Raw genomic sequence first — 54,665 nt, forward strand, 5'->3', positions numbered from 1 at the left:
TCCGCGATCTGCAACGCCTGCTCGACCGCGTACTCGTCCAGCTCCGACAGCAGGCCGTCCACGTCATCACGGTCGACGGTCAGGTCATCGGCGAAGTGCCGGTCGCCGGTGGCGTCAGGCACGTACTTCACGGTGACAACGATCCTCAAGCTCACGCCGGCTCTCCTACTGCATCGTCTTTACTGGGCTGCTGCCTTGCTCTGGCCACTGCCTTCTTGCAGGCAGCATAGGCGCCTGAAGAGGCGGATCCCGGTCGGGGCGGCCCGCGCTCCCACCAGAATATTACTCGCCAGTACACCCATTTCATTCCCACTAAGCAAGCGCTTTGAACTGTGACCTTCCCAACGCTCTGTAATCGGCGTCGGGAAGGCCGGACGGGAACTCTCAGTCGCGCAGAGCGTTGAAGCGACCCTGGTGGTAAAGCAGCGGCCGACCGGCCCCCGCGGGGTCGCCGACCACCGCCTCCGCGAGGACGATCCGGTGGTCGCCGGCCGGCACCCGCGCCGCCACCCTGCAGACCAGCCAGGCCAGCGTGCCGTCGAGCACGGGAACCCCCTCGGGCCCCTCGTACCACCGCGTGTCCCCGCCGAAGCGGTCGGCGCCGCTGCGCGCGAAGGTCGTGGCGAGGTCGAGCTGATGCTCGCCGAGTATGTGGACGCCGACGTGTTCGGCTTCGGAGACCGCGGGCCAGCTGGAGGCACCCGTACCGATGCCGAACGAGAGCATCGGGGGCTCAGCGGAGACCGAGACGAGCGAGGTGGCGGTGAAGCCGACAGGCCCGGCGGGGCCCTGAGCGGTGATGACCGCGACCCCCGCCGCGTGCTGCCGGAAGACGGAGCGCAGGAGGTCGGGTGAGGCGAGCTGGGGGGTACGGAGATCGGGCGTGGCCGTCATGGAATTGTCCTTCTGCAGGAGGTACGAGCGGTTCCGTGGCTGCTCAGCAGCCCGGACAGCGCGCACTTGCATGACGGGCGAGGTCCACGTGGACGCGCTCGTAGAGAAGGAGCTCCGGAGGCATGGGAGCAGGCTGGCGATAGGTGCGGGGTGCAGTCAAGTCCGTTCCGCGATGTGAAAGACGTCCGTGGGTCATGGCCCTCCTCCCCCGTGTCCCGTGACCTCACACGGCCTTGCCGAGGGCGGCGATCACATCGGCCCTGCGCGGCTGACCGGTCGCGCGCAGCACGATCCGTCCGTCCGCGTCGAGCACCAGCACGGTCGGCGTCCTGCTGATGCGCAGTTCCCGTACGAGATCGAGTTCGGCCTCGGCGTCGATCTCCACGTGGGAGACGCCGGGGACCATCGCCGCCACCTCGGAGAGGACACGGCGGGTCGCCCGACAGGGCTGGCAGAAGGCGCTGGAGAACTGCACGAGCGTGGCGCGTTCCCCCAGATCGTGCCCCGCCCACGTGCCCGGTCCCGACGGGACGATGCGGTCTCCCGCGTCGCGTATCCGCACGTCAGCCTCCCGCCCTCGCGTCATGATCCAATCGTCCCCGACTTCAGCGTCCCGGAGCCCGGGAACATTCCCCGACGTGACGAGAATCTCGCGCCTGCCGGGCACGATGGGTGGTCAGCCGTCCGTTCTTGGGGCACGATCTGCGCAACGCCGAAAAAACCTACGGCCGCGTAACTTCCCGCCGGGCACCCTCCCAGGCAGAAACGAAGGGTCACCCCCACCCATGGCAGAGCTTGTCTACCGTCCGGTCATCGGTGCCGCCAAAACGCTGTTCAAGGCATGGGACCTGAAGATCGACTGCAAGGGGTCGGAGAACATCCCTCGCACCGGCGGTGCGGTGCTGGTCAGCAATCACATCAGCTATCTCGACTTCATCTTCGACGGTCTGGCGGCTCTGCCGCAGAAGCGTCTCGTGCGTTTCATGGCCAAGGAGTCGGTGTTCCGTCACAAGATCTCCGGTCCGCTGATGCGCGGGATGAAGCACATTCCCGTCGACCGCAAGCAGGGTGAGACGGCCTATCAGCACGCGCTCGACTCGCTGCGCGCCGGGGAGATCATCGGCGTCTTCCCCGAGGCGACGATCTCTCCGTCGTTCACGCTGAAGACCTTCAAGTCCGGCGCCGCGCGCCTGGCCCAGGAGGCCGGCGTTCCGCTGATCCCGATGGCGCTGTGGGGCACGCAGCGGCTGTGGACCAAGGGGCAGCCGCGCAACTTCAAGCGCAGCCACATCCCGATCACGATCCGCGTCGGTGAGCCGGTCGGGGCACCGAAGGACCAGTTCGCGGGCGCGATCACCCGACGCCTTCGCGAGCGCTGCCAGGAGCTCCTCGAAGCCGCGCAGCGCGCCTATCCCGTACGCCCCAAGGGCCCGGACGACACGTGGTGGATGCCGGCGCACCTCGGCGGCACCGCGCCGACTCCGGCCGAGGTGAAGGCCGCCGAGGCGAGCTGAATCGATTACTCCGGGCGCTCGGACGCCCGCTCCGGCGCGTGGACGGTGAGCTGCGCGCCGGGGCTGAACTTCGCGAGCAGCTCGGCCAGTTCGGCGCCCGCTTCCTCGACGCCGGAGTCCGGACCCATCCCCTCCAGCAGGAAGATGGCGTTGACCGACTCCTCCGTGAGGCGGGTGCGCGGCCCCTGGCGCCAGTTCCAGCGGCGGCAGGTGACGCCCTCGTCGTCGCACCAGACGACCTCGCCCGCGTCCGGGTGCTCGACTGCCTGCTCCCCCGCGGCCATCGTGACGAAGTCCTCGGTGCCGTCGGCCCGCAGCAGGCGCATGCCGCCCTTGATGTGGTCCAGGTCCTCGCCGCCGACCGGGATCAGGTGGGCGACGCTGATCGCGTTGTAGACGTCGACGAGGGCGTTGATCCGCGGCAGGCCGCCGTCGGCGAGTGCGCGCTTGGCGAGCGCCTCGGCGGAGTTGCGGGTACGGGACGGCTTCGCGCCGAAGGCGGTGTAGGCCGCGCGCCAGGCCACCATGTGCGGGTCCTCGTGCGGGGGGCGCTCGCCGAGCCGCTCGGCGAGACGCCGCGCGGCCTCGTCGAGGAGGGCCGAGGTCTCGTCCGTGCTGGGCCCGTTGACGAGCCCGTGGGCCTCGATGGCGACGTGGGTGAAGCCGGGCGCGAGTGCGCGCACTTCGTCGGTCACGGTGATCTGGAAGGTCATCGTCTGCCTTGCGTTCGGGGTGTGGCGGTTCGGGTACGCGGTTGAGGCACGGGTTCCGGTGCCGCGGTTCAGAGTGCGTCGGGAAGGTGCTCCCACAGGTACGGCCGGTCCGGGGCGTTCTTCAGGGCGCACAGAACCGCCGCATGCGGTGCAGCATAGAGTACCGGATAGTCCACCTCACTGGACTCGATGTCCGCCACGAAGGCCAGCCGCTCGCCGTCGAGGGAGAACTGGGCATCGACCCCGGCCTTGTTCCCCCTGCAGTCAAGCCGGTGCCAGGCGCCCTTGAAACGGACAGCGACGAGACCGTGCACGCAGTACCCCGTGCCCGCGTCGTGCGTCAGACGCTGGTAGCAGAGCGCGGTGGGGATGTCCTCGGCCCGCAGCAGCGCGGCCAGGGCGTGGGACTTGGCGTGACAGATGCCCGTGCCCTGTTCCAGGACATCGGAGGCGCGCCAGGTCACGCGCGGGTCACCGCTGTCGGCGGAGTGCGGGATGGTGTCGCGCACGAACTCGTAGGCCGCGCGGGCGTATGTGTATGAATCCGTGGCCTGCGCGGCAAGGCGCGCGGCCGTCTCGCGTACGAGCGGATGGTGGTGATCGATGGCCTCGTCGGCGGCCAAGTAGGCGGAGAGGTCAGGGGTTTCCTGGATCAGCTGCATGCCACGGGAGCATAGAAATGCGACCGGCCGCCAGTCAATGCCTTTACGGTCGGTCGCATATCTATGCAGTCTTGCGGAGTGGCTAGCGCGCCATCTCCTCCTTGAGGGCCGCGACGAATCCGTCCACGTCCTCCTCGCGCGTGTCGAACGCGCACATCCAGCGGACGTCGCCCGCGGCCTCGTCCCAGAAGTAGAAGCGGTACTGCTTCTGCAGCCGCTCGCTCACGTCGTGCGGCAGCCGCGCGAAGACCGCGTTGGCCTGCACCGGGTAGAGGATCTCCACGCCGTGGACGGCACGGACCCCTTCGGCCAGGCGCTGCGCCATCTCGTTGGCGTGCCGGGCGTTGCGCAGCCAGAGGTCCTTGGCGAGCAGCGCCTCCAACTGCACCGAGACGAAGCGCATCTTGGACGCGAGCTGCATGGACATCTTGCGCAGATGCTTCATGTGGCTGACGGCGTCCTGGTTGAGGACGACGACGGCTTCCCCGAAGAGCGCGCCGTTCTTCGTGCCGCCCAGGGACAGGATGTCCACGCCGACCGCGTTCGTGAACGTCCGCATGGGGACGTCCAGGGACGCGGCGGCGTTGGCTATGCGCGAGCCGTCCAGGTGCACCTTCATGCCGAGCCCGTGCGCGTGGTCGCAGATGGCGCGGATCTCGTCGGGCGTGTAGAGCGTGCCCAGTTCGGTGTTCTGCGCGATCGAGACGACCTGCGGCATCGCCCGGTGCTCGTCGTCCCAGCCGAACGCCTGCTTGTCGATCAGCTCGGGCGTGAGCTTGCCGTCGGGCGTCGGCACCGTGAGCAGCTTCAGGCCGCCCATGCGCTCGGGGGCGCCACCCTCGTCCACGTGGATGTGCGCGGACTCGGCGCAGATCACCGCGCCCCACCGGTCGGTGATCGCCTGGAGCGCGACGACGTTGGCCCCGGTGCCGTTGAACACCGGGAATGCCTCGGCCGTCGGGCCGAAGTGACCGCGGATGACCTGCTGGAGGTTGGCCGTGTAGTCGTCCTCGCCGTACGCGATCTGGTGACCGCCGTTGGCGAGGGCGATGGCCGCGAGCACCTCCGGGTGGGCGCCCGCGTAGTTGTCGCTGGCGAATCCCCGCACGTCGGGGTCGTGGTGGCGGCGTGCGTCGGTCTTAGGAGGGTTCACGGCTTCTCTGTCACGCGTGTCGCGAGCGGTCACGGCTTCTCGGTCAGCCACAGGCGGGTTCCGTTCACTTCTCCGGCGGGCCGCTCCCAGACTCCGGCGATGGCCTCGGCCAGCTCCGTGACGTCCGTGAACCCCGCGAACTTCGCGTTGGGCCGCTCCGCGCGCATCGCGTCGTGCACCAGCGCCTTGACCACCAGGATGGCAGCCGCCGACGTCGGGCCCTGCTCGCCCCCCGCCTTGCGGAAGGCGTCGCCGAGGGCGAGTGTCCACGCCTCCGCCGCGGCCTTCGACGCGGAGTACGCCGCGTTGCCCGCCGTCGGCTTGGAGGCGCCGGCCGCGCTGATCAGGAGGTATCGGCCGCGGTCACTGCGCTGCAGGCCGTCCTGGAAGGCGAGCGTGGTGTGCTGCACCGTACGGATCAGGAGCTTCTCGAGCAGGTCCCAGTCGGCGAGGTCGGTCTCGGCGAAGTTCTTGCTGCCGCGCCAGCCGCCGACGAGATGGACCAGGCCGTCGATCCGCCCGAACTCCTTCTCGGTGCGGACGGCCCACTCCCGGGTCGCGCCGAGATCCAGCAGGTCGACGGTGTCGCCTATGACGGTGGCTCCGCCGTGCGCGTACCGCGCGGCGTCCACGGCCTCCGCGAGGCGCTCCACGTCGGCGTCGGACGCCACGACCGTGGCGCCGGCCTCGGCGAGCCTCAGCAGCGTGGCACGGCCCGCGGGACCGCCTGCCCCCGCGACCGCGACCACGGCTCCATCGAGTGCGGACATCGTCCTCGCCTCCTTGGTGCGGTTGCTCACGCGGCGACCTGCTCGACGCTCGCGGCGGTGATCCCCTTGGTTTCGGCGATCACGTGCTTGAGCTTCTTGGAGAGCGCCTCATAGAACATGCTGAGCGGAAACTCGTCAGGAAGCACGTCGTCGACGAGTTTCCTCGGCGGAAGCTGCACATCCAGGGCGTCGGGGCCCTTGGCCCAGCGAGATCCGGGGTGCGGCGCGAGGTACTGGGACACCAGGTCGTACGCGGCGAACCAGTGGACCAGCTTGGGGCGGTCGATGCCCGCGCGGTAGAGCTCCTCGATCTCTGCGCACAGCTGGTTGGTGACCTGCGGCGCGCGCTCCCAGTCGATCTTGAGCTTGTTGTCGGTCCAGCGGACGACCTCGTGCTTGTGGAGGTACGCGAAGAGCAGCTGGCCGCCGAGACCGTCGTAGTTCTTGACGCGGTCGCCGGTGACCGGGAAGCGGAACATCCGGTCGAACAGGACGGCGTACTGCACGTCACGCGCCTGCGGGACGCCCTCGGCCTCCAGCTTCACGGCCTCCTTGAAGGCGGTGAGGTCGCAGCGCAGCTCCTCGAGGCCGTACATCCAGAACGGCTGCCGCTGCTTGATCATGAAGGGGTCGAAGGGCAGGTCGCCGTGGCTGTGGGTGCGGTCGTGGACCATGTCCCACAGGACGAACGCCTGCTGGCAGCGGTCCTGGTCGCCGATCATCTCGCGGATGTCGTCGGGCAGTTCGAGCCCGAGGATGTCGACGGACGCCTCGGTGACGCGGCGGAAGCGGGCCGCCTCACGGTCGCAGAAGATGCCGCCCCAGCTGAAGCGCTCGGGGGCCTCGCGCACGGCGATGGTCTCCGGGAAGAGCACGGCCGAGTTCGTGTCGTACCCGGCGGTGAAGTCCTCGAAGGTGATGCCGCAGAACAGCGGGTTGTCGTAGCGCGTGCGCTCCAGCTCGGCCAGCCACTCCGGCCAGACCATGCGCAGCACGACCGCTTCGAGGTTGCGGTCGGGGTTGCCGTTCTGCGTGTACATGGGGAAGACCACGAGGTGCTGCAGGCCGTCCTCGCGGTGCGCGGCGGGCTGGAAGGCGAGCAGCGAGTCGAGGAAGTCCGGCACCTGGAAGCCGCCGTCCGCCCAGCGCCTCAGGTCCACGCCGAGCGCCTGGTGGTACGCGGCGTCGTGCGGCAGGAGCGGGGCGAGCTGCTCGATCCCGGATATCACGCGGTCGACGGCGAGTTCGGCCACGGACCGCGCCGGGGCACCCTCCGCGTCGAAGTCGATCGAGCCGTCCGCGGACTGCCACGGGCGGATCTCTTCCACGGCTTCCTTGAGCATCGGCCAAGCCGGGTGCTCCACGACCCTTCCCATGGGGGCACCCCCACTCACGGGAGGAACCGCACCTTCCGTAACCCTCTGCACAAGAATTTCCGTCACTTGTCAACCTCCACGGGAGAACCTCGCGTCAGAACACCGTATGTGTGCGAGGTTCCCCACCACAAGAGGAGGCTCGGGAAATTATCCTGTGACACCCCCAACATCACCGCTGATTTTCCTGCCGGACACCGTAGAGGCGACTGCTTCTGCCACTTCCGCCACCGCGGTCCGCGCATCGTCCAGAAGCCGCGGGAATCCCAGGAACCCATGGAACATCGACGGGTGGTGCCCCCGTGTCACCGGGACCCCCGCCAGACGCAGCCTGACCGCGTACGCGGCGCCCTCGTCGCACAGCGGATCGCAGCCCGCGGTGACGATGTGCGCGGGCGGCAGCCCGGCGACGTCCGCGCCCAGGGGTGAGGCGTAGGGGTGGCTGCCATCGCCGTGCGGGCCGAGGTACTGCTCCCAGAACCAGCGCAGGTGCGCGGCGGTGAGGAAGTAGCCGGTCGCGTTCGTCGTATACGAACCGCTGCCCTGCCCCGCGTCGAGCACCGGGTAGATCAACACCTGGAGCGCCACGGCGGGCCCTCCCCGGTCCCGCGCCATCAGGGCCGCGACGGTGGCGAGGCCGCCCCCACTGCTGTCCCCTGCCGTCACCACGGCGGCCGGATCGCCGCCGAGCCCGCCCGCCGCGGTCTGCGCCGCGGCCCAGCGCAGGGCCGCGTACGCGTCCTCGGTGGCCGCGGGGAAGCGATGCTCGGGGGCCAGGCGGTAGGCGACGGAGACCACGACGGCTCCGGAGCGCGCACAGAGGGTGCGGGCCGTGGCGTCGTGGGTGTCCAGGCCGCAGAGGGTGTAGCCACCGCCGTGGAAGAAGACGACGGTGGGGCGCGGATGGGCCTGCCCCGGCGGGTGATAGACGCGTACGGGCAGGTCAGGAGCTCCGGCGGGGCCGGGAATGCTCCGGTCCCCGACGGCACCCACAGCCGGCGCGGCCTTCCCGGTGGACGGCGTCGCGGCGAGGATGCGGCGGGCCTCGGCCGCGTCGGTCACGGTGCCGCCGAGGTCGGGAAAGGCGGCGCTCAGCGCGTCGACCAGGGGCCGTGCGGCCGGGGCGAGGCGGTCGCCGTCCGTACGCGCGACCTGCGGACGCGAGGCACGTGCGGGGTCCCCGTCCCAGCTCGCCGCCCTCATCCGGCCTCCTGGGCGCGGAAGTACGGGATGACCTTCTCGCCCCACTGCCGCAGGGTCTCCATGCAGGCCTCCTGCGGGACGGTGCCCATCTGGATGAGGCACATGATCTCGTCGGCGCCCGCGTCGCGGAGCCGTTCCACGTACGCGATGGCGTCGTCGGCGGTGCCATAGGCGTGATCGGCGTTGAAGGTGGCCGTGGAGGTGGGCCGTACCGGGATGTCGTGCTCGTGCAGCCGCGCGACGACCTGCTCGGCGGCCTCCCGCATCGCGGCCGCTTCGTCGGCCCCCTCGACCACGGCCTCGTCGGGGACGCCGGCGCCGCCGTACCAGTGCCCGATGGACTGCGCGAAGAACCGCTGGCCGCGGATGCCGACGCGCCGGGCGGCCTCACGGTCGTCGAGCACGATGGTCGGGCAGAGCACGGAGAAGTGGTCGTTGACGACGCCGGACACGAGGCGCGCGTCGCCGCGGCCCGCGATCGCCGTGTCGTACGCGGCCCGCATCTCGGCGATCGACTCGGGCCCGGCGAAGCCCATCACCAGTGCGCCGATGCCGAGTTCGGCGGCCTGCGTCAGGGTCTCGGTCCTGCTGCAGGCGAGAAAGAGCGGGGGGTGCGGGGTCTGCCGCGGCCGGGGCAGGATGGGGTGCGGATCGATGTCGAGCAGCGCGCCGTGGTGCTCCAGTTCCTCACTCGCCCAAGCCTTCCCGATGATCTGCAGCGCCTCCTCGACCTCCTGGGTCGTACGTTCCTTGTCGACGCCGCAGAGCGAGGTCTCCTGGAGCGTCCCACCGCGCCCAGCCCCGAGGTCGAGCCGCCCGCCGGACAGCAGGTCCAGCATGGCGGCGCGCTCGGCCACCCGCGCCGGGTGGTTGAAGGCGAACGGCATGCAGACCACGCCGTGGCCGATGCGGATGGTGCTGGTGCGCGCGGCGACCCAGGTCAGGAAGATCTCAGGGGCGCTCATGTGTGCGTACCACTTGAGGGAGTGATGCTCGACGGCCCAGACGCGGTCGAACCCCATCTCCTCGGCCAGGACGGCCTGTTCGACACTGTCATGGATGAGTTGATGCTCGCGCTCGACGGTGGGATCGGCGAGCTGCGCCTCGAATATGACGGAGAACTTCACGTGCCCTCCAGGGAGTTGAGCGGCTATGGGTGGGCACCCATGTTCCGAACAGTCATATGACTAGTCGTCAGGTGTCGAACTTGCAAGAGCGACAGCACCACGCGGCTCCCCGGTCGGCGGCAGAACACGGAAAACCCCGGGAGGGCCGTAACGGCCCTCCCGGGGAGGAGTGATCCTCAGGCGCGGGGTATCAGTTCGTGTTGAGCGTCAGGCCGTAGTACCGCAGCGTGTCGTCCAGCGGCTGGAAGTACGAGGAGCCCTGGTCGTTCACCCCGCCGCACGACTGGTTCGTCGGGCCGCCCGAGGTCATGCCCTGGGCCTGGTTGCCCGCGATGTACGCACCGCCGCTGTCGCCGCCCTCCACACACACCGTGGACCGGCCGAGGCCGCTGACCACGGTGTCCGGGCCGCCGTTGCGATCGGTGTAGGTGACGGACACGTTGTACGCACCGACCCGCCCGCACGTCCAGCCCGTCGTCGAGCCCGACTTGCACAGGGTCGCGCCGACCGCCGCGCGCTGACTGCCGCGCACCGGCACCGAGGCGCCGTTGCCCCAGGTACCGACCGCCGTGGTGATCGAGGAGCCCGACTCGATCGTCGCCAGGCCCATGTCCACGCTGTTCCGGCCGAGCGCGAAGCGAGTCGTGGAGCCGGTCGCGAACTTCGAGCCGTTGAAGTAGAGCCCCGGGTTGCCGACCACGCAGTGGCCCGCCGTGACGAGGTACTGCCGGCCTGCGGAGTTGCGTGCGCCGAAGCCGACCGAACACCACGAGCCGGCCTGGTTGTTGATGTTCATCCGGCTGCCCGGAGCGACGGCCGCCTTCGGCTCCAGCTCCTGCCCGCCCTTGACCACCCGGACGGCGTTCCCGAACTCGCGGGCCTCCTTGAGGAAGGCGCGCGCCGCCGGGGCGGTGGAGTCGGTCACGGTGACCTTGACCGTGTCGGAGGCCAGGTCCGCCTCCCAGGAGGCTATGCCGCTCGGGACCCGCTCGGCCGCCGCCGCGTCGAGGGCAGAGGTGACGCGCGTCAACTCCGCCTGCCCCCGGCTCGGTATGCGGGCGGTCAGGCCGGTGGCCTTCACCTGCGCCGCCGCACGGGACGCGGCGACGTTCACGGTCAGTTCGCCCTTCGCGTCGAAGAACGCACCGTCCGTCCGGACACCGTCGCGGTGCAGCCGGTCCAGTCTCCGCTGCTGGTCCGCCTGTTCGTCGAGACGCCGTACGGCGGCGGCCTCGCTGACACCGAGTGTGTCCGCCAGAGCCTCGATCATCTGCGGCTCGTAGCGCGGCGTCGGGGTGACGTCGGCGTGCGCGCCGGTGGCACCCGTCGTGACCACCAGGGCCCCGGCTGCCGCGGCAGCGAGGAGGTAATGCCGAACATGCGCCATGGGAATGCCTTCCAAGGGTAAGTGGGGGGTGGCATATGGATGTTCGGTACACCGGGGTGGGGTCAAATTGGTGCACCGAACATCCATCGGCGCCGTACGCGGGATTTCCCGGACCGCGCCGTTGGGCGAAACCTTCCCGTCACTTCGGGTGGCCGCACAAGGCATGGCGAGGCACCGGCCCTTAAGGCGAAAGAGGTAAACACTTAATGCGCGCCCGCAGACGTGGAGCGTGGGAGGAGCACCCCCTTCACGCGCACAGAGGAGCGCCCGCAAGCGGGAGTTGACCGCGCCTGAGCTGCCCGGCGACAACGCCCGTACGACACCATTCGGATGGCGGCCGGTGCCGACCCTCCGCTCACTCCGAAGCCAATACGTGACGCGGAATCGGCGTGACGGATATTGACGTACGCGGTCCGGCGGGGTTTGGTAGGCGAGGCGTCAGGCCGGGAATTCTTTTGTCCGTCGCCCGTGCCCGGCCATGTCCAGCGGTGACGCACACGGCATTCATCGGGCAGTTGCACCTGCTCCGGGAGTGCGGCGCGTCATCTGTCATGCCGGGAGGCGAAATTCGTGACGGTCTCATCCGGGCTGACGTCGGACAACTCGGAATCCGGTACGGGGGCGGCCTTTTCGACGGATCCCCCCGCCCCGTTCGCCGTCGCCCTGCGCGAGGCGGTACGCCGCCGCGGGCTCCCCCTGGACCGGATCTGCGAACGGCTCACCGCCCGGGGCATCCGGCTCACACCCGCGACCCTCAGCTACTGGCAGCGCGACCGCACCCGCCCCGAGCGCTCGGACTCACTGCGCGCCGTCGTCGCGCTGGAGAGCATCCTCAACCTGGCGCCCGGGGAACTCTCCGGGCTGTTGCAGTCCCAACGTCCGCGCGGGCGCCGTCCGGCCGTACGCGTCGACGAACACGCGACCCGCCGTCTCTACGGCCCGGAGTCCCGGCAGGAACAGGCACTCGGCGACGCCTTCCCACGCTTCAACCAGGGTGTCGCCATACTCCTCACCCGGGAAGTCCTGCACCTGGACCTGCGGGGCTGCGTCAGCCGACTGACCATCAACCACCTGGTCCGCGCCGTCTGCGACGGTCCCGACCGGCTGATCAACCTGCACTTCCTGGACGATCCCGACGCCGGACCGCCCGAAGCGACCGTCCACTGCGGACAGCTGGAATCGATGCGGCAGGACCCGGTCTCGGGCGGTCTGATGCTCCAGATCGGGTTCGGTCGACCGCTGTCGTTCGGCGAGACCACGACCATCGACTACGAGATCCGCACCGCGCCGCAGGGCCACCCGACGACGCTTCACGAGCGGGGCATACGCGGCAGCCAGGATGCCTACCTTCTCCAGGTGCACTTCCCCCACGAGCGGCCCCCGGCGATCTGCCACTCCTACTACCGGGAGAATGCCTCCGCCCAGCAGCGCAAGGTACGCCCCCTGACCGTGGACTCCTCCGGCGCGGCCCACCTGTACGCGGCGCAGTGCCGGCAAGGCATCTACGGCATGAGCTGGCAATGGCCGGACGAGGACTCCTAGGCCTTGCCCGGGCCTCTTCTGGGCCTCCCCCGGCCCTCACGCGGGCCGGGGCCCACACCACGTGGGTGCGGGCCCCGGATCACGCACCGGCGTGAGTCCCGTGGATCAGAGACCGAACTCCTGCGGGGAGAGGCCGAGCGCCACGCACGCCTCGCGCAGGACCTGCTCCTCGGCCGGGGCGATGTACCCGTCCGCACCGGCGACGACGAAGCCGGTCTGCACGACCGCCTTGGCCTCCATCGGCTTCTTCGCCGCCTTGGCGATCTCCTGCATGACCTCCGTCTTGCCCTGCAGGAAGTTGAACGACAGCTGGTCGACGTGCTTGTTGAACCGCTGCTGCAGCTGCTCCGGCGGGAAGTTCTTCAGGACGTCGTTCTGCAGGATCAGCGACTCCACGTGGCGCCGCTCGGCCGGGTCGACCGAGCCGTCAGCGGCGGCGACCAGGGCGCACATGGCCATGCTCGCGTCGCGGTAGGAACCGCTCTTGAGCTCCGTCTTGAGGGAGGCGAGCTGGGACTTGAGCACGCCCACGAGCTGCGCCTTGGACCCGCCCGACCCCGACCCCGAACCCGGCCGCCCGTGACCACCGGAGCTGCTGCGTCCTCCCTGCGACTGCTGCTGCAGACCCTTGGCCTGGTCCTTGATCCGGTCCCACATCGCCATGCGTGCCACCTCGGCTACCTGTTAGCTCGTCCGCGCGCGTTCCACGCGTCACCCTGCCAACGCCTCCCCACCCCGCGAAGTTCCGTCACGGATGTCCGAGGGGCCCTGTAACCGGTCAGGAATGAAGAAGCATGGGGCGCCCTGCCCTCTCTAGCGTGATGGACATGGCAAACATCGCATCCGTCACCCTCGACGTGGCCGACCCCACCGCCGCGCACCGCTTCTACACCACGGCCTTCGGTCTGGACGCGCAGCTGCGGCTGCGGGCCTCCGAGGAGCCCAGCACCGGATTCCGGGGATTCACCCTCGCGCTCACGGTGTCCCAGCCGGGCGACGTCAAGAGCCTCGTCGACGCCGCCGTCGCCGCGGGCGCCACCTCGCTGAAGCCCGTCACGAAGTCCCTCTGGGGCCACGGGGGCGTCGTACAGGCCCCGGACGGCACGATCTGGAAGGTCGCGACCTCGGCCAAGAAGGACACCGGCCCCGTCACCCGGCAGATAGACGAGATGGTGATCCTCCTCGGCGTCGCGGACATGGCCGCGAGCAAGCGGTTCTACGTCGAGCAGGGCCTCGCCGTGGCAAAGAGCTTCGGCCGCGTGTACTGCGAGTTCGAGGCGGCGTCCGGCGCCTTCAAGCTGGCCCTGTACCGGCGCCGCGCCCTGGCCAAGGACCTCGGCGTCTCCCCCGACGGCACCGGGTCGCACCGCCTCATGATCAACGGCGGTGACGCTCCGTTCGTCGACCTGGACGGGTTCTCCTGGGACGCCGCGGCGCCGGTACAGCGCACCCCGTCCGCGTGACGCGCTCGATTGCCCGAGGAGAATGGGGCACACGTTCCACGCCCTCCGCAGACAGGAGTCGCCCCATGTCCATCCGCCGCGCCATGCCCGACATCCGTTCCGACGCCATGGAGGAGAGCCGGGACTTCTACGGACTGCTCGGGTTCGAGGAAGTCATGAATCTTGGTTGGGTCATGACGCTCGGTTCTCCTTCCAACCCCACCGCCCAGGTCACCTTCATCAGCCACGACAAGACCGCTCCCGTCGTGCCCGACATGAGCGTGGAGGTGGACGACGTCGACGCGGTCCACGCGGCGGTGCGCGAGAGCGGCGCGGAGATCGTGCATTCCCTGCGGGACGAGGAGTGGGGGGTTCGGCGGTTCTTCGTACGGGACCCCAATGGCAAGATCATCAATGTGGTGAGCCATCACTGACGCGGTGATCCGGCCGCGCTCAGGCGTCGATTCCGCCCCGCTTGACCAACTGACTCGCGATCACGTTGCGCTGGATCTCGTTCGTGCCCTCGCCGACGATCATCAGCGGGGCGTCGCGGAAGTAGCGCTCCACGTCGAACTCGGTGGAGTAGCCGTAACCGCCGTGGATGCGTACGGCGTTGAGCGTGATCTGCATGGCCGTCTCGGAGGCGAAGAGTTTGGCCATGCCCGCCTCCATGTCCACGCGGCGGCCCGCCTCCGCCTCCCGGGCGGCGTACAGGGTGAGCTGGCGGGCGGCGGTGAGTGAAGTGGCCATGTCCGCCAGGTAGTTGCCGATCGACTGGTGTTTCCAGATCGGCTCGCCGAAGGTTTCGCGCTCCTGGGCGTAGGCGAGGGAGTCCTCGAACGCGGCCCGGCCGACGCCCAGGGCGCGCGCCGCGACCTGGAGCCGCCCGGTCTCCAGGCCCTTCATCATCTGCGCGAAGCCCTTGCCCTCGACCCCGCCGAGTACGGCGTCGGCCGGCGCCCGGTAGTCGTCGAACGACAACTCGCAGCTCTCCACGCCCTTGTAGCCGAGCTTGGGCAGGTCACGCGCGACGGTCAGGCCGGGACCGTGCTCGACGAGCAGGATCGAGATCCCCTGGTGGGCGGGTTCGGCGGCCGGATCGGTCTTGCACAGCAGGGCGATGAGCCCGGACCGGCGGGAGTTGGTGATCCAGGTCTTCGACCCGTTGATGACGTATCCCCCCGCGTCCGGTCCGGTGCCCACGTCCCTGCGGGCGGAGGTACGCATGGCCTGGAGGTCCGAGCCGCCGCCCGGCTCGGTGAGCGCCATGGTCGCCCGGAGCTCCCCGGTGGCCATCTTCGGCAGGTGGCGACGCCGCTGTTCCTCCGTGCCGAAGTGCGACAGCAGCTTCGCGACCACGGTGTGCCCGCCCATCGCACCGGCCAGGCTCATCCAGCCGCGGGCGAGCTCCTCGGTGACGAGGACGTAGCAGGGCATGGAGACCGGTGTGCCGCCGAATTCCTCGGGGACGGCGAGGCCGAAGATGCCGAGGCGCTTCATCTGCTCGATCAGGGCTTCGGGGTAGGTGTCGGAGTGCTCCAACTCCCTGACGACCGGCCGCACTTCCCGGTCGACGAAGTCCCGCACCGTTCTGACGACGAACCGCTCGTCCTCGGAAAGGATGTCGAGAGTGCTCATGCCGGGACGCTCCTCGTATACAAGCCCGTACCGGAGCGCGCGCGACGCATGACAAAGGCAAGGAGTGTTCGAACTCCTTGCCATGCTCAACATATAGCGCATGGGGGGCCTTGCGGCAAGGCCCCGGTCGTGACGCAGAATCACCGATCTCAGCCAGGAACCCAGCGAAATGAGAACAATGATTGACGTGATCGTGGTCGGCGGCGGACCCACCGGTTTGATGCTGGCGAGCGAGCTTCGGCTGCACGGTGTGCACACGGTGGTCCTGGAGAAGACGGCGCAGGCCACCCAGCAGTCCCGCGGGCAGGGCCTGCACGCGCGCAGCGTCGAGGTCATGGATCAGCGCGGCCTGCTTGACCGGTTCCTCGCGGTCAACGAGAAGTTCCAGGTCGGTGGATTGTTCGGCGGCATCATGAAGCCGTGGCCGGAGAAGCTGGACACGGCGCACCCGTACGGGGTGGCCACTCCGCAGCCCGTCACCGAGCGGTTGCTCCACGAGCGCGCGGTCGAACTCGGCACCGACATCCGTCGGGGCCGCGAGGTGGTCGGGCTCACCCAGGACGAGGACGGGGTGAGTGTCGGGCTCGCGGACGGCACCCACCTGCGCTCACGCTATGTCGTCGGGTGCGACGGCGGCCGAAGTGCCGTACGCAAGCTGCTCGGCGTCGATTTCCCCGGCGTGCCCGCCACGGTCGAGACCCTCCTCGGCGAAATGGAGGCGACCGCGGATCAGGCGGCCATCGACGCCGCCGTCGCCGAAGTCCGCAAGACCCAGCTGCGGTTCGGCCTCAGCCGCGGCGAGAACGGGGTGTACCGCATCGTCGTCCCCGCCGACGGGGTGGCCGAGGACCGCACGGCCGAGCCGACCCTCGACGACTTCAAGCGGCAGCTGCGGGCCCACGCGGGGACAGACTTCGGCGTGCACTCGCCGCGTTGGCTCTCCCGGTTCGGCGACGCCACCCGGCAGGCCGAGCGTTACCGGGTCGGCCGGGTGCTGCTGGCGGGCGACGCGGCGCACATCCACCCGCCGACCGGCGGGCAAGGGCTCAACCTCGGCGTGCAGGACGCGTTCAACCTCGGCTGGAAGCTGGCCGCGGCGGTCGACGGCTGGGCCCCGGAGGGGCTCCTCGACACCTACCACACGGAGCGGCACCCGGTGGGCGCCCGCGTCCTCGACAACACCCGTGCGCAGATCGCGATGCTCGGGTCCGACCCGGGTGCGACGGCGCTGCGGGAGCTGTTCGCCAAGCTGATGGACTTCGAGGAGGTCAACCGGTACGTGACCGGGATGATCACCGCGGTCGACGTCAGCTACGACTTCGGCGAGGGCCACGAACTCCTCGGGCGGCGCCTGCGGGACGTGGAGTTGAAGCAGGGGCATCTCTACGGGCTGATGCACGAAGGGCGCGGTCTGCTGCTCGACCAGACCGGCCGGCTCTCGGTCGCCGGGTGGGCCGACCGGGTCGATCACGTCGTCGACGTCAGCGAGGAACTGGACGTGCCCGCCCTGCTGTTGCGGCCCGACGGGCATGTGGCGTGGGTGGGTGAGGACCAGCAGGAACTGCTCGACCTGCTGCCCACGTGGTTCGGCGCGCCACGCCCCGCATAGGGAGACCGTGGCGCGCGTGCGGGACCGGCTCGTCCGCCGGCGCGGTGAACGAGCCCGGCCCTCAGCCGACCTGCGTGTGGAACTGCACGAGGCGTTGCTGGACGAGGTTCACCGTGCCGCGCTGACGGCCCGGCACACGGCGCCGCAACGCGACCAGGTCCGGGCCGAGTGCACGGACGGTGTCCGGGTCGCGGATCTGCTCCCACTGGTGGTGGGCCAGGTCCGCGGCGGCCTCGACATCAGGGGCGTCGGGGGCCTGGCCCGCCGTGAGCCGGGTGGAGACGACGGCGAGCCAGATCTCGCAGCTGCGTCCGGGGTCCTTGGCGAAGATCGCCAGATGCCCGCGGACCTCCATCCAGTGCACCACCTCGGGCGAGGAGGGCCCGTACGTACGCAGCGCCTCCTGCTCCCAGGCCGCGGCCATGGCCGCGGCCTCGCCGTGCCGTCCCGCCTCCACGGCCCGGGTGATGGCCGCGTGCGGGTCCCCACCGGGCACCCGCGGCGCCGAGGCGGGCGGCGCGTCGGAGGTCACGGCGGCGGGCGCCTGCTGCTGGGCAGGCACCGCCGCATGATGGGCGGACAGCGGCCCACGGTCGAGGGGGCCGCCGGCGGGGAAGGCCACGCGGGCGGGATCGGCGGAGAGCAGCATGACGTCGGCCGCTCCCTCCTCCGCCGTCTGGGCCGCGACGTGCTGATGCAGGTCCGGCAGCGGCGGCCGGTGCCCACTGCGCAGGACCGTCGCCAGGGCCTTCATGTACGAGGGCACCGCGACGGCACGCCTGCCCGGCGGCGGGGCGACGCGCCCGTACAGGGCCACGCCCACTCCCACGTCCAGGGGGCCCTGCGCCAGTTGCTGCCAACTGTCGGCGTCGGCGTGCAGATCGGCGATGACGGTCGTGCTGCCGGGTGGGCGCAGCCGCAGCTCCTGGGCGATCCAGTGCCAGGGGAAACCGGTGTAGCGCACCGTCGCCGCCGTCGTCCGCGCCAGGGCGACGTGCTGCTGTCGCTGACGGCGATCGAGATGCAGTTGCCCGACCAGGTACACGGTCAAGGGCCCCGGCGCCATCGCGGCCGCGCGCAGCCGAGTCAGCACGGTCTGCGGATCAAGCGGGTCCGCGAGCTCCACGACACTCGCGGTCGCGGTACCGGCGAGCACCGCCGGAGACACCGCCGCGAGCACGGGCAGCACGGAAGCCGCGTCCACCATACGGGCCTTGCCGACCGGCGCCGCCGCAATCAGCAGCGCGGTCCCGGGCACCGTCCCCTCCCCATCAGTCACCAGAGCACCGTATCCGCTGCTCATCCCGGAGGCGGCAGCGGTGTTCACCATTTCACCTCGACCGGGCAGCGGGCGGTGTCGCCGGAGCCTGCGGCCGCCGCCGGTTTCGGCGGGCGGCCGCGGCGCTCCCGGGGGCAGGCTCCCCCTGGTACCCCAGGAGCGGGCGTCCGCACCGACCGGCGCGCGGGGGCCGCGGGAGTGGCCCCTGACGCGTCGGCCGGCGGGACGAGCCGGTGTCCATGCGTCCGCTGCAAGGAAGTACGGACCCGGCAGCCTGAGTTGCCGGCGTTCCCGGCGCTCGGCGTCGAGCGTGGGCCGAGCGGTCGGACCGGCCCGGGGCTGGGGGCCGTCCTCGGCGTCAGCGTAGAACGAGCAGGCAGAGGTGGACAACGCCTTTCCGCCCTCCGGAACGACCTTGTGCCGGGCGCGACTTTGTCCGGCCGCCGGGGAAAACCGTCCCACGAACGAGTGGTTGAGGCCCGTGCCGTGCCGGAATCATTGGTTCCGCCGCGCGGCGTCCCTACCGTCCGGCCATGACTTCCCCACCGCACGCTCCTGGCGCTCCCCTGCCCGGCCCCCGTACGACGGCGGCGGCCCCCGCGACGACCACGGCCCCGGATCTGGCTCTGAGCACATGGATCGAGAAGTACCTGTTACCCACCCTCGGAGCCGGCGGCGCCCTGCTGTTCGGGCTGCTGACGATGGAGTACGACCAGTTCTACCGCGAGCTGGGCATGGCCCCCGGCGACGTGGGCCTGGAGTACTCGACCCGGCTGAGCGGGTCCGCGGGGCTCGTGCTGATGAGCCTCATCGCGTCCGCGACGCTCTTCGTCCTGGCCACCGCCTGCCTGTATGCCGTGCACCGTTTCGGCCCCCGGACCGCCCGGGTCCGTGCCGGTCGCTTGCGTACCGCCATGAGCCGGCCCGAGAAGCGCAGAACGGCCATTCTCGGCTGTTGCGCGGTGGGCATCGCCCTCGTCGGCGTGCTCGTCACCTACGTGGCCGACGAGATGGCGGACAGCGCCAAGGGCGGGAAGTGGGTCGAGCCCCTGCACTTCGGCCCCATCACCGTCCTGGCCGTCCGCGCGTATCCCGCGGATGTGCGCCTGTCGGTGAGGGACAGCGCCAAGGGCCTCGACCTGGGGGCGGTCGACACCGAGCACCTGCTCTACATCGGGCACGGGCCCAACACCGTGGTCCTCTACGACCACCGCAGCCAACGCCCCCTGTATCTGCCCGCCAAGGACGTCACCGTGACGACGTACAACTGCGAGACCTGGCGGGCCGAGAGACACAGCCGCTGTCGCGACTGAGCCGGAGGCGCGGGTGGCCGGCACGGGGTTCCGGAGGGCGATCGATTACTTTTCGAGAGAGCCGGGGTCTGTACCCCCGTGACCGCGATGATGAAGCGGCGACCATGACCGGACTTTCAGGAGAGCCTCAGATGCGTACGTTGATCAGCACCGCTTTCGTCTCACTCGACGGTGTCGTGGAGGCGCCGGGCGGCGAGCCCGGTTACCGGAACTCCGGGTGGACCTTCAAGGACGTGGAGTTCCTCCCCGAGGCGTTCGAGATCAAGGGCCGGGAGCAGCAGGAGGCCACGGCGATGCTGTTCGGCCGGGTCAGTTATGAGGCGTTCAGCCCCGTGTGGCCGGGCATGGAGGAGTTCGCGGACTACAAGGAGATGCCGAAGTACGTCGTCTCCACCAGCCTCGGTGAAGGCGACCTGGTGTCGGGCTGGGGCGAGACCACGATCCTGCGCTCGCTGGACGAGGTGGCCGCCCTGAAGAAGACCGAGGGCGGCCCGATCATCATGCACGGCAGCGCCGCCCTGAACCGGAACCTCTCCGACGCCGGGCTGATCGACCGCTACCACCTGCTCGTCTTCCCGCTGCTGCTCGGCGCGGGCAAGCGCCTGTTCAGCGACACGGACAAGGACGCCCAGAAGCTGCGGCTCGTGGAGCACGAGGCCTACGCCAACGGCCTGCAGAAGAACGTCTTCGACGTCGTCCACTGAGCCGCACGGAGCGTACGGGCCCCTCGGCCTCACTTGGACACGATGTGTCCGATCGGGTCGGGGTCGGCCGCCAGCGCTTCGCGCGCCGTCTGCCAGGCGCGGTCTCCGGGACGGAGTGCGCTGCGGAGATAGGCGCAGGTGAGGCGCTGGACCGCGGACACGCGCGCGGGGTTCTCGTCCGTGGTCTCGGCGACGTCGTACCCGGAGATCCCGCCGAACCCGTGCTCCGCCCCGAACAGGGTGAGCAGGGCCTTGGGGCCCGGCGCGAGGGCGTACGGATCGGCGTGCCAGTCCGGGCCCGCGACGGTCAGGTGGGCGGACTCGTCCTTGTCGCCCGCGACCACGAGGGCCGGCGTCGCCATGCCGGAGAAGTCCGTGGCCGAGAAGAAGGGGTACCTCTCGGCCACCTCGTCGGTGAGGGCGTCACCACCCCTGCCGGGCGCGCCGAGCAGGATGCCCGCCGTGACGCGCGGGTCGGCCAGGTCCACCTCCGTCCCGTCCTCCGGGTCGGTGAGCCGGGCGCCGAGCAGCAGGCTCGCGGTGTGCCCGCCCATCGAGTGCCCGGCCACCGCGACCTTGCCGCGGTCCAGGCGCCCTTGGAGCTGCGGGACGGCGGACTCGATCACGTCGAGCTGGTCGAGGACGCGCTTCATGTCCTCGGCGCGCGAGCGCCAGAACAGGGGCGCGCCCGGGGTGTCGGGGTCCAGGCTCAGCGTCCGGGAGCTCAGATGGGTGGGCTGGATGACGACGAAGCCGTGCGCCGCCCAGAAGTTGGCGAGCGGGGCGTAGCCGTTCAGCGAGGAGAGGTGGTTCGAGAAGCCCTGGCCGTGCGAGATGAGGACGACCGGCAGGTCGCTCCCGGTCACGGGGGCGGAGACCCGGACCTCCAGGTCCACGGCCCGGTCGGGGGTCGGCAGCACCACGGGGCTGACGGAGAGCACGGGGCTCGGCGAGCCCAGGAAGTCGACGGTGCGGGCCGCGCCGAGCGGGGCGGCTGCGGCTTGTACGGCGGGTATGGCATTCGATGCACTCATGGTGCGGGTTTCCCTTCGATGGCCTCCGTGCCGGTCCGTGCGGGCCGGCGGACGGGGAGGCGGGGAGGCAGACGGCCAGAGGCGGCCGGCTTCAGATATGCTGCAAGCGGAACGCTGTTCCGATTACGATACGGAACAGCGTTCCGCTTTGTCAACGACCCCCCGTCCACGGGAAGGAGAGCGCGATGCCCGCCGCAAGCAACTCCGGTGAGGTACCGGCCCGGAGCGCGCCCCGGAGCAAGCGGGCCGACGCTCGGCGCAACGAACAGACGCTGCTGGCCGCCGCCGCCGAGGTCTTCGTGACCTCCGGCGTCGACGCGCCGATCCGCGAGATCGCGGCCAGGGCGGGTGTCGGGGTGGGGACGATCTACCGCCACTTCCCGGCCCGGTCCGATCTCGTCGTCGCCGTCTACCGCCACCAGGTCGAGGCGTGCGCCGAGGCGGGCCCGGCCCTGCTGGCGGAAGCCGGCTCCCCGCTGACCGCGCTCCGCCAATGGGTCGACCTCTTCGTCGACTTCCTGGTCACCAAGCACGGGCTCGCCCACGCGATGCAGTCGGACAGCAGCGGCTTCGAGGCGCTGCACACGTACTTCCTCGACCGCCTGGTGCCCGTCTGCGAGCAGCTGCTGCAGGCCGCGGCGGACGCCGACGAGATCGAGCCGGGCACCCGCGCCCACGAACTCATGCGCGGCATCGGCAACCTCTGCATCGGGCACGACAGCGACCCCGACCGCTACGACCCGCGCCGCTTGATCGCGCTCCTCCTTCGGGGCCTGCGGCAACCGCAGCGGCCCTGACACCACCGGGCGCGCACCGGCCCGCCATGTCAGCACGCTCTCCTGCGAGTTCGCCCGGCTGAGCCTCAGACGTTCCGGCCGTGCTCACCCACCGCGACCCTGGCCAGCTTCGTCAGCATCATGCCGTTGCGGACCCCGATCACGTAGTCCACGGGCAGCCCGTGCATCCGGGTGCCGGGGCCCCGGAGAGGATGCCAGTCGAGGATCATCAGGGTGTGTTCGCCCCAGGGGACCAGGTTCATGGCGATGCGGGCCGCGCCGAGGGGGCCCGCCTTCGCCTCCAGCTGCAGGCGGCGCTCCGGTTCGCTGATGCGGACGACGCAGGTGTCGTCAAGGACCAGCCGTCCGACGCCGACCCGGACCTTCAGGCGGGCGCCCACCGCGGGCCAGTGCGGGTCCACGGCGAGGATCTCCTGGGTTCCCGTCACCCACTCCCCGTACCGACGGCCGTCGGACAGCAGACTCCAGACCTCTGCCGGTGAGGCCAGGATCAGACGGCGGTTCCGGGACACGCTGACCACACTCCTCCTGGGGGTTATGGGCCGATTTTTACACTTTGCCACCTGCCGCACCTTCCGAAGCGACCGCTGCCGGGCGCCGCGCCCTGTGCGAGGGTGACCGAAAGGGTGATCCCATCCCTCGAATGCCTCGGTCGCCCGGACCGTCTTGATCGCTTCGACCGCTTCGCACGCAAGGAGCCGCATGCCCACCGCAGCCGCCGCAGCGAGTCTGGCCCTGGACCTCACCTCAGGGCTGAAGGCACCTGATTTGGAGACGCTGTACCAGGATTTGCATCGCCACCCGGAGCTCTCCTTCCAGGAGCACCGCACGGCCGGACTCCTCGCCGGACGGCTGGGCGCCGCCGGGTACGCGGTGACCACCGGGGTCGGCGGCACCGGTGTCGTGGGCGTCCTGGAGAACGGCGACGGGCCCGTGGTGTGGCTGCGCGGCGACATGGACGCGCTGCCGGTCACCGAGATGACGGGGCTCGCGTACGCCTCCACCGTCGACGGAGTGATGCACGCCTGCGGCCACGACATGCACGTCACCTGGCTGACGTTCGCCGCCGAAGCACTGGCGGCCGCGCGGGACACCTGGTCGGGCACCCTCGTGGTGATCGGGCAGCCCGCCGAGGAGGCAGGCGGCGGCGCCCGGGCCATGGTCGCCGACGGGCTCCAGGAACGCTTCCCCCGCCCCGACGCCGTCTTCGGCCAGCATGTCGCCCCCGGTCCCGCGGGCTTCGTCTCCCATACACCTGGGCTGATCATGTCGGCCGCCGACGACGTGCACATCGTGGTGCCGGGGGTCGGCGGCCACGGCTCGCGGCCGGAGGCGGGCGTCGACCCCGTGGTGACCGCCGCGTACATCGTCACCCGGCTGCAGACCGTCGTGTCCCGTGAGGTCTCGGCGGCGGACTCGGTGGTCCTGACCACGGGGCAGTTCCACGCCGGTCAGCGGCCCAACATCATCCCCGCGGAGGCCCGGCTCGGCCTGAACCTCCGTACGCAGGACGTGAAGGTGCGCGAGCGGGTCCTGGCCGCCGTCCGCCGTATCGTCGAGGGGGAATGCCAGGCCGCCGGGTGCCCGACGCCACCCGAGGTGAACCTGGGTGCCGGCTTCCCGGCCACGGTCAACGACGCGGCGCTGGACGCGGAGATCGCGGCCCTCCACCGCGAACTGCTCGGCGCGCGGAGCGTGTTCGACTTCGGGCCCGCGATGGGCAGCGAGGACTTCTCGCTCCTCGTGCCCACCGGGGTGCCCTACGACTTCTGGTTCGTGGCCTCGACACCGCGGGACGCCTGGCACGCCGCCCCGGGGGAGGAACTCGGCGAGAAGATCACCGCGGTGCCGGGCAATCACAGTCCCCTGTTCGCCCCGGACCTCTCGGTCCTGCTGCCAGGCGTACGGACACTGGTGGGCGCCGCGCTGCACAAGCTGAGCGGCTGAGGCCGCCCTGAGGCCCTGACGGCCCGGGTGTCACGAGTGGTCCAGCAGCCGGTCGATGTCCGCCTCGTCGTAGCCGAGTTCGGCGAGTACGTCCCTGCTGTGCAGGCCGAGGGTGGGCGGAGCGGAGCGTACGGCGGGGCGCTCGCCGCGGAAGCTGACGGGGAAGGCGACCTGCCGGAGCGGGCCCACGTCGGGGTGGTCGACCTTCTGGACCATGCCGAGCGCCTCGGTCTGCGGGCAGTCGTAGACCTCGTCGAGAGTGCGGATCGGGGCGACGGGGACGCCGCGCTGCTTGAGCAGGCCGCACCAGTGGGCCACCGTGTCGTCGACGAGGACCGCCTCCAGCTTGGCGTTGAGGGCCTTGCGATGGGTGACGCGGGCGCGGTTGGTGGCGAAGCGCGGGTCGTCGGCCCACTCCGGGTGGCCGAGCGTCTCGCTCAGGCGGCGGAAGAGCCCGTCGCTGCCGACGGCGATCACGAAGTGCCCGTCGGAGGCGGCGTAGGCCTGGTACGGGACGAGGCTCGGATGGCCCGAGCCGAGACGGGTGGGCCGTTCCCCGGTGGCGAAGTAGCCCGTGGCCCAGTTGATGTGCAGGGCGAGCTGCGACTCGTACAGGGAGGTCGTGACGTACTGGCCGCGTCCCGTGCGCTCGCGCTCGACGAGGGCGGAGGTGACGCCGATGAGGCCGAAGAGCGCGGCGCCGAGATCACCCATCGCGTACCCGGCCTTGACGGGCGGGCCTTCGGGCTCGCCGGTGAGCGACATCAGTCCGGCGCTCGCCTGGGCGACCATGTCGTAGCCGGGCTCGTCGCGCAGCGGTCCGGTGTCGCCGAACGCCGAGATGTGGAGCAGCACCAGGCGGGGGTAGCGCTCGCTGAGCGCGCGGTGGTCGAAGACGTCGGCCAGGGAGCTGCCGGGGCGGAAGTTCTCCACCAGCACGTCCGCGTCGGCGAGCATCCGGTGCACGGCCTCCTGCCCCTCGGGGGACTTGAGGTCCAGGGTCACCGAGCGCTTGTTGCGGTTGGCCGCCAGGTAATAGGTGGCGTCGGGGCCGTTGAAGGGAGGGCCCCAGGCGCGGGTCGGGTCGCCGCCCCGGGGATGCTCGACCTTGATGACGTCCGCGCCGAGGTCGGCGAGGGACATCGTCACGTAGGGCCCGGCAAGGATCTTGGAGAGGTCCACGACCCTCGTTCCGGCCAGGGGGGAAGCGGGGCGGGGCTCATCGGGCATGTGCGGGGGCCTCCTCGGCCGTAGCGGGCGGGACCTGACCACCCTCTGCCAGTTCGGCCGGGTGGTCCAGGGCGGCGGGGGCGCTGCGCCGGTGACCTTACGGCGCCGGTCAGCGGCCCGAGACCGCGCCGCCACCGGCAATTCGTCTGATCGTCTTCCGTTGGCCGCGCCGATATGGGAGAACGCTCTGATGTGCGATGACGAACTGATACCGCCCCGCGCGGACTTGACCGAGCAGCAGTGGCTGCGGGACGACGCGCCGCTCGCCCGGGACCTCGCCGACAAGTGGGGTCCTGGCGCTCTCACCCTGCACCGGCGCACGCTGCTCGGCGGTGCCGCCGCCGGGGCCGCGCTCGCCGTACTGCCCTTCGGCGCGGGGCAGGCCGCTGCGACGCCGGGCGCGGCAACGGAAGGCGCGACGAAGTTCCCGCTCCCCGAAGCGCCCAACCGGAACGGGGAGTTCGCCGTCCTGGTCACCGGGGACTCCGGAACCGGTGGCGAGGAACAGCTGGCCGTGACCGAGGCCGCCCGGCGGGTGTGCCGCGAGGAGGGGATCTCCCTCGCCGTCGGCCTGGGGGACAACATCTACGAGAACGGGCCCGAGTCCGACCACGACTCCGAGTTCCGGGACAAGTTCGAGACGCCGAACACGGGCATCGACGTCCCCTGGCTGATGGTCCTCGGCAACCATGACTGCTCGGGCCTGATCCCCGGAAGCGGCGGCGACCCCTCGCGCGGCGACCGCGAGGTCTCCTACGCGGCCACTTCGCCACGCTGGTACATGCCGAGCCGCTACTACAACGTCGCCCTGCCGTCGTCCGAGGCTCCGGGGGACGGCGACCCGGTGGTGGAGTTCTTCGCCCTCGACACCAACCCCGTGGCCTCGACCGTCGCCCAGACCTCGCGCCACTACCAGTGGGACGGCCCCTACATGCGCGCCCAGCGCCAGTGGCTGGACTCCGCCCTCGCCGCGTCCCGGGCCCGCTGGAAGGTGGTGCTCGGCCACCACCCCTACCTGAACAACGGCAAGCACGGCAGCGCCGGTTCGTACGACGGCTTCCTCATCGGCCACTACACGCGGGGCATCCACCTCAAGGAGCTGTACGAGCAGGTGGTGTGCGGCCGCGCCGACCTGATCCTGTCCGGGCACGACCACACCCTGCAGATCCTGGAGCCCACGACCCGCACGGCGGGCACCCGGCAGATCGTCTGCGGGGCGGCCGCCAAGTCCGGTGACGGCAAGGCCCACTTCGACCACCCCGCCGCCTGGCAGAACTTCTCCGACGTGGGGTTCATGGTCCTGAAGGTCTCCGGGCGGGCGATGACGGTGGACACCTACACGGTCGACGTCCCCACCCGGACCGCGCGCCTCGCCCACACCACGACGACCTCCACCGCGGTCGCGGGCCGCACGAGCGTCGGCTAGGACGCGGCGCGCCTCGCGACGTTCCTCGCCCACAGCACGAGCGGGATCTGGAGCGGCAGACGGCCGAACGCCGCGGCCCTCTGGGGCGCGGGGCGGCGGCGCCAGTCCACCGCCATCTGCACGTTGGCGGGAAACACGCCCACGAAGAACGCCGCGGTGGCCAGCGCGGCGGCGCTCCGGGTACGGGGCGCCGCCACTCCGGCCGCGAGGGCCAGCTCGACCACGCCGCTCGCGTACGTCCAGGTGCGCGGCGAACCGGGCAGGACGCGCGGCACGGTGGCGTCGAACGTCTTCGGTGCGGCGAAGTGCACGACACCCGCCCCGGCCAGCAGACCGGCCAGGAGCAGGGGGGAACGGGACGCCGACGGCATGCTGCCTCCTGAGGGTGGTGAAGGGAGACAGACCTTACTCGACGGTAATCACGGCCTCACGACAGCCGGGCGCCCCGCCGCGCGAGATAGGTGACCGGATTGACGTCCGATCCGTAGCCACGCCTGGCCCGGATCTCCAGGTGGAGGTGCGGCCCGGTGGCCCGTCCCGTGGACCCGCTGCTGCCGAGCCGGTCGCCGGTGCCGATGCGGGACCCCTGGCGCACGGAGATGCGCGACAGATGCGCGTAGACGGCGTAGTGCCCGTCCCGCAGCCGGACCGTGACCGCCTTGCCGTACGCGCCCGACCAGCGGGCCAGGACCACCGTGCCGCCGCCGACGGCGTGCACCGGGGTTCCCGTGGGGACCGCCAGGTCGACGCCGGTGTGGTGGCCGGCCATCCAGTTGCCGCGTACCCCGTAGCGGGCGGAGACGCGGAAGCGCCGGCGGAGCGGCAGGGCGAACTTGCGCCTTGGTTTCTCCGGGACGAGCGCCCGGTTCTCGGGGACCGCCGCGTCCGCCTCGGCGAGGGCCGCCTCGAACTCCTCGTCGTAGTCGAGGCCGCAGCCGCCGTCCGCTTCCGCGGCGGCGTGCGGCGCGGGTCCCGCCACCGTGAAGGCGCCGCCGGCCAGGAGGACCGCGGCGACGCCGAGTACGTCGCGTCGTGTGCTGCCCGCTTCACGCGGGCTGTCTATGTCGTAGCCCATGAAGGCCAGCACACTGGCGCCCGGAGCGGCCCGCACCCCGAGTGCTCCGCTTGGCGTAACGCCGTGCGGGCCCGTCCCGCGGTCAGTCGAGAGTCGGCCGGTACACGGTGAGCGCTTCGGGGAGCTTGTCGAGGAGCAGTGCGGGGGGCGCGGGGGCGAGTTCGCCGTCGTACGCCATCTGTGTGCCCTCGGGCAGGCCCGAGATGACCAGGCGCTGGGCCTTGGCGGAGGCGTACAGGCGCGTCTTGGTCAGCTGGCCGACGATCGCCGCGGCCAGCAGGCGGCTGCGCGCGAAGCGGCCGCCGTGCGCGATGCGGACGTCGAGCAGACCGTCGGCCAGGTCGTGCCTGCGCACCGGGGCGATGCCGGCGCTGCGGTAGGCGCCGTTGCCCGCGAAGAGCATCCACATCGAGCGGGCCTTGCCGTTCACCACCGCGCGCAGCGGCCGTCCCGTGTGCAGGATCTGGGCGACGCCGAGCAGGGCCGCGGGCGGACCGCCGATCTTCGGGGACCATTCCTCCCTGATGCGTACGAGCTCGGGATAGGAGCCGAGGCTGAACGTGTTCAGGAAATACACCGGCTCGGAGTACGTCTTGCCGTCGGGGCCGGTCCCGGCGAGGGGCTTGACCCGGCCGACGTCGGCCCGTACGGCGCTGCCCTCGGCGAGGGCGATGCAGGCGTCCGCGACCGTGTCGACGCCCAGGTCGGCGGCGAAGTGGTTGAACGTTCCGCCGGGCAGCACCATCAGCGGCACGTCGAAGCGCAGGGCCTGGGTCACGGCGGCGTTCACCGTGCCGTCCCCGCCGCACACGCCGAAGACCCCGCCGCGCTGGGCGGCGTCCCTGGCGGCTTCCTCCAGGACCTTGGGCAGCGGCCCCGCGTCCTCCTCGTAGAGCACCACCTCCGCGCGGGGCAGGGCCATCTTCAACTGGCGCACCGGGTCCATGAGTTGAGGCTGGGCTCCGGACGAGGGGTTCACCACCACGACCAGGCCCTCGCCCTCCGGCAGGGCGGGGGCGTCCGTCCGGGGCCGCGCGGGCGGCGGCAGCTGTGACCTGGAGGGCACCATGCCGCGCACGGCGTAGGCGGCGCCCGCGCCGAGGGCCGCGCCGACCAGGACGTCACTGGGGTAGTGCACGCCCGTGTAGACGCGGGAGAAGGCCACCGAGGCCGCGATCGGGGCCACGGCCGCGCCCAGTCCCCGTGACTCCAGGGCCACACCCGTGGCGAAGGCGGCAGCCGACGCGGAGTGCCCGGAGGGGAAGGAGCTGGTGATCGGCTGGTTCGACAGGTGCCTTATCACCGGCACCGTGTCCAAGACCGGCCGGGAGCGGCGCACCGCGCTCTTGCCGAGCGTGTTGACCGTGGCCGACGCGAGGGCCAGCGAGGAGACACCGCGCACCGCGGCCCGCCTGCCGCGTGCGCCGCCGAAGACCCACATCCCCGCCGCGACGCCGAACCACAGCAGACCGTGGTCGGCCGCCCGGCTCAGCCGGGGCAGGACGGGCTGCGCCGCCGGCCAGGAGCGGGCTGCCACCCGGTGGAACGCCAGGCGGTCGGTGGCGCCCAGCAGCCTGCGGATGTGCGACGTCGGGAGATCACTCATGAACCCCCTATACCCCCGCATGTCCTTTGCACCGCACACATCTTGCGCCGGGACTGTGACGTTCACTTCAATCAGCCATATGGCAGTCCCGCGCTCCACTTCCCCCCAGGGCCCCCCTTCCTCGCGTCGGCCCACCGACCTGCCGCCGACCGCGTGGGCCGTGCTCGGCCTGCTCTCCTTCCCCGGGGAGCGCACGGGATACGAGCTGAAGAAGTGGGCGGACGCCTCACTGCGCCACTTCTACTGGTCCCCCGCCATCAGTCAGATCTACGCCGAGCTGCGCCGCCTCGAGACCCTCGGGTACGCGACGTCACGGCGCTCGGGCCCCGAGGAGCCTCGCGCGAAGCGGTCGTACGCCATCACCGCCGAGGGGCGCGCCGCGCTGGTCGGGTGGGCGGGGGGCGCCGAGGACGCGGGCCCCGCCGTCCTGAAGCACCCGCTGCTCCTGCGGGTCTGGCTCGGACACCTGGCGGCTCCGGAGCACCTGCGGGCCCTGGTGACCGAGCACATCGCGCACACGCGGGGCGAGCTCAAGGAGGTGCACGACGCGCTCGACCGGGCGGACGGGGAGGCGGCCTGGACGCATCCGCAGATCGCCCTGCGCTGGAGCGGGCGGCGCCTCGAGGCGGAGATCGGCCTCGCGGAGGCGATGCTCGCCGATCTCATGGAGATGGCGCCGCCGACGCCGCCTGGCGAGGACACGGAACAAGGGGCCTCCACGGCCCCGGGTCAACGCCCGGGGGACTCGCCCACCCACGGGTGACGTGGCTCGCGGCGCGGGGGCCCCAGCCGGTAGGACGGGCGGGGTCAGCCGACCCCGCCGTATGGAGCAGTGCAGCCGTGACCACCCGCGCCGTCCTTGTCGCCGCCGTCATCACCGGTCTCCTGCTCGGGATCGTGGGAAGCAGAGCGGACGACTCCGATTCCTCGGGGCACCCCCGTACGGGCGGTTCCATCGCGGAGGCGGGCCGTTAGGCTGCGACCTTGCCGCGTGGCACCTCCCCGCGGCCACCGAGCCGCCGTCGACGGAAGCGAGTGAACCTTGAACTTCCTCACCATCGGTCACCGCGGGGTCATGGGTGTCGAACCCGAGAACACCCTCCGGTCCTTCATCGCCGCGCAAGCCGCGGGCCTCGATCTCATCGAGCTCGATCTGCACCTGAGCAAGGACGGCGCCCTCGTCGTCATGCACGACGCGGACGTGGCCCGTACGACCGACGGCAAGGGGCCGATCGCCGAGAAGACCCTGGCCGAGCTGCGGGAGCTCGACGCGGGGCGCGGGGAGCGCATCCCCGTCTTCGAAGAGGTCCTGGACGCGGTGAAGGCGCCGCTGCAGGCCGAGATCAAGGATGTGGCCGCCGCCCGCGCCCTCGCCGAGGTGATGCACCGGCGCGACCTGGTCGCCCGCGTCGAGGTGATCTCCTTCCACGACGAGGCGATCGCCGAGATCGCCCGCCTCGTCCCCGGTGTACGCACCGCTCTCGTCGCGAGCCGCTACGGCACCGACGTCGTGGAGCGCGCCACGGCGGTCGGTGCCACCACCCTCGTCCTGAACATCAGGCGACTGACGCTGGAGATCGTCGAGCGGGCCAGGAAGGCCGACCTGCGCATCATCGGCTGGGTCGTGAACACGCAGGACGATCTGCGGCTCGTGCGCGCGCTGCAACTCGACGGAGCGACCACGGACTACCCGGAGATCAAGCGGACGGGCCGCTTCACCGCGTGACCCGGCCCCCACCCCGGCCCCGGTTCAGACCAGCGGCTTGACGAGCAGCTCGAACTGCAGGTCGTCCCGCTGCGGAACGCCGAAACGCTCGTCGCCGTACGGGAAGGGAGTCATCTTTCCCGTACGGCGGTAGCCGCGCCGCTCGTACCAGGCGATGAGGTCGTCGCGTACGGAGATCACGGTCATGTGCATCTCCCGCACACCCCACGCCGCACGGACCCGCCGCTCGGCCTCCGCCATGATCACCTTGCCGAGGCCCGCGCCCTGGAGCGCCGGGCTCACCGCGAACATCCCGAAGTAGGCGTGCTCCCCGCGGTGTTCGAGCTGGCAGCAGGCGACGATCGCGCCGTCCCGCTCGACCGTGAGCAGCTTGCTCGCCGGTGACTTGATTACGTCGACGACACCCTGCGGGTCGGTCCGCTGCCCCTCCAGGATGTCCGCCTCCGTGGTCCAGCCCGCCCGGCTCGCGTCGCCGCGGTACGCCGACTGGATCAGCGAGACGAGCACGTCGACGTCCGCGTCGGTGGCGTCCCGGAAGGTGAGGTCGCTCGCACTGACGGTGAGGTCGCTCGTGCGGGGGCGCGGGGCGGTGTCCATGGGGCGGGTTCTCCGATCTCTCTGGCCCGCCGCTGTCGGACGCGGCGTGGGCGAGGCACGGTCGAGCGTAACCCCCCACTAAGGTGCGGCTGCATGGTGCATGTACTGAGCAGCAGGACACTTCTCCGGCCCACCGACCCCGAGCGCTCGCGCGCGTTCTACGGCGAGGCACTCGGCCTCGCCGTCTACCGCGAGTTCGGCACGGGCCCCGACCGCGGCACCGTCTACTTCCTGGGCGGCGGCCACCTGGAGGTCTCCGGGCGCTCGGAGACGCCGCCCGCACCCGGCCTCCAGTTGTGGCTGCAGGTGGCGGACGCGCGGGCGGCGCACGCGGAACTCGTGACCCGGGGCGTGGTGGTGGTGCGGGAGCCGCTGAAGGAGCCCTGGGGCCTCGTCGAGATGTGGATCGAGGACCCCGACGGCGTCAAGATCGTCATCGTCGAGGTGCCGGAGGACCACCCCATCCGGTACCGGCCCGGAATCTGACGGAGGACCGCCACCGCCCTCTTGTTCTCTCCGAACGGGCCTTGTTCTCCCCGAACCGGCCGTGTTTCTCAGACCGACCGGCCTTGTTCTCTATAGACCGGTCGGTCTAGAGTCTGCCGGGTGACCAAGACACGCGGAGAGACCCGCGCCCGCATCCTGCGCACGGCCGCCGATCTGTTCCAACGGCAGGGCTATGGCGCCACAGGGCTCAATCAGGTGCTCGCGGAGAGCGGTGCCCCCAAGGGGTCGCTGTACTTCCACTTTCCGCAGGGCAAGGAACAGCTGGCCGCCGAGGCCGTGGCACTGGCCGGGGACGAGATGGGCGCGCGCATGGCCTCTGTCGTGGGCTCCGCGGGCGGGGCGGAGGACGCCGTGCTCGGGGTCGGGGAGTTGCTCGCGCGCGGGCTGCGCGAGTCCGGTTTCCGGGACGGCTGCCCCGTAGCCACCGTCGCGCTGGAACAGGCCGGGGGCGAGGGACCCATCAGCGATGTCTGCCAGGTCACCTACGATGCCTGGCTCTCGGGGCTCGCGGAGGCGTTGCGCGGGTGGGGCGCCGCCGAGGACGAGGCCGCCGAGCTCGCCGAACTCGTGATGTCGTCGTTGCAGGGGGCTCTCCTTCTGGCGCAGGTGCGGCGTGACACCGCGGTCATCTCGTCGGTCGCCCGACGCGTCGCCTCGGTCGTCGCGCGCAGCCTGGAGAACACGAAGGGAACGGTGAGCGGCGCGTGAAGGTCCATCACCTCAACTGCGGTTCCATGCTGAAGATCGAAGCCACCTACGAGGGGCCGCCACCCCTGCACGCCGTGTGTCACTGCCTGTTGGTGGAGACCGACACTGAGGGGCTCGTGCTCGTCGAGAGCGGGCTCGGACGGGACGACGTGCGCAGGCCGCTCGAGTCCCTCGACCCCGAATGGGCCGAACTCGCCGCGCCTGAGCTGAACTTCGCCGAGACCGCGCTCTCACAGGTCGAACGGCTCGGGTATGCGGCGTCCGACGTACGGCATATCGCCCTCACGCATCTCGACGTCGATCACAGCGGCGGTCTTCCCGACTTTCCCGAGGCGCGTGTGCACCTCATGGCCGCCGAACTCGACGCGGCGCTCACCGAGGCACCGAGCCGTCGCTACCGGCCCGCGCACTGGGCACACGGCCCGCACTGGGAGACCTACGAGGAGCACGCCGGTGAGGAGTGGGCCGGCTTCTCCGGGGTCCGACAACTGACCGGACTCGGCGAGGAGTTCCTCATCGTGCCGCTCGGCGGGCACAGCGCCGGGCACGCCGCCGTCGCCGTGCGCGACCGCGGGCGGTGGCTGGTGCATGCCGGGGACGCGTACTTCTACCACCGCGAGATCGCCCCCGAGGCCCCGCACTCGCATCCGCTGATGGACATCATCCAGCTGGACGCCCAGGTGGACGCCGAGCTGCGGATCGCCAACCAGGCGCGGCTGCGGGAGGTGGCCACCCGGACGGAGGAGTTCACCGTCCTGAACGCGCACGATCCGTGGGACTATCTGCGGCTCGCCGGGGCAGGCGGCTGATTCGACGGTCCGGGGGTATTCGTCCGGCGGTCGCGGGGTACCCGGGGTTCCTCGCCCGGCGCACCCGACGTGCGCCGGGACGCCCCTCGTCGGAGGATTGACCGGACCCCTCGCCCAACCCTGGAGCGATCTCGTATGCAACGTCCCCGGATTCTGATCATCGGCGGTGGCTTCGCCGGTATGGAGTGCGCGCACAAGCTGGAGCGGACGCTCAAGGCGCAGGACGCCGAACTGCGGCTCATCAGCCCGCAGGACCACCAGCTGTATCTGCCCCTGCTCCCCCATGTCGCGTCGGGCGTGCTGACCCCGCAGTCGGTCGCCGTGCCGCTGCGCCGCATGCTGCGCCGTACGGCGATCGTGCCGGGCGGGGCCATCGGTGTGGACCCGAGCGCGAAGGCCGTGATCGTACGCAAGATCAACGGCGAGGAGGTCGTGGAGCGCTACGACTACCTCGTCCTGACCCCGGGCAGTGTGACCCGGCAGTTCGACATCCCCGGAGTCGACCAGCACGCCGTGGGCGTGAAGACGCTGGCCGAGGCCGCCTGGATCCGCGACCACGTGATCTCGCAGCTCGACCTGGCGTCGGCGAGCTCGGACCGGGCCGAGCGCGAGTCTCGGCTGCAGTTCGTGGTCGTCGGCGGCGGGTACGCCGGGACGGAGACGGCCGCGTACCTGCACCGTCTGACGAGCGCCGCGGCCGAGCGGTACCCGGGGCTCGACCCCGCGGAGATCAAGTGGCATCTGGTCGACGTGGCACCGAAGTTGATGCCCGAACTGGGTGACCGGCTCGGCGAGAAGGCCCTCGCCATCATGCGGCGGCGTGGCGTCGAGGTCTCGCTCGGGGTGACGGTGGACAAGGCCACCGAGGACACCGTCACCCTCACCGACGGGCGCGTGCTGCCCTGCCGGACGCTGATCTGGACCGCCGGTGTGGCGCCGAGCCCGCTCATCGCCACACTGGGCGCGGAGACCAACCGCGGCCGCCTCGTGGTCGACCCGGAGCTGACGGTCCCGGGCATGGACGGTGTGTTCGCGCTCGGCGACGCGGCGGCCGTCCCCGACCTCGCCAAGGGCGGCGACGCGATCTGCCCGCCGACCGCGCAGCACGCGATGCGCCAGGGGTGGGCGGCGGCGAAGAACGTCACCGCGGCGCTGCGGGGCACGTCCCTGGCCTCCTACCGGCACAAGGACATGGGCCTGGTCGTGGACCTCGGCGGCATCCAGGCCGTGTCGAAGCCGCTGGGTGTGCAGCTGACCGGGCTGCCCGCTCAGATCGTCGCGCGCGGCTACCACCTGGGGGCGCTGCGGACCGTCACCGCGCGCTTCCGTACGGCCGCGAACTGGGGGCTCAACGCGCTCGCGGGCGACGACTACGTGCGCACCGGGTTCCAGTCCCAACGGCCCGCCACGCTGAAGGACTTCGAGATGACGGACGTCTATCTCTCGCCGGAGGAGATCCACGCGCGGATGACATCGGAGGTGGCGGCACGCTCCATGGCCCCGGAGAAGCCGCTGTTCCCGTAGGACCATCGGCACCCTTCACGCGAAGTCCGGTGCTCGCGAGCTGCGAGCGCCGGACTTCGCGGGTCGTGCGGGCGGACGGCAGCTACCAGTGGTGGGGTAGGCGTCCGCTTCAGCGTGCCGGGGTCCTGGGCGGGACGGCGGAAAATCGATGACCCGGGGGCTCCGGAACGGCGCGGCCGCCGTCTGAAGGTCGATGCGGCCGCCCGATGGCCGGGAGACGCCCCGGAAACCGCCGTCTCGCCGTCTGGTTGATCACGGCGCGCGTCATGTCCGTACTACGCATCACCCGCCCGCCGCCACACGAAGGACTCCACCACCATGCGTATCGGCATCGACGTCGGTGGGACCAACACCGACGCCGCCCTTCTCGGGGACGACGACCGCGTGCTCGCGGCCGCCAAGTCACCGACCACTCCCGGCATCACCTCCGGTGTCACCGCGGCGATCCGGGGCCTCGAACCGCCGGTGGAATCCGTCACCTCCGTGATGATCGGCACCACGCACTTCCTCAACGCGCTCGTCGAGGGCGCCCGGCTCACACCGGTGGCCGCCGTACGCCTCGGCCTTCCCGCCACCGCCGCCCTGCCGCCCCTGGCGGACTGGCCGGCGCGACAGCGGGCCGCCGTCGGCGGGCACGGCTATCTGTGCCATGGCGGGAGGGAGTTCGACGGGCGGCCGCTGTCACCGCTCGACCCGGACGAGCTGCGGCAAACGGCCGCTGACATCGCCGCGCGCGGACTCACCTCGGTCGCCGTGTCGTCGGTCTTCTCGCCGGTCGCGGAGGCGGACGAGTGGCGCGCCGCCGAGATCCTGCGGGAGGAGCTCGGCGAGGCCGTGCACTTCTCGCTCTCGCACGATCTCGGCCGGGTCGGGCTGCTCGCGCGCGAGAACGCCACGATCATCAACGCATCGCTGCGGGATCTGGCCACCGTCATCGTCGAGTCGTTCGGCAAGGCGCTGGCCGAGATGTCGATCACGGCGCCGTTCTTCCTGTCGCAGAACGACGGGACGCTGATGGACGTCGACTTCGCGCGCGCGTACCCCGTCGCGACGTTCGCGTCCGGGCCCACCAACTCGATGCGGGGCGCGGCGCTCCTCTCCGGGATCGGGGACTGCGCGGTCGTCGACGTGGGCGGCACGACCGCCGACATCGGCGTCCTCAGCGGAGGCTATCCGCGGGAGGCCGGCGGCGAGGGCGAGGCCGCGGGGATCCGCACCAACTTCCGTATCCCTGACGTCCTTTCGCTCGGCATCGGCGGAGGGTCCCTGGTGTCGCGGGACGGCGAGACGGGACCGCGGTCGGTGGGCGGCCTGCTCACGCGGGAAGCGCTCGTCTTCGGCGGCAGGCGGCTGACGGCGACGGACCTCGCCGTGGCCGCGGGCCGCGCGGACATCGGGCACAGACCTCATGTCGCCCACCTGGAGCGTGAGTTCACCGGGCGCGCCCTGAACCGCGTCGACGAGCGGATCGCCGAGGGCGTGGACCGGATGCGGACCTCGGCGGCGGTGCTGCCGGTGGTCGTCGTGGGAGGCGGTTCCCTCCTCGTCCCGGAGGCGCTGCCCGGCTTCACCGATGTTCGCCGGCCGGACCACTTCGACGTGGCCAACGCGGTGGGCGCGGCGATCGCGCAGGTCGGCGGCGAGGTCGACCGGGTCTTCCGCGTGCCCGAAGGGCACCGGGACACGGTCCTTGCCGGGGCCCGCGAAGAGGCCGTCGGACGGGCACTGGACGCCGGGGCACGCGTCGGGAGCGTACGCGTCGTCGACATCGAGGAGGTGCCGCTCGCCTATCTGCCCGGCGGTGCCACGCGCATCCGCGTCAAGGCCGTGGGCGATCTGGACCTGGGGCGTCCGGGTGAGGCCGTCGCGCCCGGTGCCGGGGCGGTTTCCCGTGCGTGAGATCACCCTCGGCAACCTCGACGACATCGCGCGGGGCGCGGGCATCCTCGGCACGGGTGGCGGCGGCGACCCGTACATCGGCAAGCTGCTCGCCCGCGAGGCGATCCGCGCGCACGGCCCGGTGCGGGTCGTCCGCATCGACGAGGTCGAGGCCGACGCGACCGTCGTCCCCATCTCCGGCATGGGCGCGCCCACCGTCCTCCTGGAGCGGGTGCCCAGCGGGCGGGAGGACCTGGCCGCGCTGCGCGCCCTGGAAAGACACCTCGGGCAACGGGCCACGCACCTGACGCCGTTGGAGGTCGGCGGGGTCAACTCGATGCTGCCGATCGCGTGCGCCGCACGGGCCGGGCTGCCCCTGGTGGACGGGGACGCGATGGGGAGGGCGTTCCCCGAGGCGCAGATGGTGCTGCCCGGGCTCGCCGGGATCTCCAACTCGCCGATGGCGCTGGCCGACGACAAGGGCAACACCATCGTCGTCGAGGCCGTCGACAACCATGCCGCCGAGCGGATCGCCCGCGCGGTGTGCGTGGAGCTCGGCTGCCAGATCAGTTGCGCGGACACGGTGCTGCGCGGCGACCAGCTGGCCGACGGCCTGGTTCCCGCGACGCTGACGCTCGCCGGGCGGCTGGGTGCCGTGGTCCGCGAGGCGCGCGCCGCGCACGGTGATCCGGTGGCGGCGGCGCGGACGCTCCTTGACGGCATTCCCCTCCTGACGGGCAAGGTGGCCGACGTGGCCCGCCGTACGGAGGGCGGCTTCGCGCGCGGTCACGCCCGCGTCGAGGGGACGCGCGGTGACACGGGCCGGGTGCTCGAACTCGGTTTCCAGAACGAGCACTTGATGGCCACGCGTGACGGGGTGACCGTGGCGACCACGCCCGACCTGATCTGTGTCCTGGACAGCGAGACCGGCGATCCGGTGACCACCGAGGCCCTGCGGTACGGCCGGCGGGTCAGCGTCTTCGCCGCCCGCTGCGATCCGCGCTGGATCACTCCGGGCGGCCTCGCGCTGACCGGCCCGCGCTGTTTCGGGTACGAGGCGGACTACCTGCCCTTCGGTTCGGCGACCGTCTGACCGTCCGGCCGGCTCCTGACCGTGCGGACGACTCCTGACCGTCCGGCGGCCGGTAAGTACGGGCGCTGCTCATCGCCTCGCCTGAGTCGCGCTCTCGTCCGGTACCACCGGCTCGGCGGCGGAGATCCTGGCGGGTCCGGGGCCCGGCGCGAGCCAGACCACCGCGAGCAGCGCGACGAGATTGGCGCCGAGCGCGATGATGCCCCCGTTCACGCCGTGGTACGGGTCGTTGTCGGTGGCCCACAGCGCGGTCATCACCGCGAGCCCGGTGAGCATCCCCGCCACCGCGGCCCGCGCGGTCAACCGCCGCCAGAACAGGGCGAGGAGCACGACCGGCACGAGCTGCGCGAGACCCTCGTACGACAGTACGGAGAGCTCCACGAGGGTGTTCGGGTAGAAGAGGCTGCCTCCGAGGGCGATCAACCCCGCCACCACGCAGACCAGTTGGGAGAGCCGCTTGGCCCGCATGTCGTGCGCGTCGCCGGCCTTCCCGGTCACTCGGCGGCGCGCCCGCGGGTCGGCGCCGTTGCCGCCACCGAGGACGGTGCGGCCCCACAAGGTGCCGATGGACAGCATGAAGACACTCATCGGCACGATCGCCGAGAGCGCGCCCGCGACGCCGATGAGCGCGACGACGGGTGAGGGCAGCGAATCGGTGACGAGGCTGAAGAGGGCCAGGTCGGGGTTGCCCAGGGTCGGCATCACGAACAGGGCTGTCACGCCGACCACCATGGGGACGAACAGAAGCAGTTGGTACCAGGGCAGGAGCAGCGCGTTGCGGCGCAGCGCGTTCGGGCTCTTCGCGCTGAGGTAACCGGCGACGGTGGTCGGGAAGATGGTGATCGTCACGGCGTTGAGCACCACGGTGCTCAGGAACCACATGGCGTCGCGCCCGCCGGACTCGTGCCCGGGGAAGGTCAGCCACTCAGGCTTCTCGGTGACCATGCGCTGCATGAGGTCGCCGACCCCGCCGAGGTAGTGCATCGGGATGTACACGGCGAGGAACACGACGGCGACGATCACCAGCATGTCCTTGAGCGCGCTCACCCACGCCGAGCCGCGCAGGCCCGACACGAGGATGAACACCTCGGCCACGACGAAGGAGATGACGGCGGCGACCTTGAGGTCGACACTGCCGTACGTCATCGCGTTCACGACAACGCCCATGCCCTGAATCTGCACCTGGATGTAGGGGACGATGAAGACCGTCGCGACGACGGCGACGAGAATCCCCACCGGGCGTGAGCGGAAGCGGAATTCGGCGATGTCCGCGATGGAGATGAGGCCGTGCCGGCTCGCGTACGTCCACAGGGCGGGGCCCACGACGTACGCGACGGCGAAACCGACGGTCAGATAGGCGACCAGGTAGAGGATCGGCGCGCCGAACGAGTACGACCATCCCGCGGTGCCGAGGAACGAGAAGCTCGTGTACGTCTCGCCGGCCATCAGCAGCCAGATGAACAGGACGCCGAGGCCACGGCTGGACACGGACCACTCGGCGAGACCCTTGGACCGGCCGCGGGCGCTCCACACGCCGATCCCGATCGTGGCGACCATCGCGAGCCCGAAGATTGTGGTGGCGACGGCTGCGGAGCCGTTCATCGGCGGCCTCCTTCGATGTCGGTGCCCACGAAGTCGTCGGCGAGGTCGTCGGCCGGGAGGGGCTCGACCGCGCCCGTGCGGTACGCCGGATCGAGCCGGGCGGCGAGCCAGATGACCAGGGGGCTGATCACCGTGGCGGCGATGACCCAGGCCAGGAGGAAGGGGACGCCCAGGACGCGCGGCTCGATGCGGTTGGCGACGAAGGGGGCCGAACCGTAGAGGAGGACGGGGACGAGGAGCAGCCAGAGGGAGGGGCGGGCCACGCCGCGGAGGGTGGGGAGACCGTCGAGGGGGTCGGCCTGCGCCTCGTCCCGCGCTCTGGCTCGTGCGCTGTCCTGCCCGGCGTTGTGCGCGCCGTCGTCAGCTGTGGGGGGCATGGGGGAACTCCTTGTGGGGCGGCGGTACGAACAGCGCGGATCAGACGGAGGGGTCGTAGCGGCCGTCGACCGCGGTCCAGCCGCCGTCGACGCTCAGCACGGTGCCGGTGACGAAGGTGGACGCGTCCGACACGAGATAGGCGACGGCTCCGGCGAGTTCGTCGGCGCGGGCCCACCGCTTGAGCGCGGAGGCCTGGGCGTAGGCGTCGAACCATGCGGGGTCGGCGGCGATCTGGTCGGTGAGCGGCGTACGGACGACGCCGGGCGCGACAGCGTTGAACCGCACGCCCTGCGGCCCCCACTCCGCGGCCGCCGTCCGCAGCAATTGGATCAGCCCGGCCTTGGACGCGGCATACGGCCCCTGCCCGGGCTCCACCTGGAAGGCCCGCATCGAGGCGAACCCGACCACGCTCCCCCGGCCGCGCTCGGCCATGCCGGGGGCGACGGCCTGGACGAGCGTGAGGTAGGAGCGCAGGTTGAGCGCGATGACCCGGTCGAACTCGTCGAGGCTGTAGTCGGCGAGGCGCTTGCGCACGTTGACCCCGACGGTGACGACGAGGCCGTCCAGCGGCCCCCACGCGGCGACGGCGCTCCGGACGGCGTCGGGGTCGAGGACGTCCAGGGGGTGCGTGACGGCCGTACCGAGGCGCTGGTCCGCCGCATCGCCCGGCTGCACCGCGAGCGCCGCCGTCCGTTCCGCGCCCTCCGTGTCCCGGTCGGCGACGATGACGTGCGCGCCTTGGGCGACCAGTGCGCGGACGGCCTCGCGGCCGATGCCGCTCGCGCCGCCCACGACCGCGACGCGACGGCCGTCGAGCCGGAACAGGTTGCCGTAGTCCATGGGGGTGCTGCCTCTCTGGCCGTAGCGGGCGGCCGGGTTCGGGGGGCGGTGGCGTTGGTCATCTGCTGAGGGGTGGGCCAGAGCTGGGACCGGAACTCCCGAGGGGGTGGCGGCTCCTCTGGCCCACGGCCCGGCGGGCCAGGCCTAAGGCCTGATGACCGCCATCCGTGTCACCGTCAGCTCCTCGATCGCGAACCTGGGGCCCTCGCGGCCGATGCCCGAGTCCTTGACCCCGCCGTAGGGCGCGATGTCGCTGCGGTAGCCGGGGACTTCGTTCACCACCACGCCGCCCACCTCCAGGCGTTCCACGGCCTCCAGCGCTGCCCGCAGGCCGCTGGTGTAGACGGCGGCGTGCAGGCCGTAGCGGCTGGCGTTGACGAGGTCGTACGCGGTGTCCAGATCCGGCACCGTGCGCAGGCAGACGACCGGGCCGAAGATCTCCTCGTCCCAGGCGGGTTCGCCGTCGGGGACATCGGCGAGCAGCGTCGGGGCGATACACCGGCCGCCCGCGTCGCGGACTCCTCCGGCAACCAGCCGCGCACCCGCCGCCCGCGCGCGATCGACCCACTCCAGGACCCGTACCGTCGCCGACTCGTCGATGAGCGCCGACACCCGGGTCGCGGCATCCCGCGGGTCGCCGACCACCACGTCCGGCAGCCGCTCGGCGAGCCGCTTCTCGAACTCCTCGGCGACCGCGGCCACCACGATGACCCGCTGTACGGAGATGCAGGCCTGCCCCGAGGCGTAGAACCCGCCCCGCACGACCGCGTCGGCCGCCGCGTCGAGATCGGCGTCCGCCGCCACGACGAGCGCCGCGTTGGAGCCGAGTTCGAGGACCACCTTGCGGGGTGCCGCGTCCCGCGCGATGCGGTGGCCGACGGCCGCGGACCCGGTGAAGGAGACCGCGGCGACCTCCGGATGCGTGGTGAGCGTACGTCCGACCTCCGCGTCCCCCGTGACGAGTTGCACCGCCCCGGCGGGCGCGCCTGCCGCCACGAGCTGCTCCCGCACGAGATGGACGAGCCGCAGGGTGGCGAGCGGTGTCGCCGGGGCGGGCTTGACGATCACCGGGCAGCCCGCGGCGAGTGCCGGTGCGATCTTGTGCGAGGCGAGAAGCACGGGGTAGTTGAAGCCCGCGATGCCGACCACGACGCCGACGGGCCGCCGCGTCCAGTAGCCGAAGAGGCCCTCGCCGGAGGGCTGCAGGTCCAGCGGCACGGTCTCGCCGTGCAGATGGGCCACCTCGTCGGCGGCGGACTGCCACGTGGCCACCGCCCGCTGCGTCTCGACCCGGCAGTCGATCCGCGGCTTCCCCGTCTCCAGGATGAGGAGGTCCACCAGTTCCGGCACCGCTTCGGCCAGCGCCTCGGCCACCCCGGCGAGCACCTGCCGCCGCACCCCCGCGGGCAGCCCGGCGACCCTCACGCGTACGGCGGCGGCATGTTCGACGGCTCGTGCCGCGAGGTCCGCGTCGCCGATCGGTGCCGTGCCGATCTCACCGCCGTCGTACGGAAAGCGGACGGGGCCGCTGCCGGGCGCGGTCACCCAGCCGTCCCCGACGGGCAGCCCTTCGGGACAGGTCATCGCGCACCTCCGGTGCTGCTGTCGTTGGCGCTGTTCAGGAACGTGTGCGCGGCGGCGGCGTACACCCGCGTGTACTCGACGATCTCGTGCACCTCGACGAACTCGTCCTTCTGGTGGGCGATCCACTTCCCGCCGGGTCCGTAGACGACGGTGGGCAGGCCGGCGTCGCGGGTGAGGATGGTTCCGTCCGTGGTGCCGGGCACCGCCCCGAACGGCGGTGGGGCGCCGTGCACTTGGCGGTGTCCCTCGACGAGCGCGGTGACCACGGGGTGATCGTCCGGAACCTCGACGGCGGGCCGGTCGTCGACCACGGTCAACCCGACGCCCACACCCACGGTCCCGGCCGCCTCGGCTGCGAACTCCCGTATCCGCTCGATGAGTTCGGCATGGTCGGTGCCGGGGATCGTGCGTACGTCGATGCCTACGAGACCATGTGCGGGGATGACGTTGAGCTGGTCCGGGTCTCCGCCGTGCAGGACGGTCGGCGTGACCGTCACGCTCCCGGCGTGCGGGTGGGTGCCGTACCGCTGCTGGGCCCAGTCCTGCACGTGGGCGAGCGCCTCGACGATGCGCGCCCCGGCGACGATCGGGCTCTTGGCCTCCTGCGGCATGGCGCCGTGGGCCATGACCCCGTCGAGATCGAGCCGGAGCCGGATGCCGCCACGGGCCGAGGTGCACACCTCGTACCCCTCGGGCTCGCAGACGATGACCCCGTCCACCTCGCGCGCGAGCGGGGTGGCGGCGAACGCCTTCGCGCCGAGCATCAGCCCTTCCTCGTCGCACAGGACGCCGATGACGACCCGGCCCGGGAAGGGGCCGGCCAGTTGCAGGGCCCGCACCGCGTAGATCATCGCCGCGACGCCGGACTTCATGTCGGCGGAGCCGCGCCCCCACAGTCTGCCGTCGCGGATCTCCGCCCCGTAGGGGTCCACGCTCCAGTCCCCCGGGTCCCCCTCCGTGACGACGTCGATGTGCCCCTCGAACATCAGGGTCGGCCCTTCGCCGCCTCCGCCCTCGATGACGGCGACGGTGTTGGGGCGTCCCGGCGCGACCTCCACCACGTCGTACGTCCAGCCGAACTCGGTGAAGAGCGCGGCGACGAGGTCGGCCGCGGGCTGCTCCACCACGGTGGCTCCGGCCGCGTTGACGGTACGCAGGCGGACCAGGTCCTGGGTGAAGGCGATGACGGCGTCGGAGTCGACGGGCGGGTCGGCGAGGGGCGCCCCTGGGCCGGAGTGACGTGCGCCGGAGTGAGTCGCGCCGGGAGAAGTGGCGCCGGGGCGACTTGAGCTGGTGCGACGTGAGCTCGTGTGCATGGAACCTCCAAGTCGGCCGACCACGAGGCCAGTCGACTGGTCAGACCAGTTGAGTTCCCGTACTCTGCCTCCACGTTCACGGCCGGGTCAACCACCAGATCTTGGTTTTCCCGCGCCGGCTCGCGTGTCAGCTACGTACGTACCGTGGAGGGGGCGGGCCGATGGCCGCCGACGACACCGACCTGTTCCGGCCGGTCACACCGGTCCGCGCCTATCAGCGGGTGGCCGAGCAGATCGAGGAGCGCATCCTCAGCGGCGATCTGCCGCCCGGGGCCCGGCTGCCCGCCGAGCGCGAGCTGGTCAACCGCTTCGGGGTGGGCCGCTCCACGGTGCGCGAGGCGCTGCGTGTCCTGCAGTCGGCGGGCCTGATCCGCTCCCGCCCCGGCGACCCGCTGGGCGCCGAGGTGCTCGGCGTCTCGCCCGACAACCTCAGCCAGGCCCTGGGACGCTTGACCCGCTCCAGCGTGGCCACGCTCGGTGAACTGGTGCAGTTCCGCATGGTGTTGGACGCGGAGAGCAATCGGCTGGCCGCCCGTCTGCACGACGAGGAGGATCTCGCCCGGATGCGCGAGCAGATCACCCGCATGGCAGCGCTCAGCCGCGGCGGCCCGGCCTCCCTGCGCGCGTTCAGCGAGGCGGACGCGCTCTTCCACCGGGCGATCGCCGAGGCGAGTGGCAACTCCCTCCTCGGCCTGTGCGCACGCGCCGTGCACGAGGCGGTGGTGGAGGTGATCGAGAAGAAGATCGCGGGGGTCGCGGACACCACGGCCTGGATGGAGCGCTCCATAGCCCATCACCGCGAGGTCCTGGCGGCGATCGCCTCGGGGGACGGACCGCTCGCCGCGCGCCTGGGCCGTACCGCCCTGCACGAGTACTACGCGGAGCATGTGGAGCCGGAGGCAAGGGAGTTGCTGGCGGCGTCGATCGAGGACCACTGAACTGACGCCCTCTGGGCACCCGGTGGGCCGGCGCCGCCCGTCACCCCCGGAACCCCGGCGAAAGTCCGAGCCGCCCCTCGAGCTGTGCGAGCAACTCCCCCAGCAGCGAGCTGAGTTGCGCCTGCCCGCCCGTGTCGATCCCGGCCAGGACAACGGTCTCGTAGGCGAGCTGATCGGGCAGGATCGAGTCGACCAGGTCGCGGCCCGCGTCGGTCAGGCCGACGTGCGAGACACGGCGGTCGCGGGTGTCGGCACGCCGGTCGACCAGGTCACGCTCCTGGAGCTGCTTGAGGCGCTTGGTGACGGCGGCCCCCGACGAGAAGGTCTCGCGGGCCAGTTCGCCCGGGGTCAGCTCGTGCCCGGTCCGGCGCAACGCACCGAGCAGGTCGAACTCGGGACGCGTCAGCCCCACACGGCGCAGGGGCGCGTCCTCGGCCTGCTGCAACAGAGCCGCACACCGATTGATCCGCCCGATGACCTCCATCGGCCCGGTATCAACATCGGGCCGCACAGCCTGCCACTGCCGCACGACGGCGGCGACGGTGTCGCGGGGGGCGTCGGAACCACCCGAAGCGGCGCCGCCCGTCACGGGCGTGGGACCACCCGAAGCGGCACCGGCCCTCGCCGAGGCGGAATCACCCGAAGCAGCGCCGCCCCTCGCGGAGGCATCATCGTTGCCCTCGCGCGCGTGGGGCTTCGGCTCACCCGTCGTGTCCCCTTTGCTCCCGTGCCTCATGTGCTCGTCCTCGGCCTCTCGTCTTGCCGGGCGCCTCATGCCCGTACGTGTTCGCCCTGCTTCGTGCCGCGCACCGTCGCCGCGAGCGTACGGTGTCCGGCCTGCTCGGCGATCATCACCCGCTCGTCCGGCAGGGCGCGCTGCCACCACTCGCCCGCCGCCGCGTCGTGCGCGGTGCGCAGGTCCACCAGTGCGGCGGTCAGGCCGCGCCGCGCGGGGCGCAGGGTGGCGGGGGTGGGGGCCGCCAAGGCCTGTTCGGCGCGCGTACGGGCCCGGTCCGTGGCGTCGATGGCCAGCTCTATGTGATCGGCGGCGCGGCGGTTGGTGACGACCATCGCCGCGACGATGCCGAGCAGCGCGCCGACGACCGTGTCCACGACCCGGTCCAGGATCAGCTCTCCGGGCTGCTGGAACCGGGCGAACTCGGTGACCAGCAGCGCCATCGGCGTGACGCACACACTGCCGAGCCAGTAGTTGCGGCCGATCAGCGCCTCGGCCCCGAAGGCGAGCGCCAGGCAGCAGACGATCAGCGCGGCGTGATTGAGGTGGGCCAGCGGGGCGATCGCGGCGAACGCGAGCACGCCGACGAGGTTGCCCACCACGCGCTGCACTCCCCTGTTCCAGGTCAGCGTGACATTGGCCTGGTACAGGGACGCCGCGGTGACCAGCGCCCAGTACGGCCGACCGACGCCCAGGGCCAGCGACGCGTATCCCGCGAGCGCGCAGCCGACCGCCGTGCGCAGCGCTATGGGCAGCAGCGGCGATCCGGGTCCGAGCCGCCGCCACAGCGGCTTGTGCGATCCACTCGCCGACCCGGCGGCCAACTCGGCCTCCACGCCGAGGAGTTCGTCGTCCTCTGCGGCCCGTACGCCGCCGGGGCGCGGCACGGCGCCCGTGCCGCGCAGACCCGCCGCCCAGGAGCGCAGCCGCTCGGGGTCCGCCGTCGACGGCGCCGCCAGGGCGTCCTCGGCCCGGATGACCAGGCGCTCAAGGGCGCGCCGCGCAGCCGTGCGTGCACCGCTGGCGAGCAGCGACTGCCAGGCAGCGTGGACGGCCGCTGCCGCCGCGGGGCGGGCGCGCTCGCGGCCGGGGCCCGAGGCCTCGGCGTACGCGGCGGCCGCCCGCAGGGCCCGCGCGGTGGCCCGGCGCTCGGGACCGTGCGGCCGCACCACGGCGGGAGCCATGCCGACCAGCCAGGCCACGGCACCCGCGCCGAGGGTCAGTGCGAGGTGACCGGGGACCTGCCCGATGGACTGCGGCGCGAACAGCGTGGCGGAGCTGATGAACGTGAAGATGAGATGCCCGGGCGGGCCGATGCGGGTCGCGTCGCACAGCGTCTTCTGCGCGGCGGCGAGCAGCGCCCCGACCGCCACAAGGACCGCCGCCGACGTGGTGAGCGAGGCGGCGACCATGGCGATGCCGACACCGGCGAGCATGCCCATGACGACCCCGGCGAGGGCCCGGGCCCGCGCGGCGTACGGGAGGTTGTGGGTGTAGAGCGCGCAGAACGACCCGGCCATCGTGTACATGACGAGATCGAGACGGCCGATCGCGAGAAGCGTCAGATTCGGTATCGCGGTGGCGATGACCACGCTGGTCGCGGGCTTGAACCAGATGTCGGACGGCTTACCCGGACGCAGCACACCGGCGAGCGGCAGTCGACGCACGCGCGCAGGGGTGGAGGGACCGGGCGCCCCAGGGGCGGCGCTGGAGGGTGTCGACAGGATGGGAGAAGGCGGCGGCGTACTGCTCATACCTAGAACCTTAGCAAGTGTTTTACTAGGAAACGATCTGAGCCCCGCCCAGCGCCAGCCTCGTGCGTCGACGGATACGCCGGATACGACTCCCCCGCACCCGAGTACCATCGCCCGCTCCCCCTCCGCGCTCCCCGCGTACACCCATGCGCTCGCGTACGACCCGCCGTGCGAGGGCATCGACCCCAGGGACACCGTCGATCGGGGAGGTGTGCGGTGCACGGACCGGCGCAGGCCGGCTGGCTGCTCGTCGCGCTGTGCGCGGCGACCGGGTCCTACTGTCTGCTGCGGATGCGCAGCAGGTTCGAGGCGCAGCGCCGTACCGCCGGCAGCGAGGCGCTCATGGGGTTCGGGATGGCCCTGATGGCCCTTCCCGCGGCCGTACTCACCCCGCCGCGGTGGGCCTGGCTTGGCTACGCGGCCGTGTTCGGCGCGGCAGCGCTCCGCGCGCTCTGGGCGGCCCGCCAGAACCGGCACCACCTTCATCACCTGGTCGGCGCGTGCGCGATGGTCTACATGGCGGTGGCCATGGCCGCGACGCCCACCGCGCACGCGGGCCATGGCGGCGGGGGCGCCCCGGCCCTCACCGGGGCGCTGCTGCTCTACTTCGCCGGGTACGTGCTGTGGTCCGGCGCCCGCCTGCTCCCCGTGCCCACGCTCGCGGCGGCGGAAGGCGGGAGCGGAGGCGCCGGCGCCGTCATGGGATGGGGTGACCGCGCGGAACTGGCGATGGCGTGCCGCCTGTCCATGGGGATCGCCATGATCGCGATGCTGCTGACGCTGTAGGCCGCCGCGGCGCCTGCTGGGCGGGAGGCGGGTGCGGCGGGCCCGGCGGTCCTGGTGGGCGGTAAGGGGCGATACCCCGCGAACGGCCGTGGCATGCGTCACTTGAGGCGATAGGCCATACCCTCCGGCAGCGCCACCCTCATAGTCTTGACACATGTTGCTCCCCGTTGCGCTGTTGCTGCTGGGCGCCCTCACCGCCGTCGTCGCCCCGCGCCTGATCGCACGCGCCGAATGGCCGGAGCGCGAACCGGTGGTCGCGCTGTGGGCGTGGCAGTGCGTCGTGGCGGGTGTACTCATGTGCTGTGCCCTGTCGATGACCCTGAGTGCCGCCGCCGCGTGGCAGGCCGTGCGCGGCCACGTCTTCGCCCCCGCCCCGCACGACGTGGTCGACGCCTACGCGCTAGGGGCGGGCGGCTCCTGGGCTCCCGCGACGGCCGTGGCGCTGGCCCTCGGCGGCGTGTGGACCGCCGCGATGCTGACCCGCGAGATCGTCCGGGCCCGGGCACGGCGCCGCAAGGGGCGTACCGAACTCCGCCTGCGCGCGCCGCTGTTGCCCGGCGAGGAGCCCGGCGCCGACCGCCTGGTGGTCCTGGAGGGTGAGCGCCCCGACGCCTGGTGGCTGCCGGGTTCCGCTCCCCAACTGGTCATCACCACCGCCGCGTTGCGCCGCCTGAAGGGCCGTCAGCTGGATGCCGTGCTCGCCCATGAGCAAGGGCACGCGCAGGCACGGCACGACTGGCTCCTGCACTGTTCGGGCGCGCTGGCCACGGGGTTCCCGCAGGTGCCGGTCTTCGCCGCGTTCCGGGACGAGATGCACCGCCTCGTCGAACTGGCCGCCGACGACGTGGCCTCGCGGCGCTTCGGGCGCCTCACGATCGCCCTCGCGCTGGTCGAGCTCAACGAGGACCGGGGCGTGTTCGGCCCCTGCCCGACCCCGCAGGCTCACGTGCCGCAGCGGGTGCACCGGCTGCTGTCCGCGCGGCCACGGCTCACCGCGGGGCGGAGGCTGCGGCTGACGGCCGCCGCGGCGCTCGTGCCGGTGGTCCCGCTCCTGGTGACGTTCGTGCCGGGGCTGCGCGCGCTGGGGTGATGGTCTGCCGCCGGAAGCCGGGGAAGCCGGGGCGCACCCCGCGGGACGACACCCCGGGATGGCCTCCGGCACCGCCCGTCGGCGAGGATCTCTCCATGCACCCCGCCGCACCCCTCGACTCGCCGCCCGGTCCGCCCCGTCCCCGTAGGCCCCGCGCCCCGCTCGTCGCCGCGCTCCTGGGCGTCCTTTCGCTCCTGCTGATCATCCTGGTCGAGCTGGAGTGGGGTCCGCTCGGCACACTCGACGGCGACATCGCGCGCACCATGCACCGCTGGGCGGTCGCGCACGACGGCGTCACCCATGCCAGCCGCATCCTGACCGACTGGGTGTGGGACCCGTGGACGATGCGCCTGCTGATCACCGTGGCCGTTCTGTGGCTCTTCTTCCGCGGGGAACGCCGACCGGCCCTGTGGCTCGCGGTCACCTGCGCGGTGGGCACCCTGGTGCAGCAGGGCCTCAAGGCCGCGGTCGACAAGCCGCGCCCGAGGTGGCCGGACCCGGTGGACTCCGCGCACTTCGCGGCGTTCCCCTCGGGCCACGCCATGACCGCGACGGTCGTCTGCGGGCTGCTGCTGTGGCTGCTGCGCATGTACGGCGTCGGAGCGGCCGTGTGGCGCACGGCCGTCGTGATCGCCGCGGTCTCCGTCATCGGGGTCGGCGTGACCCGTGTCTGGAACGGCGTGCACTGGCCGTCGGACGTCGTCGGCGGCTGGCTGCTCGGCGCCCTGATGGTGACCGTCGCGATCGCCACGTACGCCCATCGCCCGGCCACCCGCACCCCCGAGGCCACCTAGCCCCCGCTCGCCACGCTCCCGCCAACCGGCTGGAATCCCCTCCGACCCCCCTGCCGCAAAGCGCACTTGACCACCCCTCCGCGCGTCCCGGAGGATCCCTGGCATGACGATCAAGGGTGCGCTCTTCGATTTCTCCGGGACCCTGTTCCGCATCGAGTCCACCGGGTCCTGGCTGCGGGCGGTGCTCCGGGAGGCCGGACTCCCGCTCCCCGCGGCCGAGTTCGAGCGGCTGGCGGAGGGGCTCGAGCGGGCCGGGGCCCTGCCGGGCGGGGCGCGGCCCGACCTCGTGCCCGAACGGCTGGCCGAGGTGTGGGCCCAGCGCGACCGCAGCGCCGCACAGCACCGCGCCGCGTTCACCGGCATGTCGCGCGAGGTCACCCTGCCCGATCCACTCCTGCACGACGCCCTGTACGACCGCCATATGCGGCCGGAGGCCTGGCGCCCCTACGCCGACGCCGCCGAGGTGCTCACCGGACTCCGCGAGCGGGGCGTCCGCGTCGCGGTGGTCAGCAACATCGGGTGGGACCTGCGCCCCGTGTTCCGCGCCCACGGCCTCGACCCGTACATCGACGCGTACACGCTCTCCTACGAGCACGAGATCCAGAAGCCCGACCCACGCCTCTTCGCGCGCGCCTGCGAAACGCTCGGCGTCGATCCCGCGGACGCGCTGATGGTCGGGGACGACCGGCACGCGGACGCCGGGGCCACCGCACTGGGCTGTGCCGTGCACTTCGTGGACCATCTGCCCGTGGACCGGCGGCCGGACGGATTGCGCCCCGTCCTCGGCCTCGTCGACGGGGGCTGAGATGCGCGGGCCTCGAAGGCCTCGCAGTGGCCGCTGGTCAGGGTGCGGGGTGCCTCAGGACCTCACGACTGGTAGCCCTCGACCACGGCCGCGGGGCGGACCCGCGCCTCGTCCGGGTCCTCGCCGAACTCCGCCTTCGCGCGCCGCCGGCGCAGCAGGTCCCAGCACTGGTCGAGTTCACGCTCGAGCGCACCGAGCCTCGCGCGCTCCGTCGCCTCGTCGATCGCGCCCGCCGCGAGGGATTCCCGCAGCGTCCGCTCGTCGTCGACCATCGACGAGATCCGGGACAGAATCTGCTCTTGATCCATCTCAGTACGCCTCCTCGGCCCCCCGGCCCACTGTAAGGAGGGTTCGGCCGATCGGCACCTGTGAGCAGGCAACACTCCCCCGCGGTGTTGCCTGCCCCAGGTCGCGCCGGACCAGTAAACGACCACTGAGGGTCTTGGTCCGCGACACGCTGAGTATACTGGCTCTCAGCCAGTCAACGCAGGAGTTACAGGATGTCCCCGCGTAGCGCATCGGTCAATGAAGAGTTGCGAAGGCGTTCCAGGGAACGGCTCCTGCAGGCCACGGTCGACCTGGTGAGCGAGCGCGGGTACGAGGCGACGACACTCGGCGACATCGCGGACCGTGCGGGCTCGGCCCGCGGCCTGGTGTCGTACTACTTCCCCGGGAAGCGCCAACTCCTGCAGTCGGCCGTGCACCGGCTGATGCACCGCACGCTCCAGGCCGCCCTCGAACGGGAGCCGCGACCGGCGGACGGCGACGAACTCCTGGCCCGCGCCATCGACGCGATCCTGGGCCTGGCCCGCGACCAGCCCCTCCTCATGCGCACGCACATGGCGGGGATCCTGCAGGCGGACGGTTTCGTGCGCTGCCCCGAGCAGCAGCACCTCGCCGAACTGCTCCGCGACACCGTCGTACGCCATGGCTCGCCCGACGTGGACACCGACTATCCGCTGCTGCGCGCGCTGCTGATGGGTGCGGTCTTCGCGGTGCTGCTTCCGGGGGCGCCGATGCCTCCGTCGGCGCTGCGGGCCGAGCTCTTCCAGCGGTACGGGCTCGCCTGGGAGCTCGGGGTCCCGCCGGGCGACGAACCGCCCGGCGGGACACATGCACGCGTCGCCGATCAGGCCGCTCAGGAGACACGGTCCCCTGGGCGGTCCACGCAGCGATTCACGCGTCAGTCCGGTCAGTCGAAATAGTCCGGCTGGGTCTGGACGTTGAGCTCACGGACGCGGACCCGCTCGGCGGGGTCGGTCCGCTTGTCGTCGATCTTCAGGACGTCGAAGCCCTTGGCGATGTCGTTCGAGTAGACGTAACCGTTGTAGTAGTACGCCGACCACGAGCCGCCGGTCTGGAGCGTGTCCGCGCTGAGAGGACCGCGCTCGAAGTAGCCGATCTCCTTCGGCTTCGAGGAGTTCGTGAAGTCCCAGACGGAGACGCCGCCCTGGTACCACGCCTGGACCATCAGGTCCTTGCCCTTGACCGGGATGAGCGAGCCGTTGTGGGCCACGCAGTTCTCGGTCGCGGCCTGGTGGCGCGGGATCTTGTAGTAGCTCTTGAAGACCAGCTTGCGCTTGTCGCCCTTGCCTGTGACGTCGTAGATGCCGTTGGCGCCGCGCTCCGGTCCGGTGGCCTCGTCACAGGTGGCGGCGCCGCCGCCGCCCAGCTCGTCGGTGAAGACGACCTTGTTGGCCTTCTGGTTGAAGGTCGCCGAGTGCCAGAACGCGAAGTTCTTGTTGTCCTGCACCTGGTCGATGACCTTGGGCTTCTCGGGGTTCTTGATGGAGAAGAGGATGCCGTCGCCCATGCAGGCGCCGGCGGCCAGGTCCTTGGAGGGCAGCACGGTGATGTCGTGGCAGCCGGTGGTCTTGGAGACGCCGGGGTTGGTGGGACCGCCCGGGTTGCCGCCGCCGTCGGGGCCCTCACCCGGGAAGAGAACGGGGAAGTCGACGACCGCCGCCTTCTGCGGAGCCTTGCGGGGCACCTTGATGACGGAGATGCCGTCGTGCGGCGGCTTGCAGTCCGGGAACGTCGCGCTCGGGGAGTACGAGGAGACGTACACGTAGACGTCGCGCTTCTCCGGCACCAGCGTGTGCGTGTGCGAGCCGCAGGCGGTCTCGACGGCGGAGACGTACCTCGGGTTGGTCTTGTCGCTGATGTCGAAGACCTTCATGCCCTCCCACGAGGACTTCTCGGTCGCGGGCTGCGTGGTGCTACTGCAGGAGTTGTCGCTGCGCGAGGAGTCGGTGGAGAGGAAGAGCAGGTTCCCGGAGACGGAGATGTCGTTCTGGGAACCGGGGCACAGGACTTGAGAGACGGTCCGCGGCTTCTTGGGGTTGCTGATGTCGAAGATGCGGAAGCCGTCGTAATTGCCGGCGAAGGCGTACTTTCCCTGGAACGCGAGGTCGGAGTTGGTGCCCGGCAGCGCGTCCTTGGGGATATTGGCCAGGTGCTTGATGTTGCTGGAGTGCACGATCTCGTCGGGCGCGGGTATCTCACCGCTCCTGATGGCCGCCTTCGCGTCGGCGGCATCACTCTTCGACACACTCTTGGGCGCGGCCGGCGAGTCGCCCGGGTCGGGCGTCGCTCCGGCGGGCGCCGCACTGAACAGCGCGGCTATCAGACCGAGCGCGGCCGCGCCGACGCCGAAGCGTCTGCGCCGTGTTCGGGGGTTGTTCAACAGGGTCACTGCGTCCTCCCTAGTCGCCGTTCGTAGTTGAACGGTTCACGGACACCCGCAGTATCGTGCTCAGCATGCACAGATCAACAGATGGCAACGCATCTGTAATGAAAGTTTTTGATCAACCCCGCACTTAAGCGTGCTAGGACGGTCCTCAACTCCCCCGCGCGCCACAGGAGGCAGCCGTGCACCACCGTCGTACGCCCGCCGTCGCCGTGTTCCTCACGGCCGCCGTTCTCGCGCTCGGCGCATGCGATTCGGGAGGTTCCGACTCCGGTTCGGAACCGGAGAAGAAGGCGGCACCCGGCCCCTCCGTCATCGCTCCCGGCAAGCCGGGCGAGACGGCGGCGACGATGTCCGCCGAGGACGCGGCCAAGAAGAGAACCGACGACGACACCCCCAACTCGGCGGACTTCACCTACACCCAGATGATGATCACGCACCACGGTCAGGCCCTGAAGATGGCCGAACTCGCCCCGAAACGTGCCGACTCAGCGAAGGTCAAACGCCTCGCCGACCGCATCTCGGCCGCGCAGCGCCCCGAAATAGGCGCCATGAAGGGCTGGTTGAAGACCCACGGGGGCGCGAAGAAGCATGCCGGTCACGACCACGGCACGATGCCGGGCATGGCCACCGAGGGGCAGCTGAAGCAGTTGCGCGCGGCGAAGGGCAAGGCGTTCGACGAGCTCTTCCTGAAACTGATGATCACGCACCACAACGGCGCGGTCACGATGGCCACGGAGGTGCTCTCCGACGGCAACAACATTCTGGTCGAGGAGATGGCCAACGACGTGATCGCGCAGCAGACGACGGAGATCTCCAGGATGCGCGAGATGTGAGGCAGCCAGGTGTGCGGGCGTCCCGTGCCACAGACGCGGGGCGTCAGCCGCCGGTCCGGGCGACGGCGTCCCGGTCGTCGCGCGGCTCGTGGTCGCGCCGCGGCAGCAGCAGCGGAGTGGCGAGGATGAGGACCCCGGCGATCCCGACCGCGGTACGCGGCCCTGTGACGCCGGCCAGCAGACCCCACAGGCCGGTCATGGCCGCGATGGAGAGCTTGCTGGTGACCGACCACGCGG

The 54,665-nt window shown here is 71.4% G+C and carries 56 protein-coding genes and 1 pseudogene (1 of these 57 running past the window's edge); 26 read left to right on the forward strand and 31 right to left on the reverse strand.

The features are described 5' to 3' along the window. From ACWGIH_RS26530 to ACWGIH_RS26540, 3 genes and pseudogenes are all read right to left on the reverse strand, one after another. Window positions 1-155: pseudogene (locus tag ACWGIH_RS26530) on the reverse strand (electron transfer flavoprotein subunit beta); the annotation flags it as partial. Window positions 156-384: 229 nt separating this feature from the next. Next, window positions 385-894, reverse strand: coding sequence for a flavin reductase family protein (locus tag ACWGIH_RS26535; RefSeq protein ID WP_453449678.1), 510 nt, complete (start codon window positions 892-894; stop codon window positions 385-387). A 223-nt stretch (window positions 895-1,117) separates the two neighbouring features. Further along, complete coding sequence (locus tag ACWGIH_RS26540) at window positions 1,118-1,480, reverse strand: TlpA family protein disulfide reductase (RefSeq protein ID WP_453449677.1); 363 nt, start codon at window positions 1,478-1,480, stop codon at window positions 1,118-1,120. Between the two features lie 199 nt (window positions 1,481-1,679). Between ACWGIH_RS26540 and ACWGIH_RS26545 the strand changes: the two genes are divergently transcribed. Continuing rightward, on the forward strand, window positions 1,680-2,408 hold the full coding sequence (locus ACWGIH_RS26545) for a lysophospholipid acyltransferase family protein (RefSeq protein ID WP_453449676.1): 729 nt from the start codon (window positions 1,680-1,682) through the stop codon (window positions 2,406-2,408). A 5-nt stretch (window positions 2,409-2,413) separates the two neighbouring features. On the opposite strand, the gene ACWGIH_RS26550 is transcribed toward ACWGIH_RS26545, so the two are convergent. The 8 genes from ACWGIH_RS26550 to ACWGIH_RS26585 form a co-directional block, all read right to left on the reverse strand. Further along, window positions 2,414-3,121, reverse strand: a complete 708-nt coding sequence (locus tag ACWGIH_RS26550; protein WP_453449675.1) for a B3/B4 domain-containing protein — start codon at window positions 3,119-3,121, stop codon at window positions 2,414-2,416. Between the two features lie 68 nt (window positions 3,122-3,189). After that, entirely contained in the window at window positions 3,190-3,783 is a 594-nt protein-coding gene (locus ACWGIH_RS26555; protein WP_453449674.1) for a transglutaminase-like domain-containing protein, read from the reverse strand. A gap of 82 nt (window positions 3,784-3,865) precedes the next feature. Then, window positions 3,866-4,936 carry a threonine aldolase family protein gene (locus ACWGIH_RS26560; RefSeq protein ID WP_453449673.1) on the reverse strand — a complete coding sequence of 357 codons (1,071 nt, stop codon included), beginning with the start codon at window positions 4,934-4,936 and terminating at the stop codon, window positions 3,866-3,868. Between the two features lie 29 nt (window positions 4,937-4,965). Then, window positions 4,966-5,706, reverse strand: a complete 741-nt coding sequence (locus ACWGIH_RS26565; RefSeq protein WP_453449672.1) for an SDR family NAD(P)-dependent oxidoreductase — start codon at window positions 5,704-5,706, stop codon at window positions 4,966-4,968. Between the two features lie 26 nt (window positions 5,707-5,732). Continuing rightward, window positions 5,733-7,148 (reverse strand): DUF6421 family protein, encoded by a 1,416-nt coding sequence (locus tag ACWGIH_RS26570; protein ID WP_453449671.1) that lies wholly within the window; start codon window positions 7,146-7,148, stop codon window positions 5,733-5,735. A gap of 81 nt (window positions 7,149-7,229) precedes the next feature. Next, complete coding sequence (locus ACWGIH_RS26575; RefSeq protein ID WP_453449670.1) at window positions 7,230-8,282, reverse strand: alpha/beta hydrolase fold domain-containing protein; 1,053 nt, start codon at window positions 8,280-8,282, stop codon at window positions 7,230-7,232. Continuing rightward, window positions 8,279-9,409 (reverse strand): LLM class flavin-dependent oxidoreductase, encoded by a 1,131-nt coding sequence (locus tag ACWGIH_RS26580; protein ID WP_453449669.1) that lies wholly within the window; start codon window positions 9,407-9,409, stop codon window positions 8,279-8,281. Before ACWGIH_RS26580 ends, ACWGIH_RS26575 begins: the two co-directional genes overlap by 4 nt. A 190-nt stretch (window positions 9,410-9,599) precedes the next feature. Next, a complete protein-coding gene (locus tag ACWGIH_RS26585; RefSeq protein WP_453449668.1) occupies window positions 9,600-10,796 on the reverse strand; it encodes a S1 family peptidase in 1,197 nt (398 codons plus the stop codon). A 570-nt stretch (window positions 10,797-11,366) separates the two neighbouring features. Here ACWGIH_RS26585 and ACWGIH_RS26590 point away from each other — a divergent pair. Then, the gene (locus ACWGIH_RS26590; RefSeq protein WP_453449667.1) at window positions 11,367-12,338 is read left to right on the forward strand and encodes an XRE family transcriptional regulator; all 972 of its coding nucleotides are present in this window, start codon (window positions 11,367-11,369) and stop codon (window positions 12,336-12,338) included. A 105-nt stretch (window positions 12,339-12,443) separates the two neighbouring features. On the opposite strand, the gene ACWGIH_RS26595 is transcribed toward ACWGIH_RS26590, so the two are convergent. After that, window positions 12,444-13,001, reverse strand: coding sequence for a tellurite resistance TerB family protein (locus ACWGIH_RS26595; protein WP_453449666.1), 558 nt, complete (start codon window positions 12,999-13,001; stop codon window positions 12,444-12,446). 164 nt (window positions 13,002-13,165) lie between these two features. On the opposite strand from ACWGIH_RS26595, the gene ACWGIH_RS26600 reads away from it, so the two are divergent. Both ACWGIH_RS26600 and ACWGIH_RS26605 read left to right on the forward strand, forming a co-directional pair. Beyond that, window positions 13,166-13,801, forward strand: coding sequence for a glyoxalase (locus ACWGIH_RS26600; protein WP_453449665.1), 636 nt, complete (start codon window positions 13,166-13,168; stop codon window positions 13,799-13,801). A 65-nt stretch (window positions 13,802-13,866) separates the two neighbouring features. Continuing rightward, window positions 13,867-14,214 carry a VOC family protein gene (locus tag ACWGIH_RS26605; RefSeq protein WP_453449664.1) on the forward strand — a complete coding sequence of 116 codons (348 nt, stop codon included), beginning with the start codon at window positions 13,867-13,869 and terminating at the stop codon, window positions 14,212-14,214. A gap of 19 nt (window positions 14,215-14,233) precedes the next feature. On the opposite strand, the gene ACWGIH_RS26610 is transcribed toward ACWGIH_RS26605, so the two are convergent. Beyond that, window positions 14,234-15,418, reverse strand: coding sequence for an acyl-CoA dehydrogenase family protein (locus ACWGIH_RS26610; protein WP_453449663.1), 1,185 nt, complete (start codon window positions 15,416-15,418; stop codon window positions 14,234-14,236). Between the two features lie 178 nt (window positions 15,419-15,596). Here ACWGIH_RS26610 and rox point away from each other — a divergent pair, with 178 nt between their 5' ends. Beyond that, window positions 15,597-17,027 (forward strand): rifampin monooxygenase, encoded by a 1,431-nt coding sequence (gene rox, locus ACWGIH_RS26615; RefSeq protein WP_453449680.1) that lies wholly within the window; start codon window positions 15,597-15,599, stop codon window positions 17,025-17,027. 61 nt (window positions 17,028-17,088) lie between these two features. Here the strand turns inward: rox and ACWGIH_RS26620 are convergent, their stop codons facing one another. Continuing rightward, window positions 17,089-18,285: a hypothetical protein gene (locus ACWGIH_RS26620; RefSeq protein WP_453449679.1), complete on the reverse strand. Its 1,197-nt coding sequence runs from the start codon at window positions 18,283-18,285 to the stop codon at window positions 17,089-17,091. A 554-nt stretch (window positions 18,286-18,839) separates the two neighbouring features. Here ACWGIH_RS26620 and ACWGIH_RS26625 point away from each other — a divergent pair. Further along, on the forward strand, window positions 18,840-19,619 hold the full coding sequence (locus ACWGIH_RS26625; RefSeq protein WP_453449662.1) for a hypothetical protein: 780 nt from the start codon (window positions 18,840-18,842) through the stop codon (window positions 19,617-19,619). Window positions 19,620-19,750: 131 nt separating this feature from the next. Continuing rightward, window positions 19,751-20,323 carry a dihydrofolate reductase family protein gene (locus tag ACWGIH_RS26630; RefSeq protein WP_453449661.1) on the forward strand — a complete coding sequence of 191 codons (573 nt, stop codon included), beginning with the start codon at window positions 19,751-19,753 and terminating at the stop codon, window positions 20,321-20,323. A gap of 29 nt (window positions 20,324-20,352) precedes the next feature. Here ACWGIH_RS26630 and ACWGIH_RS26635 read toward each other — a convergent pair whose 3' ends face one another. Beyond that, window positions 20,353-21,357 carry an alpha/beta hydrolase family protein gene (locus ACWGIH_RS26635; protein ID WP_453449660.1) on the reverse strand — a complete coding sequence of 335 codons (1,005 nt, stop codon included), beginning with the start codon at window positions 21,355-21,357 and terminating at the stop codon, window positions 20,353-20,355. 185 nt (window positions 21,358-21,542) lie between these two features. On the opposite strand from ACWGIH_RS26635, the gene ACWGIH_RS26640 reads away from it, so the two are divergent. Continuing rightward, window positions 21,543-22,154: a TetR/AcrR family transcriptional regulator gene (locus ACWGIH_RS26640; RefSeq protein ID WP_453449659.1), complete on the forward strand. Its 612-nt coding sequence runs from the start codon at window positions 21,543-21,545 to the stop codon at window positions 22,152-22,154. A 65-nt stretch (window positions 22,155-22,219) separates the two neighbouring features. Here the strand turns inward: ACWGIH_RS26640 and ACWGIH_RS26645 are convergent, their stop codons facing one another. Further along, window positions 22,220-22,666 (reverse strand): SRPBCC family protein, encoded by a 447-nt coding sequence (locus tag ACWGIH_RS26645; RefSeq protein WP_453449657.1) that lies wholly within the window; start codon window positions 22,664-22,666, stop codon window positions 22,220-22,222. A gap of 190 nt (window positions 22,667-22,856) precedes the next feature. Here ACWGIH_RS26645 and ACWGIH_RS26650 point away from each other — a divergent pair, with 190 nt between their 5' ends. Then, the gene (locus ACWGIH_RS26650; protein ID WP_453449656.1) at window positions 22,857-24,101 is read left to right on the forward strand and encodes an amidohydrolase; all 1,245 of its coding nucleotides are present in this window, start codon (window positions 22,857-22,859) and stop codon (window positions 24,099-24,101) included. 30 nt (window positions 24,102-24,131) lie between these two features. Here ACWGIH_RS26650 and ACWGIH_RS26655 read toward each other — a convergent pair whose 3' ends face one another. Next, on the reverse strand, window positions 24,132-25,331 hold the full coding sequence (locus tag ACWGIH_RS26655) for a CaiB/BaiF CoA transferase family protein (RefSeq protein WP_453449655.1): 1,200 nt from the start codon (window positions 25,329-25,331) through the stop codon (window positions 24,132-24,134). Between the two features lie 190 nt (window positions 25,332-25,521). Here ACWGIH_RS26655 and ACWGIH_RS26660 point away from each other — a divergent pair, with 190 nt between their 5' ends. Next, window positions 25,522-26,757 carry a metallophosphoesterase gene (locus ACWGIH_RS26660; protein ID WP_453449654.1) on the forward strand — a complete coding sequence of 412 codons (1,236 nt, stop codon included), beginning with the start codon at window positions 25,522-25,524 and terminating at the stop codon, window positions 26,755-26,757. On the opposite strand, the gene ACWGIH_RS26665 is transcribed toward ACWGIH_RS26660, so the two are convergent. The 3 genes from ACWGIH_RS26665 to ACWGIH_RS26675 all read right to left on the reverse strand — a co-directional run bounded on the left by ACWGIH_RS26665 (window position 26,754) and on the right by ACWGIH_RS26675 (window position 29,438). Next, window positions 26,754-27,128, reverse strand: a complete 375-nt coding sequence (locus ACWGIH_RS26665; protein WP_453449653.1) for a DoxX family protein — start codon at window positions 27,126-27,128, stop codon at window positions 26,754-26,756. The genes ACWGIH_RS26660 and ACWGIH_RS26665 overlap by 4 nt on opposite strands. A gap of 56 nt (window positions 27,129-27,184) precedes the next feature. Beyond that, window positions 27,185-27,832, reverse strand: a complete 648-nt coding sequence (locus ACWGIH_RS26670) for a M23 family metallopeptidase (protein WP_453449651.1) — start codon at window positions 27,830-27,832, stop codon at window positions 27,185-27,187. An 82-nt stretch (window positions 27,833-27,914) separates the two neighbouring features. Next, window positions 27,915-29,438 carry a phosphatase PAP2 family protein gene (locus ACWGIH_RS26675; RefSeq protein ID WP_453449650.1) on the reverse strand — a complete coding sequence of 508 codons (1,524 nt, stop codon included), beginning with the start codon at window positions 29,436-29,438 and terminating at the stop codon, window positions 27,915-27,917. Between the two features lie 79 nt (window positions 29,439-29,517). On the opposite strand from ACWGIH_RS26675, the gene ACWGIH_RS26680 reads away from it, so the two are divergent. The 3 genes from ACWGIH_RS26680 to ACWGIH_RS26690 all read left to right on the forward strand — a co-directional run bounded on the left by ACWGIH_RS26680 (window position 29,518) and on the right by ACWGIH_RS26690 (window position 31,164). Continuing rightward, the gene (locus ACWGIH_RS26680) at window positions 29,518-30,201 is read left to right on the forward strand and encodes a helix-turn-helix transcriptional regulator (RefSeq protein WP_453449649.1); all 684 of its coding nucleotides are present in this window, start codon (window positions 29,518-29,520) and stop codon (window positions 30,199-30,201) included. 77 nt (window positions 30,202-30,278) lie between these two features. Then, the gene (locus ACWGIH_RS26685; RefSeq protein WP_453449648.1) at window positions 30,279-30,413 is read left to right on the forward strand and encodes a hypothetical protein; all 135 of its coding nucleotides are present in this window, start codon (window positions 30,279-30,281) and stop codon (window positions 30,411-30,413) included. A 67-nt stretch (window positions 30,414-30,480) separates the two neighbouring features. Next, window positions 30,481-31,164: a glycerophosphodiester phosphodiesterase gene (locus ACWGIH_RS26690; protein WP_453449647.1), complete on the forward strand. Its 684-nt coding sequence runs from the start codon at window positions 30,481-30,483 to the stop codon at window positions 31,162-31,164. Between the two features lie 24 nt (window positions 31,165-31,188). Here ACWGIH_RS26690 and ACWGIH_RS26695 read toward each other — a convergent pair whose 3' ends face one another. Next, window positions 31,189-31,761 (reverse strand): GNAT family N-acetyltransferase, encoded by a 573-nt coding sequence (locus ACWGIH_RS26695; RefSeq protein WP_453449646.1) that lies wholly within the window; start codon window positions 31,759-31,761, stop codon window positions 31,189-31,191. Between the two features lie 93 nt (window positions 31,762-31,854). Between ACWGIH_RS26695 and ACWGIH_RS26700 the strand changes: the two genes are divergently transcribed. From ACWGIH_RS26700 to ACWGIH_RS26725, 6 genes are all read left to right on the forward strand, one after another. Continuing rightward, complete coding sequence (locus ACWGIH_RS26700) at window positions 31,855-32,247, forward strand: VOC family protein (RefSeq protein ID WP_453449645.1); 393 nt, start codon at window positions 31,855-31,857, stop codon at window positions 32,245-32,247. Window positions 32,248-32,367: 120 nt separating this feature from the next. Further along, entirely contained in the window at window positions 32,368-32,976 is a 609-nt protein-coding gene (locus tag ACWGIH_RS26705) for an LmrA/YxaF family transcription factor (protein WP_453449644.1), read from the forward strand. A 26-nt stretch (window positions 32,977-33,002) separates the two neighbouring features. Further along, window positions 33,003-33,785, forward strand: a complete 783-nt coding sequence (locus ACWGIH_RS26710; RefSeq protein WP_453510288.1) for an MBL fold metallo-hydrolase — start codon at window positions 33,003-33,005, stop codon at window positions 33,783-33,785. A 135-nt stretch (window positions 33,786-33,920) separates the two neighbouring features. Next, entirely contained in the window at window positions 33,921-35,309 is a 1,389-nt protein-coding gene (locus ACWGIH_RS26715; protein ID WP_453449642.1) for an NAD(P)/FAD-dependent oxidoreductase, read from the forward strand. A 318-nt stretch (window positions 35,310-35,627) separates the two neighbouring features. Next, window positions 35,628-37,208 carry a hydantoinase/oxoprolinase N-terminal domain-containing protein gene (locus ACWGIH_RS26720; RefSeq protein WP_453449640.1) on the forward strand — a complete coding sequence of 527 codons (1,581 nt, stop codon included), beginning with the start codon at window positions 35,628-35,630 and terminating at the stop codon, window positions 37,206-37,208. After that, entirely contained in the window at window positions 37,201-38,280 is a 1,080-nt protein-coding gene (locus ACWGIH_RS26725; protein ID WP_453449639.1) for a DUF917 domain-containing protein, read from the forward strand. Before ACWGIH_RS26720 ends, ACWGIH_RS26725 begins: the two co-directional genes overlap by 8 nt. Window positions 38,281-38,349: 69 nt before the next feature. On the opposite strand, the gene ACWGIH_RS26730 is transcribed toward ACWGIH_RS26725, so the two are convergent. The 5 genes from ACWGIH_RS26730 to ACWGIH_RS26750 form a co-directional block, all read right to left on the reverse strand. Continuing rightward, window positions 38,350-39,882 (reverse strand): sodium:solute symporter family protein, encoded by a 1,533-nt coding sequence (locus ACWGIH_RS26730; protein ID WP_453449638.1) that lies wholly within the window; start codon window positions 39,880-39,882, stop codon window positions 38,350-38,352. After that, the gene (locus ACWGIH_RS26735) at window positions 39,879-40,259 is read right to left on the reverse strand and encodes a DUF3311 domain-containing protein (protein WP_453449637.1); all 381 of its coding nucleotides are present in this window, start codon (window positions 40,257-40,259) and stop codon (window positions 39,879-39,881) included. The genes ACWGIH_RS26730 and ACWGIH_RS26735 overlap by 4 nt, the downstream gene beginning before the upstream one ends. Window positions 40,260-40,299: 40 nt before the next feature. After that, window positions 40,300-41,100 carry an SDR family NAD(P)-dependent oxidoreductase gene (locus ACWGIH_RS26740; RefSeq protein WP_453449636.1) on the reverse strand — a complete coding sequence of 267 codons (801 nt, stop codon included), beginning with the start codon at window positions 41,098-41,100 and terminating at the stop codon, window positions 40,300-40,302. A gap of 144 nt (window positions 41,101-41,244) precedes the next feature. Beyond that, entirely contained in the window at window positions 41,245-42,684 is a 1,440-nt protein-coding gene (locus ACWGIH_RS26745; protein WP_453449635.1) for an aldehyde dehydrogenase family protein, read from the reverse strand. Further along, entirely contained in the window at window positions 42,681-44,000 is a 1,320-nt protein-coding gene (locus tag ACWGIH_RS26750; protein ID WP_453449634.1) for a M20 family metallopeptidase, read from the reverse strand. The genes ACWGIH_RS26745 and ACWGIH_RS26750 overlap by 4 nt, the downstream gene beginning before the upstream one ends. Before the next feature lie 161 nt (window positions 44,001-44,161). On the opposite strand from ACWGIH_RS26750, the gene ACWGIH_RS26755 reads away from it, so the two are divergent. Next, complete coding sequence (locus ACWGIH_RS26755; RefSeq protein ID WP_453449633.1) at window positions 44,162-44,938, forward strand: FadR/GntR family transcriptional regulator; 777 nt, start codon at window positions 44,162-44,164, stop codon at window positions 44,936-44,938. Between the two features lie 40 nt (window positions 44,939-44,978). On the opposite strand, the gene ACWGIH_RS26760 is transcribed toward ACWGIH_RS26755, so the two are convergent. Together ACWGIH_RS26760 and ACWGIH_RS26765 are read right to left on the reverse strand one after the other, a co-directional pair. Next, window positions 44,979-45,674, reverse strand: a complete 696-nt coding sequence (locus ACWGIH_RS26760) for a MarR family winged helix-turn-helix transcriptional regulator (RefSeq protein WP_453449632.1) — start codon at window positions 45,672-45,674, stop codon at window positions 44,979-44,981. 35 nt (window positions 45,675-45,709) lie between these two features. Next, window positions 45,710-47,428: an FUSC family protein gene (locus ACWGIH_RS26765; RefSeq protein ID WP_453449631.1), complete on the reverse strand. Its 1,719-nt coding sequence runs from the start codon at window positions 47,426-47,428 to the stop codon at window positions 45,710-45,712. Between the two features lie 216 nt (window positions 47,429-47,644). Here ACWGIH_RS26765 and ACWGIH_RS26770 point away from each other — a divergent pair, with 216 nt between their 5' ends. From ACWGIH_RS26770 to ACWGIH_RS26785, 4 genes are all read left to right on the forward strand, one after another. After that, window positions 47,645-48,214: a DUF5134 domain-containing protein gene (locus tag ACWGIH_RS26770; protein ID WP_453449630.1), complete on the forward strand. Its 570-nt coding sequence runs from the start codon at window positions 47,645-47,647 to the stop codon at window positions 48,212-48,214. A 154-nt stretch (window positions 48,215-48,368) separates the two neighbouring features. After that, window positions 48,369-49,304 carry a M56 family metallopeptidase gene (locus ACWGIH_RS26775; RefSeq protein WP_453449628.1) on the forward strand — a complete coding sequence of 312 codons (936 nt, stop codon included), beginning with the start codon at window positions 48,369-48,371 and terminating at the stop codon, window positions 49,302-49,304. Between the two features lie 95 nt (window positions 49,305-49,399). Then, complete coding sequence (locus tag ACWGIH_RS26780) at window positions 49,400-50,098, forward strand: phosphatase PAP2 family protein (RefSeq protein ID WP_453449627.1); 699 nt, start codon at window positions 49,400-49,402, stop codon at window positions 50,096-50,098. A 103-nt stretch (window positions 50,099-50,201) separates the two neighbouring features. After that, window positions 50,202-50,903: an HAD family hydrolase gene (locus tag ACWGIH_RS26785; protein ID WP_453449626.1), complete on the forward strand. Its 702-nt coding sequence runs from the start codon at window positions 50,202-50,204 to the stop codon at window positions 50,901-50,903. A 62-nt stretch (window positions 50,904-50,965) separates the two neighbouring features. On the opposite strand, the gene ACWGIH_RS26790 is transcribed toward ACWGIH_RS26785, so the two are convergent. Then, entirely contained in the window at window positions 50,966-51,211 is a 246-nt protein-coding gene (locus ACWGIH_RS26790) for a DUF2630 family protein (RefSeq protein ID WP_453449625.1), read from the reverse strand. 192 nt (window positions 51,212-51,403) lie between these two features. Here ACWGIH_RS26790 and ACWGIH_RS26795 point away from each other — a divergent pair, with 192 nt between their 5' ends. After that, entirely contained in the window at window positions 51,404-52,108 is a 705-nt protein-coding gene (locus ACWGIH_RS26795) for a TetR/AcrR family transcriptional regulator (RefSeq protein WP_453449624.1), read from the forward strand. Here ACWGIH_RS26795 and ACWGIH_RS26800 read toward each other — a convergent pair. Then, on the reverse strand, window positions 52,096-53,598 hold the full coding sequence (locus ACWGIH_RS26800) for an LVIVD repeat-containing protein (RefSeq protein ID WP_453449623.1): 1,503 nt from the start codon (window positions 53,596-53,598) through the stop codon (window positions 52,096-52,098). The two genes, ACWGIH_RS26795 and ACWGIH_RS26800, sit on opposite strands and share 13 nt — an antisense overlap. A gap of 176 nt (window positions 53,599-53,774) precedes the next feature. On the opposite strand from ACWGIH_RS26800, the gene ACWGIH_RS26805 reads away from it, so the two are divergent. After that, complete coding sequence (locus ACWGIH_RS26805) at window positions 53,775-54,428, forward strand: DUF305 domain-containing protein (protein ID WP_453449622.1); 654 nt, start codon at window positions 53,775-53,777, stop codon at window positions 54,426-54,428. Between the two features lie 43 nt (window positions 54,429-54,471). Here the strand turns inward: ACWGIH_RS26805 and ACWGIH_RS26810 are convergent, their stop codons facing one another. Beyond that, window positions 54,472-54,665 carry the final stretch of an MFS transporter gene (locus ACWGIH_RS26810; RefSeq protein ID WP_453449621.1) on the reverse strand. The gene runs 1,057 nt beyond the window's last position, so only the last 194 of its 1,251 coding nucleotides appear in the window; its start codon lies beyond the right edge, outside the window — the gene reads right to left on this strand; the stop codon is at window positions 54,472-54,474.

This window comes from Streptomyces sp. NPDC054872 (genome assembly GCF_053610705.1).

Excerpts from the sequence above, each read along its gene's own strand:
- ACWGIH_RS26535 (WP_453449678.1), bottom strand. The coding sequence starts at position 894 with ATGACGGCCACGCCCGATCTCCGTACCCCCCAGCTCGCCTCACCCGAC.
- ACWGIH_RS26540 (WP_453449677.1), bottom strand. The coding sequence starts at position 1,480 with ATGACGCGAGGGCGGGAGGCTGACGTGCGGATACGCGACGCGGGAGAC.
- ACWGIH_RS26545 (WP_453449676.1), top strand. The coding sequence starts at position 1,680 with ATGGCAGAGCTTGTCTACCGTCCGGTCATCGGTGCCGCCAAAACGCTG.
- ACWGIH_RS26550 (WP_453449675.1), bottom strand. The coding sequence starts at position 3,121 with ATGACCTTCCAGATCACCGTGACCGACGAAGTGCGCGCACTCGCGCCC.
- ACWGIH_RS26555 (WP_453449674.1), bottom strand. The coding sequence starts at position 3,783 with ATGCAGCTGATCCAGGAAACCCCTGACCTCTCCGCCTACTTGGCCGCC.
- ACWGIH_RS26565 (WP_453449672.1), bottom strand. The coding sequence starts at position 5,706 with ATGTCCGCACTCGATGGAGCCGTGGTCGCGGTCGCGGGGGCAGGCGGT.
- ACWGIH_RS26575 (WP_453449670.1), bottom strand. The coding sequence starts at position 8,282 with ATGAGGGCGGCGAGCTGGGACGGGGACCCCGCACGTGCCTCGCGTCCG.
- ACWGIH_RS26585 (WP_453449668.1), bottom strand. The coding sequence starts at position 10,796 with ATGGCGCATGTTCGGCATTACCTCCTCGCTGCCGCGGCAGCCGGGGCC.
- ACWGIH_RS26595 (WP_453449666.1), bottom strand. The coding sequence starts at position 13,001 with ATGGCGATGTGGGACCGGATCAAGGACCAGGCCAAGGGTCTGCAGCAG.
- ACWGIH_RS26600 (WP_453449665.1), top strand. The coding sequence starts at position 13,166 with ATGGCAAACATCGCATCCGTCACCCTCGACGTGGCCGACCCCACCGCC.
- ACWGIH_RS26605 (WP_453449664.1), top strand. The coding sequence starts at position 13,867 with ATGTCCATCCGCCGCGCCATGCCCGACATCCGTTCCGACGCCATGGAG.
- ACWGIH_RS26610 (WP_453449663.1), bottom strand. The coding sequence starts at position 15,418 with ATGAGCACTCTCGACATCCTTTCCGAGGACGAGCGGTTCGTCGTCAGA.
- rox (WP_453449680.1), top strand. The coding sequence starts at position 15,597 with ATGATTGACGTGATCGTGGTCGGCGGCGGACCCACCGGTTTGATGCTG.
- ACWGIH_RS26625 (WP_453449662.1), top strand. The coding sequence starts at position 18,840 with ATGACTTCCCCACCGCACGCTCCTGGCGCTCCCCTGCCCGGCCCCCGT.
- ACWGIH_RS26630 (WP_453449661.1), top strand. The coding sequence starts at position 19,751 with ATGCGTACGTTGATCAGCACCGCTTTCGTCTCACTCGACGGTGTCGTG.
- ACWGIH_RS26635 (WP_453449660.1), bottom strand. The coding sequence starts at position 21,357 with ATGAGTGCATCGAATGCCATACCCGCCGTACAAGCCGCAGCCGCCCCG.
- ACWGIH_RS26640 (WP_453449659.1), top strand. The coding sequence starts at position 21,543 with ATGCCCGCCGCAAGCAACTCCGGTGAGGTACCGGCCCGGAGCGCGCCC.
- ACWGIH_RS26650 (WP_453449656.1), top strand. The coding sequence starts at position 22,857 with ATGCCCACCGCAGCCGCCGCAGCGAGTCTGGCCCTGGACCTCACCTCA.
- ACWGIH_RS26655 (WP_453449655.1), bottom strand. The coding sequence starts at position 25,331 with ATGCCCGATGAGCCCCGCCCCGCTTCCCCCCTGGCCGGAACGAGGGTC.
- ACWGIH_RS26660 (WP_453449654.1), top strand. The coding sequence starts at position 25,522 with ATGTGCGATGACGAACTGATACCGCCCCGCGCGGACTTGACCGAGCAG.
- ACWGIH_RS26665 (WP_453449653.1), bottom strand. The coding sequence starts at position 27,128 with ATGCCGTCGGCGTCCCGTTCCCCCCTGCTCCTGGCCGGTCTGCTGGCC.
- ACWGIH_RS26670 (WP_453449651.1), bottom strand. The coding sequence starts at position 27,832 with ATGGGCTACGACATAGACAGCCCGCGTGAAGCGGGCAGCACACGACGC.
- ACWGIH_RS26675 (WP_453449650.1), bottom strand. The coding sequence starts at position 29,438 with ATGAGTGATCTCCCGACGTCGCACATCCGCAGGCTGCTGGGCGCCACC.
- ACWGIH_RS26680 (WP_453449649.1), top strand. The coding sequence starts at position 29,518 with ATGGCAGTCCCGCGCTCCACTTCCCCCCAGGGCCCCCCTTCCTCGCGT.
- ACWGIH_RS26695 (WP_453449646.1), bottom strand. The coding sequence starts at position 31,761 with ATGGACACCGCCCCGCGCCCCCGCACGAGCGACCTCACCGTCAGTGCG.
- ACWGIH_RS26700 (WP_453449645.1), top strand. The coding sequence starts at position 31,855 with ATGGTGCATGTACTGAGCAGCAGGACACTTCTCCGGCCCACCGACCCC.
- ACWGIH_RS26710 (WP_453510288.1), top strand. The coding sequence starts at position 33,003 with ATGCTGAAGATCGAAGCCACCTACGAGGGGCCGCCACCCCTGCACGCC.
- ACWGIH_RS26715 (WP_453449642.1), top strand. The coding sequence starts at position 33,921 with ATGCAACGTCCCCGGATTCTGATCATCGGCGGTGGCTTCGCCGGTATG.
- ACWGIH_RS26720 (WP_453449640.1), top strand. The coding sequence starts at position 35,628 with ATGCGTATCGGCATCGACGTCGGTGGGACCAACACCGACGCCGCCCTT.
- ACWGIH_RS26730 (WP_453449638.1), bottom strand. The coding sequence starts at position 39,882 with ATGAACGGCTCCGCAGCCGTCGCCACCACAATCTTCGGGCTCGCGATG.
- ACWGIH_RS26735 (WP_453449637.1), bottom strand. The coding sequence starts at position 40,259 with ATGCCCCCCACAGCTGACGACGGCGCGCACAACGCCGGGCAGGACAGC.
- ACWGIH_RS26740 (WP_453449636.1), bottom strand. The coding sequence starts at position 41,100 with ATGGACTACGGCAACCTGTTCCGGCTCGACGGCCGTCGCGTCGCGGTC.
- ACWGIH_RS26745 (WP_453449635.1), bottom strand. The coding sequence starts at position 42,684 with ATGACCTGTCCCGAAGGGCTGCCCGTCGGGGACGGCTGGGTGACCGCG.
- ACWGIH_RS26750 (WP_453449634.1), bottom strand. The coding sequence starts at position 44,000 with ATGCACACGAGCTCACGTCGCACCAGCTCAAGTCGCCCCGGCGCCACT.
- ACWGIH_RS26755 (WP_453449633.1), top strand. The coding sequence starts at position 44,162 with ATGGCCGCCGACGACACCGACCTGTTCCGGCCGGTCACACCGGTCCGC.
- ACWGIH_RS26760 (WP_453449632.1), bottom strand. The coding sequence starts at position 45,674 with ATGAGGCACGGGAGCAAAGGGGACACGACGGGTGAGCCGAAGCCCCAC.
- ACWGIH_RS26765 (WP_453449631.1), bottom strand. The coding sequence starts at position 47,428 with ATGAGCAGTACGCCGCCGCCTTCTCCCATCCTGTCGACACCCTCCAGC.
- ACWGIH_RS26775 (WP_453449628.1), top strand. The coding sequence starts at position 48,369 with ATGTTGCTCCCCGTTGCGCTGTTGCTGCTGGGCGCCCTCACCGCCGTC.
- ACWGIH_RS26780 (WP_453449627.1), top strand. The coding sequence starts at position 49,400 with ATGCACCCCGCCGCACCCCTCGACTCGCCGCCCGGTCCGCCCCGTCCC.
- ACWGIH_RS26785 (WP_453449626.1), top strand. The coding sequence starts at position 50,202 with ATGACGATCAAGGGTGCGCTCTTCGATTTCTCCGGGACCCTGTTCCGC.
- ACWGIH_RS26790 (WP_453449625.1), bottom strand. The coding sequence starts at position 51,211 with ATGGATCAAGAGCAGATTCTGTCCCGGATCTCGTCGATGGTCGACGAC.
- ACWGIH_RS26795 (WP_453449624.1), top strand. The coding sequence starts at position 51,404 with ATGTCCCCGCGTAGCGCATCGGTCAATGAAGAGTTGCGAAGGCGTTCC.